General features: G+C 72.4%; 52 protein-coding genes and 3 pseudogenes (1 of these 55 only partly in view). 29 read left to right on the forward strand and 26 right to left on the reverse strand.

Features of this window, described 5'->3' with window-relative positions:
• Both ACZ68P_RS27280 and ACZ68P_RS27285 read left to right on the forward strand, forming a co-directional pair.
• Window positions 1-193 carry the end of an aldehyde dehydrogenase (NADP(+)) gene (locus tag ACZ68P_RS27280; RefSeq protein ID WP_471010668.1) on the forward strand. The gene continues 1,247 nt to the left of window position 1, outside the view, so only the last 193 of its 1,440 coding nucleotides appear in the window; its start codon lies off the left edge, out of view; its stop codon occupies window positions 191-193.
• 189 nt (window positions 194-382) lie between these two features.
• Window positions 383-2,248 (forward strand): aspartate ammonia-lyase, encoded by a 1,866-nt coding sequence (locus ACZ68P_RS27285; RefSeq protein ID WP_471010671.1) that lies wholly within the window; start codon window positions 383-385, stop codon window positions 2,246-2,248.
• A 132-nt stretch (window positions 2,249-2,380) separates the two neighbouring features.
• Here ACZ68P_RS27285 and ACZ68P_RS27290 read toward each other — a convergent pair whose 3' ends face one another.
• Complete coding sequence (locus ACZ68P_RS27290; protein ID WP_471010673.1) at window positions 2,381-3,814, reverse strand: pre-peptidase C-terminal domain-containing protein; 1,434 nt, start codon at window positions 3,812-3,814, stop codon at window positions 2,381-2,383.
• 308 nt (window positions 3,815-4,122) lie between these two features.
• Between ACZ68P_RS27290 and ACZ68P_RS27295 the strand changes: the two genes are divergently transcribed.
• The 5 genes from ACZ68P_RS27295 to ACZ68P_RS27315 all read left to right on the forward strand — a co-directional run bounded on the left by ACZ68P_RS27295 (window position 4,123) and on the right by ACZ68P_RS27315 (window position 9,478).
• Window positions 4,123-5,061 carry an ABC transporter substrate-binding protein gene (locus tag ACZ68P_RS27295; protein WP_471010676.1) on the forward strand — a complete coding sequence of 313 codons (939 nt, stop codon included), beginning with the start codon at window positions 4,123-4,125 and terminating at the stop codon, window positions 5,059-5,061.
• 2 nt (window positions 5,062-5,063) lie between these two features.
• Complete coding sequence (locus ACZ68P_RS27300; RefSeq protein WP_471010679.1) at window positions 5,064-6,029, forward strand: amino acid ABC transporter permease; 966 nt, start codon at window positions 5,064-5,066, stop codon at window positions 6,027-6,029.
• Complete coding sequence (locus tag ACZ68P_RS27305) at window positions 6,026-6,790, forward strand: amino acid ABC transporter ATP-binding protein (protein ID WP_471010681.1); 765 nt, start codon at window positions 6,026-6,028, stop codon at window positions 6,788-6,790. The genes ACZ68P_RS27300 and ACZ68P_RS27305 overlap by 4 nt, the downstream gene beginning before the upstream one ends.
• Window positions 6,787-8,004 carry a M20 family metallopeptidase gene (locus ACZ68P_RS27310; RefSeq protein WP_471010684.1) on the forward strand — a complete coding sequence of 406 codons (1,218 nt, stop codon included), beginning with the start codon at window positions 6,787-6,789 and terminating at the stop codon, window positions 8,002-8,004. The genes ACZ68P_RS27305 and ACZ68P_RS27310 overlap by 4 nt, the downstream gene beginning before the upstream one ends.
• Window positions 8,005-8,188: 184 nt before the next feature.
• Complete coding sequence (locus ACZ68P_RS27315; protein WP_471010685.1) at window positions 8,189-9,478, forward strand: cyanophycinase; 1,290 nt, start codon at window positions 8,189-8,191, stop codon at window positions 9,476-9,478.
• A gap of 82 nt (window positions 9,479-9,560) precedes the next feature.
• Here the strand turns inward: ACZ68P_RS27315 and ACZ68P_RS27320 are convergent, their stop codons facing one another.
• The 4 genes and pseudogenes from ACZ68P_RS27320 to ACZ68P_RS27335 all read right to left on the reverse strand — a co-directional run.
• Entirely contained in the window at window positions 9,561-10,439 is an 879-nt protein-coding gene (locus ACZ68P_RS27320) for a MurR/RpiR family transcriptional regulator (RefSeq protein ID WP_471010687.1), read from the reverse strand.
• A 199-nt stretch (window positions 10,440-10,638) separates the two neighbouring features.
• Complete coding sequence (locus ACZ68P_RS27325; RefSeq protein ID WP_471010689.1) at window positions 10,639-11,313, reverse strand: adenosylcobinamide amidohydrolase; 675 nt, start codon at window positions 11,311-11,313, stop codon at window positions 10,639-10,641.
• Window positions 11,204-11,707 (reverse strand): peptidoglycan-binding domain-containing protein, encoded by a 504-nt coding sequence (locus tag ACZ68P_RS27330; protein WP_471010691.1) that lies wholly within the window; start codon window positions 11,705-11,707, stop codon window positions 11,204-11,206. The genes ACZ68P_RS27325 and ACZ68P_RS27330 overlap by 110 nt, the downstream gene beginning before the upstream one ends.
• Before the next feature lie 772 nt (window positions 11,708-12,479).
• Window positions 12,480-12,736: pseudogene (locus ACZ68P_RS27335) on the reverse strand (helix-turn-helix domain-containing protein); the annotation flags it as partial.
• On the opposite strand from ACZ68P_RS27335, the gene ACZ68P_RS27340 reads away from it, so the two are divergent.
• Window positions 12,679-12,846, forward strand: a complete 168-nt coding sequence (locus ACZ68P_RS27340; RefSeq protein ID WP_471010693.1) for a hypothetical protein — start codon at window positions 12,679-12,681, stop codon at window positions 12,844-12,846. The pseudogene ACZ68P_RS27335 and the gene ACZ68P_RS27340 sit on opposite strands and share 58 nt — an antisense overlap.
• 156 nt (window positions 12,847-13,002) lie before the next feature.
• Here ACZ68P_RS27340 and ACZ68P_RS27345 read toward each other — a convergent pair whose 3' ends face one another.
• On the reverse strand, window positions 13,003-15,246 hold the full coding sequence (locus ACZ68P_RS27345) for a LuxR C-terminal-related transcriptional regulator (RefSeq protein WP_471010694.1): 2,244 nt from the start codon (window positions 15,244-15,246) through the stop codon (window positions 13,003-13,005).
• 193 nt (window positions 15,247-15,439) lie between these two features.
• On the opposite strand from ACZ68P_RS27345, the gene ACZ68P_RS27350 reads away from it, so the two are divergent.
• Together ACZ68P_RS27350 and ACZ68P_RS27355 are read left to right on the forward strand one after the other, a co-directional pair.
• Window positions 15,440-16,117, forward strand: a complete 678-nt coding sequence (locus ACZ68P_RS27350) for an esterase/lipase family protein (protein ID WP_471010697.1) — start codon at window positions 15,440-15,442, stop codon at window positions 16,115-16,117.
• Between the two features lie 481 nt (window positions 16,118-16,598).
• Window positions 16,599-16,913, forward strand: coding sequence for a hypothetical protein (locus tag ACZ68P_RS27355; protein ID WP_471010699.1), 315 nt, complete (start codon window positions 16,599-16,601; stop codon window positions 16,911-16,913).
• Window positions 16,914-17,346: 433 nt separating this feature from the next.
• Here the strand turns inward: ACZ68P_RS27355 and ACZ68P_RS27360 are convergent, their stop codons facing one another.
• Together ACZ68P_RS27360 and ACZ68P_RS27365 are read right to left on the reverse strand one after the other, a co-directional pair.
• Window positions 17,347-17,589: a DUF6332 family protein gene (locus ACZ68P_RS27360; protein ID WP_471010700.1), complete on the reverse strand. Its 243-nt coding sequence runs from the start codon at window positions 17,587-17,589 to the stop codon at window positions 17,347-17,349.
• Window positions 17,590-17,692: 103 nt separating this feature from the next.
• On the reverse strand, window positions 17,693-19,099 hold the full coding sequence (locus ACZ68P_RS27365) for an AMP-binding protein (RefSeq protein ID WP_471010703.1): 1,407 nt from the start codon (window positions 19,097-19,099) through the stop codon (window positions 17,693-17,695).
• Between the two features lie 817 nt (window positions 19,100-19,916).
• Here ACZ68P_RS27365 and ACZ68P_RS27370 point away from each other — a divergent pair.
• On the forward strand, window positions 19,917-20,276 hold the full coding sequence (locus ACZ68P_RS27370) for a MerR family transcriptional regulator (protein ID WP_471010705.1): 360 nt from the start codon (window positions 19,917-19,919) through the stop codon (window positions 20,274-20,276).
• Between the two features lie 119 nt (window positions 20,277-20,395).
• Here ACZ68P_RS27370 and ACZ68P_RS27375 read toward each other — a convergent pair whose 3' ends face one another.
• The gene (locus tag ACZ68P_RS27375) at window positions 20,396-21,136 is read right to left on the reverse strand and encodes an NIPSNAP family protein (protein ID WP_471010707.1); all 741 of its coding nucleotides are present in this window, start codon (window positions 21,134-21,136) and stop codon (window positions 20,396-20,398) included.
• Between the two features lie 148 nt (window positions 21,137-21,284).
• Between ACZ68P_RS27375 and ACZ68P_RS27380 the strand changes: the two genes are divergently transcribed.
• The 6 genes from ACZ68P_RS27380 to ACZ68P_RS27405 all read left to right on the forward strand — a co-directional run bounded on the left by ACZ68P_RS27380 (window position 21,285) and on the right by ACZ68P_RS27405 (window position 30,492).
• Window positions 21,285-22,649 (forward strand): helix-turn-helix transcriptional regulator, encoded by a 1,365-nt coding sequence (locus ACZ68P_RS27380; protein ID WP_471010710.1) that lies wholly within the window; start codon window positions 21,285-21,287, stop codon window positions 22,647-22,649.
• A 477-nt stretch (window positions 22,650-23,126) separates the two neighbouring features.
• Window positions 23,127-23,429, forward strand: a complete 303-nt coding sequence (locus tag ACZ68P_RS27385) for a hypothetical protein (RefSeq protein ID WP_471010712.1) — start codon at window positions 23,127-23,129, stop codon at window positions 23,427-23,429.
• A 186-nt stretch (window positions 23,430-23,615) separates the two neighbouring features.
• Window positions 23,616-26,294: a class III lanthionine synthetase LanKC gene (lanKC, locus tag ACZ68P_RS27390; protein ID WP_471010713.1), complete on the forward strand. Its 2,679-nt coding sequence runs from the start codon at window positions 23,616-23,618 to the stop codon at window positions 26,292-26,294.
• Window positions 26,291-26,419, forward strand: a complete 129-nt coding sequence (ramS, locus tag ACZ68P_RS27395; protein ID WP_015037662.1) for a mycelium formation morphogenetic lantipeptide SapB — start codon at window positions 26,291-26,293, stop codon at window positions 26,417-26,419. Before lanKC ends, ramS begins: the two co-directional genes overlap by 4 nt.
• Window positions 26,420-26,611: 192 nt before the next feature.
• The gene (locus ACZ68P_RS27400) at window positions 26,612-28,594 is read left to right on the forward strand and encodes an ATP-binding cassette domain-containing protein (RefSeq protein WP_471010715.1); all 1,983 of its coding nucleotides are present in this window, start codon (window positions 26,612-26,614) and stop codon (window positions 28,592-28,594) included.
• Window positions 28,591-30,492 carry an ATP-binding cassette domain-containing protein gene (locus ACZ68P_RS27405; protein ID WP_471010718.1) on the forward strand — a complete coding sequence of 634 codons (1,902 nt, stop codon included), beginning with the start codon at window positions 28,591-28,593 and terminating at the stop codon, window positions 30,490-30,492. Before ACZ68P_RS27400 ends, ACZ68P_RS27405 begins: the two co-directional genes overlap by 4 nt.
• Before the next feature lie 35 nt (window positions 30,493-30,527).
• Here ACZ68P_RS27405 and ACZ68P_RS27410 read toward each other — a convergent pair whose 3' ends face one another.
• Both ACZ68P_RS27410 and ACZ68P_RS27415 read right to left on the reverse strand, forming a co-directional pair.
• The gene (locus tag ACZ68P_RS27410; protein ID WP_471010721.1) at window positions 30,528-31,148 is read right to left on the reverse strand and encodes a helix-turn-helix transcriptional regulator; all 621 of its coding nucleotides are present in this window, start codon (window positions 31,146-31,148) and stop codon (window positions 30,528-30,530) included.
• 268 nt (window positions 31,149-31,416) lie between these two features.
• Entirely contained in the window at window positions 31,417-31,965 is a 549-nt protein-coding gene (locus ACZ68P_RS27415; RefSeq protein ID WP_471010724.1) for a GNAT family N-acetyltransferase, read from the reverse strand.
• A gap of 132 nt (window positions 31,966-32,097) precedes the next feature.
• Between ACZ68P_RS27415 and ACZ68P_RS27420 the strand changes: the two genes are divergently transcribed.
• Window positions 32,098-32,394 carry an antibiotic biosynthesis monooxygenase gene (locus tag ACZ68P_RS27420; protein WP_471010725.1) on the forward strand — a complete coding sequence of 99 codons (297 nt, stop codon included), beginning with the start codon at window positions 32,098-32,100 and terminating at the stop codon, window positions 32,392-32,394.
• 107 nt (window positions 32,395-32,501) lie between these two features.
• On the opposite strand, the gene ACZ68P_RS27425 is transcribed toward ACZ68P_RS27420, so the two are convergent.
• Both ACZ68P_RS27425 and ACZ68P_RS27430 read right to left on the reverse strand, forming a co-directional pair.
• Window positions 32,502-32,858 carry a hypothetical protein gene (locus tag ACZ68P_RS27425; protein WP_471010726.1) on the reverse strand — a complete coding sequence of 119 codons (357 nt, stop codon included), beginning with the start codon at window positions 32,856-32,858 and terminating at the stop codon, window positions 32,502-32,504.
• Between the two features lie 167 nt (window positions 32,859-33,025).
• Window positions 33,026-34,342: an MFS transporter gene (locus ACZ68P_RS27430; RefSeq protein ID WP_471010728.1), complete on the reverse strand. Its 1,317-nt coding sequence runs from the start codon at window positions 34,340-34,342 to the stop codon at window positions 33,026-33,028.
• A gap of 82 nt (window positions 34,343-34,424) precedes the next feature.
• On the opposite strand from ACZ68P_RS27430, the gene ACZ68P_RS27435 reads away from it, so the two are divergent.
• Window positions 34,425-35,360: a LysR family transcriptional regulator gene (locus tag ACZ68P_RS27435; RefSeq protein WP_471010730.1), complete on the forward strand. Its 936-nt coding sequence runs from the start codon at window positions 34,425-34,427 to the stop codon at window positions 35,358-35,360.
• 99 nt (window positions 35,361-35,459) lie between these two features.
• Here ACZ68P_RS27435 and ACZ68P_RS27440 read toward each other — a convergent pair whose 3' ends face one another.
• Window positions 35,460-36,689 (reverse strand): PP2C family protein-serine/threonine phosphatase, encoded by a 1,230-nt coding sequence (locus tag ACZ68P_RS27440; RefSeq protein ID WP_471010732.1) that lies wholly within the window; start codon window positions 36,687-36,689, stop codon window positions 35,460-35,462.
• Entirely contained in the window at window positions 36,686-38,299 is a 1,614-nt protein-coding gene (locus ACZ68P_RS27445; protein WP_471010733.1) for a sensor histidine kinase, read from the reverse strand. Before ACZ68P_RS27445 ends, ACZ68P_RS27440 begins: the two co-directional genes overlap by 4 nt.
• A gap of 108 nt (window positions 38,300-38,407) precedes the next feature.
• Here ACZ68P_RS27445 and ACZ68P_RS27450 point away from each other — a divergent pair, with 108 nt between their 5' ends.
• Together ACZ68P_RS27450 and ACZ68P_RS27455 are read left to right on the forward strand one after the other, a co-directional pair.
• Window positions 38,408-39,181 (forward strand): response regulator, encoded by a 774-nt coding sequence (locus ACZ68P_RS27450; RefSeq protein WP_471010735.1) that lies wholly within the window; start codon window positions 38,408-38,410, stop codon window positions 39,179-39,181.
• 213 nt (window positions 39,182-39,394) lie between these two features.
• The gene (locus tag ACZ68P_RS27455) at window positions 39,395-40,186 is read left to right on the forward strand and encodes a PIG-L deacetylase family protein (protein ID WP_471010736.1); all 792 of its coding nucleotides are present in this window, start codon (window positions 39,395-39,397) and stop codon (window positions 40,184-40,186) included.
• Window positions 40,187-40,296: 110 nt separating this feature from the next.
• Here the strand turns inward: ACZ68P_RS27455 and gap are convergent, their stop codons facing one another.
• Entirely contained in the window at window positions 40,297-41,295 is a 999-nt protein-coding gene (gap, locus tag ACZ68P_RS27460; RefSeq protein ID WP_365722183.1) for a type I glyceraldehyde-3-phosphate dehydrogenase, read from the reverse strand.
• Between the two features lie 117 nt (window positions 41,296-41,412).
• Window positions 41,413-42,369, reverse strand: coding sequence for a GlxA family transcriptional regulator (locus ACZ68P_RS27465; RefSeq protein ID WP_471010739.1), 957 nt, complete (start codon window positions 42,367-42,369; stop codon window positions 41,413-41,415).
• Window positions 42,370-42,389: 20 nt separating this feature from the next.
• Between ACZ68P_RS27465 and ACZ68P_RS27470 the strand changes: the two genes are divergently transcribed.
• The 3 genes from ACZ68P_RS27470 (at window position 42,390) to ACZ68P_RS27480 (ending at window position 43,819) form a co-directional block, all read left to right on the forward strand.
• Window positions 42,390-42,818, forward strand: a complete 429-nt coding sequence (locus tag ACZ68P_RS27470; protein WP_471010742.1) for an ASCH domain-containing protein — start codon at window positions 42,390-42,392, stop codon at window positions 42,816-42,818.
• A 127-nt stretch (window positions 42,819-42,945) separates the two neighbouring features.
• Window positions 42,946-43,362 (forward strand): CBS domain-containing protein, encoded by a 417-nt coding sequence (locus ACZ68P_RS27475; RefSeq protein ID WP_365716926.1) that lies wholly within the window; start codon window positions 42,946-42,948, stop codon window positions 43,360-43,362.
• Window positions 43,363-43,492: 130 nt separating this feature from the next.
• Window positions 43,493-43,819, forward strand: coding sequence for a plasmid stabilization protein (locus ACZ68P_RS27480; RefSeq protein WP_471010744.1), 327 nt, complete (start codon window positions 43,493-43,495; stop codon window positions 43,817-43,819).
• Window positions 43,820-44,000: 181 nt separating this feature from the next.
• On the opposite strand, the gene ACZ68P_RS27485 is transcribed toward ACZ68P_RS27480, so the two are convergent.
• Both ACZ68P_RS27485 and ACZ68P_RS27490 read right to left on the reverse strand, forming a co-directional pair.
• Complete coding sequence (locus tag ACZ68P_RS27485) at window positions 44,001-44,576, reverse strand: DUF6328 family protein (protein WP_471010745.1); 576 nt, start codon at window positions 44,574-44,576, stop codon at window positions 44,001-44,003.
• A gap of 66 nt (window positions 44,577-44,642) precedes the next feature.
• Window positions 44,643-45,315 (reverse strand): annotated as a pseudogene (locus ACZ68P_RS27490) (PP2C family protein-serine/threonine phosphatase); the annotation flags it as partial.
• Between the two features lie 300 nt (window positions 45,316-45,615).
• Here ACZ68P_RS27490 and ACZ68P_RS27495 point away from each other — a divergent pair.
• On the forward strand, window positions 45,616-46,170 hold the full coding sequence (locus tag ACZ68P_RS27495) for a hypothetical protein (RefSeq protein ID WP_471010747.1): 555 nt from the start codon (window positions 45,616-45,618) through the stop codon (window positions 46,168-46,170).
• Between the two features lie 39 nt (window positions 46,171-46,209).
• Complete coding sequence (locus tag ACZ68P_RS27500; protein ID WP_471010750.1) at window positions 46,210-46,530, forward strand: DUF6191 domain-containing protein; 321 nt, start codon at window positions 46,210-46,212, stop codon at window positions 46,528-46,530.
• A gap of 37 nt (window positions 46,531-46,567) precedes the next feature.
• Here the strand turns inward: ACZ68P_RS27500 and ACZ68P_RS27505 are convergent, their stop codons facing one another.
• Window positions 46,568-47,005 carry a hypothetical protein gene (locus tag ACZ68P_RS27505; protein WP_471010752.1) on the reverse strand — a complete coding sequence of 146 codons (438 nt, stop codon included), beginning with the start codon at window positions 47,003-47,005 and terminating at the stop codon, window positions 46,568-46,570.
• A gap of 403 nt (window positions 47,006-47,408) precedes the next feature.
• Between ACZ68P_RS27505 and ACZ68P_RS27510 the strand changes: the two genes are divergently transcribed.
• Complete coding sequence (locus ACZ68P_RS27510) at window positions 47,409-47,888, forward strand: STAS domain-containing protein (protein ID WP_471010755.1); 480 nt, start codon at window positions 47,409-47,411, stop codon at window positions 47,886-47,888.
• Between the two features lie 67 nt (window positions 47,889-47,955).
• Here the strand turns inward: ACZ68P_RS27510 and ACZ68P_RS27515 are convergent, their stop codons facing one another.
• From ACZ68P_RS27515 to ACZ68P_RS27535, 5 genes and pseudogenes are all read right to left on the reverse strand, one after another.
• The gene (locus ACZ68P_RS27515) at window positions 47,956-48,318 is read right to left on the reverse strand and encodes an ANTAR domain-containing protein (protein ID WP_471010757.1); all 363 of its coding nucleotides are present in this window, start codon (window positions 48,316-48,318) and stop codon (window positions 47,956-47,958) included.
• 104 nt (window positions 48,319-48,422) lie between these two features.
• Entirely contained in the window at window positions 48,423-48,614 is a 192-nt protein-coding gene (locus tag ACZ68P_RS27520) for a hypothetical protein (RefSeq protein WP_471010759.1), read from the reverse strand.
• A gap of 242 nt (window positions 48,615-48,856) precedes the next feature.
• A pseudogene (locus ACZ68P_RS27525) lies at window positions 48,857-50,019 on the reverse strand (oxygenase MpaB family protein).
• 61 nt (window positions 50,020-50,080) lie between these two features.
• A complete protein-coding gene (locus tag ACZ68P_RS27530; protein ID WP_471010761.1) occupies window positions 50,081-51,133 on the reverse strand; it encodes a polyprenyl synthetase family protein in 1,053 nt (350 codons plus the stop codon).
• Window positions 51,126-51,407: a polyprenyl synthetase gene (locus ACZ68P_RS27535; protein WP_471010764.1), complete on the reverse strand. Its 282-nt coding sequence runs from the start codon at window positions 51,405-51,407 to the stop codon at window positions 51,126-51,128. The genes ACZ68P_RS27530 and ACZ68P_RS27535 overlap by 8 nt, the downstream gene beginning before the upstream one ends.
• A 460-nt stretch (window positions 51,408-51,867) precedes the next feature.
• On the opposite strand from ACZ68P_RS27535, the gene ACZ68P_RS27540 reads away from it, so the two are divergent.
• Together ACZ68P_RS27540 and ACZ68P_RS27545 are read left to right on the forward strand one after the other, a co-directional pair.
• Entirely contained in the window at window positions 51,868-53,133 is a 1,266-nt protein-coding gene (locus ACZ68P_RS27540; RefSeq protein WP_471010766.1) for a PP2C family protein-serine/threonine phosphatase, read from the forward strand.
• A 574-nt stretch (window positions 53,134-53,707) separates the two neighbouring features.
• A complete protein-coding gene (locus ACZ68P_RS27545) occupies window positions 53,708-53,833 on the forward strand; it encodes a hypothetical protein (RefSeq protein WP_471010767.1) in 126 nt (41 codons plus the stop codon).
• Between the two features lie 118 nt (window positions 53,834-53,951).
• On the opposite strand, the gene ACZ68P_RS27550 is transcribed toward ACZ68P_RS27545, so the two are convergent.
• Window positions 53,952-54,545 (reverse strand): hypothetical protein, encoded by a 594-nt coding sequence (locus tag ACZ68P_RS27550; protein ID WP_471010769.1) that lies wholly within the window; start codon window positions 54,543-54,545, stop codon window positions 53,952-53,954.
• Window positions 54,546-54,548 lie beyond the last annotated feature (3 nt).

The following is a 54,548-nucleotide window of genomic DNA, read 5'->3' on the forward strand; positions in this document are numbered from 1 at the left end:
GGCGGTCACCCGCGCCATGCACCACGGCGGCCCCTGGCCGGCCACGACCAACCCGCTGCACACCAGCGTGGGCGGCACCGCCGTCGCCCGGTGGCTGCGCCCGGTCGCCTTCCAGAACATGCCGGAGGCCTTGTTGCCGCACCCTCTGCGGACCACCAACCCGTGGCGGGTACCGCAGCGGACAGGGGCGTAGCGGAGCGGACCGAGGATCCGGTCTGTCACGTCCGTTGATCCGAACCGGCTCTACCGGACCGGGTTCCCATGGCCTGCTGCGGACGGGAGGGCGTCCGGAAGAGGAGAAGCCGGCGCCGCGGCCTACCCGGCACGTCGCAACCGGACCACGGCGCCGGCGTGGTCGCCCTTGGGGGGCGCATGTTCCGTGATGGTCGTCAGTACGCCCCGAACGACCGGAAGACCACCTGCCTCTTGGCGCGACTCCCAAACCCCTCACATCCCCGGAGGCGAGCCGCTCGCCGACGTGATCCTCAACCCGGGGGACACGTTCTACCCGCCCCACGGCTGGTGGCACGCGGTATCCGCCGACCAGAGCGTCCCCTCCCTCTACCTGACGTTCGGCCTCACCCCGCAGACTGGCGCCCCTTGCATGGGCTGGGCCGTCCATCAGCTGCGTGGCGCCGTCCGCTTCCGCACCGACGTGCCCCGCTTCGACACCCCTGCCGCTCAGGCCACCTACGTCACCGCGCTGTGTGATGCGGTCCCCGTGCGGCTCGGTGCCCGGACCGCCGCCCAGGCTGTAACAGATAATTCCAAAAGGCGGTTGCACGTCTTATCTGTAATGCCCGATACTTCAAGGCGGGCGGCGCGCGAGTCGCCCCTGCCCAAGAGCGAGGGGACGGACATGCGACGCGAAGAGCGTGATCTCATCGGTGTGCGAGAAGTGCCGGAGGGCGTGTACTGGGGCATCCACACCCTGCGCGCGGTGGAGAACTTCCCCCTCACCGGCATCCCCCTCTCGTCGCATCCCGAACTCGTGGTCGCGCTGGCCGCGGTGAAGGAGGCGGCCGCCCTGGCCCACCTGGACCTGGGAACCCTTCCCGAGGAACGCGCCCGGGCCATCGTGGCGGCGTGCCGGGAGATCCGCGCGGGCCGCCTCCACGACCAGTTCGTCGTCGACGTCTTCCAGGGCGGGGCGGGAACCTCGGCGAACATGAACGCCAATGAAGTCATCGCCAACCGGGCGCTCGAAATCATGGGGCACCCGCGCGCCGGCTATGGGCACCTGCACCCCAATGACGACGTGAACCGCTCCCAGAGCACCAACGACGTGTATCCCACGGCGGCCAAGCTGGCGGTGTACGCCTCCGCGGGGCTGCTGCTCGACGCGATGACCGTGCTGCGCGACGCCTTCGGCGACCGGGGCGGGCACTTCGCGAAGACGGTGAAGCTCGGGCGCACCCAGTTGCAGGACGCCGTGCCGATGACGCTGGGCCGGGAGTTCGACGCGTTCGCCCTCACCGTCCGGGACGACGCCGAACTCATCGGCCTGGCCGCCGCGTCCCTCCTGGAGGTGAACCTGGGGGGCACGGCGATCGGCACCGGCCTCAACGCGGACGAGGGCTTCGCCCGTCTGGCTGTCACCCACCTCGAAGCCGTCGCGTCCGTGCCGGTCCGTCCCGCCCGCGACCTGGTGGAGAGCACGCAGGGAATCGGTGGATTCGTCCGGCTCTCCGGTGCCCTCCGCCAGTTCGCCGTACGGCTGTCCAAGATCTGCAACGACCTCAGGCTGCTGGCTTCGGGTCCCGGAGCAGGCCTTGGCGAGATCCGGCTGCCGGAGCTCCAGGCCGGGTCGAGCATCATGCCGGGCAAGGTCAACCCGGTGATGCCCGAGGCCGTGAACCAGGTCTGCTTCGACGTCCTCGGTGCGGACGCCGCCGTCTGCGCGGCGGCCCAGGGGGGTCAGCTCCAGCTGAACGCCTTCGAACCCCTCATGGTCCACCATCTGCTCAACTCCGCGAACCGGCTCGCCGCCGCCTGTCGGCTCCTGGCCGAGCGCTGCGTCGCCGGCATCGAGGCCGACGAGGAGCGGTTGCACGCTCTGGTGGAGAGGAGCGCCGGCCTCGCCACCGCGCTGAACCCGGTCATCGGCTACCAGCGGTCCACGGCCCTGGCGCGGGAGTGCCGGGAGTCGGGGGTTCCCGTCCGGGAGCTGGCGGCTCGCGACGGGCTACTCACCGACGGGGAACTCGACGAGCTGCTCGATCCGTGGCGCCTCGCCCGGCCGAGCTGAGCGCCGCCCGTGCTGAGCTCCGGCGACGCAGAGTCCCGGCCTGGCTGTGCCCGGCCGGGACGTCAAGTGCGGTGCGTCGGGATGCCGCGGAGCCCGGTCGCGTGTGCGAGGGCCCCGCGGGAGTCGACTGCCTCAGCTTCTGGTGAGCGTGCAGGCGTAGGTGGCCGAACCGGAGCCGCTGTAGGCCTCCACGTCGAGGTAGTAGGTGCCCGTCCCGGTCGCGGTCCTGGTGTGCGACAGGGATTCGTCGGTGCCCGCCCCGTCGTTCACGGAACGGGTCAGGGTGCTGCCGTTCGCGTCGAGCCAGTACACGTCGGCGTCGTAGGCGGAGGGCACGGCGCAGTTCACCGAGACGGTCTGTCCGGCCGCCACGGAGACCTTGAAGTAGTCGCGGTCGCTGGTCGACTTCATGCTGCCCGTGAGGGTGCCGGGCGAGGCGAGCGCGGTGGCGTCGTCGGCCGCGTCGCGCGTGTCGTTGGGCTCGCTCTCCACGACCGTGGACCCGCCGCCGCCCTGGCTGCCGCAGTCGGTCACGGGCGTCCCGTTGTAGAGGTTGGCGTCGGTCACGCCGTTCGTGACGTTGCGCAGGTAGTAGCCGCAGCTGGGGCGGTTCTTGAAGTCGAAGGTGGAGCCCGGCGTCAGACGCCAGATCTTGAATCCGCTGTAGGTGAGCGGCTTCCTGTCGACGGCCTGCTCCGGCTGGTGGTCGGCGAGGACGACGTACGCGTCCTTGCCGTACTGCGTCGCCATGCCGTTGCGGTCGAGGAAGAGGGACCCGCCGCCCTCCTCCACCCCGACGCCCCAGGCGGCCCCGCCGGGCGCGAGGCCGTCCTTCACGGCGCGCGCCAGGAAGGACATGGTGCGGCCCATGCGGTCGCGGGTCACGAAGTGGGAGTCATTGATGACGGCTCCGTAGTTCGCCCATGCGAACATGCCGGTGGTGAAGCTGACGTACCGGTCGTAGGGGTTGGCGAGGGCCTGCGCGCTGGTGACGCTGCCGTTGCAGGCGTCGTAGACGATCGGGCTGTTGATGTGGTGGCCCGCGCTGCCACCGCCGGAACCGCCGCCCTTGGCGACGACCGCCTCGACGGAGGCCTCCAGGGCGGTTCCCTTCCAGGCGGTGTAGCGGCACTGGTCGCCGCCGGCGAAGTAGACGAACTCGGCGTTGCGGACGTCGGTGTTCATCTGGCTGTTGTTGCCGTCGGACGCCGTCGTCAGCGTCCACGTCGTACAGGAGTTCACGCCGGTCAGCCCCGTGATCGTGTCGCACTCCGGAGTCTTGCTGCCCGACGTCGGTGCCGACCCGGCCAGGACGACCACGTCGAGGCTCCCGGTGCCGCCGCGGATCTCGTCGATGGCCCGGGTCATCGAGGCCGTCACGATGCCGCCGGCTCCGTTCATCGTGAACGCCGGGCCGTTCCACGCGCTGCGGCCGACGTCGGACGCGCTGCCGAGCCTGATCCGGTCGGCCGCCGCCTGCGCCGGCTGATGCGCCATCAGTACCGAGGCCATCGCGGTGAGGACGACGGCGGCTGCCGCGGGGGCCCTGAAGGGACGGTGTGTCATGTGTACTCCTGGAAAGGGCGAACTCGATGCCGCGGCCGTCGGTCGAGGGCTGCGGGATTGGTAGCGGAACATACAAGTAATGGCCTGAGTGGGGAAGACGTAATTCCGGAACAACGCCCCGCCCGCCGCAATCTAGCCATGGATCTGTGCCATAAGCGCCCAAACAACCGCAGAAGCCGGTCTGGAACTCTCGTTACGTGAACGTAATGGGTCTTACATCTAGCCATCGCATTGGTTCCTCTGTAACTTCGCAGCAGTGCCAGGCGGTCAGACTCCGCCGGCAGATAACCACCGAGAGGTTCCAGGCGATGAACGCTCGTATCGCACGCCCCGCGGCCGCCGCCGTCGCGGCGACCATGCTCCTGTCCCTGTCCGCCTGCGGCGGCGACGAGCCCGCCGCCCCGTCGGGCAAGGTCGTCATCGGCGGCGTGGAGATCGTGAAGGACCAGAAGCTGCACGACCTGCTCCCCGAGAAGATCAAGAAGGCCGGTGAGGTGCGCGTCGCGACGGACGTGCCGTACCCGCCCTTCGAGATGTACGTGAAGGAGGGGGAGACCGGGCTGACCGGCCTGGACTACGACCTCGGCCAGGCCCTCGGCGCCAAGCTGGGCGTCACCTTCGCCTTCTCCCCGCAGAAGTTCGACGGCATCGTCCCCGCCATCCAGGCCGGCAAGTTCGACGTGGCGATGTCCGCCATCACGGACAACAAGGAGCGCCAGAAGGTCGTCGACTTCGTCGACTACTCCCAGTCCGGCTCCGGCATCCTCGTCGGCGACGGCAACCCGGCGAAGGTGACCACCCTCGACGACCTGTGCGGACGGAAGGTCGCCGTCCAGGCGGCGACCAACCAGCTCAACCTGCTGAAGGGCCATCAGGCGACCTGCGCGAAGGCGGGCAAGGGCAAGATCGACATCCAGACCTTCCCCAAGGACTCCGACGCCCAGCTCGCCCTGCGCTCCGGCAAGGTCGTCGCCCAGGTGCTCACCAAGCCCGCCGCCGGATGGGTCGCCAAGACGGCCGACAGCGGCAAGGTCTTCGACCTCGTCGAGGACCCCGCCGCCCCGGGCGGCTACAACGCCTCGCCCAACGGCATCGCGGTCAGCAAGCAGCTGCCCGAGCTGACGGACGCCATCCAGAAGGCGCTGCAGTCCCTCATCGACGACGGCACCCTGATCAAGATCTACAACAAGTACGGCGTCGCGTCGATCGCGGTGAAGGAAGCCACCAAGAACGCGGCGGTGGACTAAAGATGGCCGGCACCACCAAGGTCCCGCAGAACACGACCCCCACGGACCAGCCCCCCACCGGGGAACTCGAGATCGTCGCCGTCCGCAACTACACGCGCTGGATCGCGGCCGTCGCCTCGGTCCTCGCCCTCGTCGGACTGATCGGCTCCCTCGCCAAGAACGACAACCTGCACTGGGACGTCGTCGGTGACTACCTCTTCGCCGACCTCATCTTCGACGGTCTCGCGACCACCCTCTGGCTCACCGCCGCCGCCATGCTGCTCGGTCTGGCCCTCGGCACGCTGATCGCCGTCATGCGCCTCTCGTCCAGCCCCGTGCTGTACGGACTCGCCAACGCGTTCGTCTGGGTCTTCCGCGGCACCCCGCTGCTCGTCCAGATCATCTTCTGGGGCTACGCCGCCGCGCTCTACAAGTACGTCAAGATCGGCGTCCCCTTCACCGACATCACGTTCTTCCAGGCCGAGACCAACGCGCTGCTGACACCGGCGATCGCCGCCCTCCTGGCCCTCGGTCTGAACGAGGCGGCCTACGCCTCGGAGATCGTCCGCGCCGGCATCCAGTCCGTCGACCCCGGGCAGGCGGAGGCCGCGCACTCGCTCGGCATGCGGCCCGCCCTGACCATGCGCCGGATCGTCCTGCCGCAGGCCATGCGCGTGATCATCCCGCCGATGGGCAACGAGACCATCAACATGCTCAAGATGACGGCGCTCGTCTCGGTCATCTCCGCCCACGACCTGATGTCGAACATCCAGGACGTGTACGCACAGAACTACCAGGTCATCCCCATGCTGGTCGTGGCCAGCATCTGGTACCTGGCCCTCGTCACCCTCCTCAGCGTGCCCCAGGCCTGGCTGGAGCGGCGTTACGGCCGCGGGACCACCCGCGCCGGACACGTCTCGCCCTTCCGGCGCCTCCTCGGCGGAACGGTGGAGCGGCTCGGCAAGAACAGCAAGGAGCAGAACCGATGAGCACCCCCATGGTGCGCGCCGAAGGCGTACGCAAGCACTTCGGGAGGCTCGAGGTCCTCAAGGGCATCGACCTCACCGTGGAGCGCGGCCAGGTCTGCTGCCTCCTCGGCCCCTCCGGATCCGGGAAGTCCACCTTCCTGCGCTGCATCAACCACCTGGAGAAGGTCGACGGCGGCCGGCTCACCGTCGACGGGGAGCTCGTCGGCTACCGCCAGCAGGGCAACAAGCTCCACGAGCTGCGCGAGCGCGAGGTCGCGGACCGCCGCCGCGACATCGGCATGGTCTTCCAGCGCTTCAACCTCTTCCCCCACATGACGGCCGTCGAGAACGTCATGGAGGCCCCCGTCAAGGTCGCGGGCGTCTCCCGCGCCGACGCCCGGGAGCACGCCCACGCCCTCCTCGGCCAGGTCGGTCTCGGCGACCGCGGGCACCACTACCCCGCCGAGCTGTCCGGCGGACAGCAGCAGCGCGTCGCCATCGCCCGCGCGCTCGCCATGAAGCCCAAACTGATGCTCTTCGACGAGCCGACCTCCGCGCTGGACCCCGAGCTCGTCGGAGACGTCCTGGACGTCATGCGGCAGCTCGCCGCGGACGGCATGACGATGGTCGTCGTCACCCACGAGATCGGCTTCGCCCGCGAGGTCGGCGACACCGCCGTCTTCATGGACGAGGGCGTCGTCGTGGAGGCGGGCGACCCCCGCCAGGTGCTCGTCGACCCGCTGCAGGAGCGCACCCGCGCCTTCCTGTCCAAGGTCCTGTGAGCGCCCCCACCCGCCGCCGGGAGAGGCTCGACGACCTGCTGGACCTGGCCCGGGCCCGCCGCGCCGACTACCTGCGCGACTTGGAGGAGCTCGTCTCCGTCGACTCCGGCTCCTACAGCCCCGAAGGCGTCAACCAGGTCGCCGACTGGATCGAGCGCCGGCTCGAACGGCTCGGGTTCGCCGTGGAACGCGTCCGCTTCCCGTCGACGCCCGAGGGACACCGGACCGGTGACGCCCTCGTCGGCCGCCGACGCGGCATGATGCCCGAGTCGGAGGGAGGCCGCAGGATCCTCCTCGCCGGCCACATGGACACCGTCTTCGAGAACGGCACCGCGGCCGCCCGCCCCTTCCGGATCGACGGCTCCACGGCGTACGGCCCCGGCGTCAGCGACGACAAGGGCGGCCTGCTCGCCGGACTCACGGCCCTGGAGATCCTTGGTGACCTCGGTGTCGACGCGTACGACGAGCTGGTCCTGATCGCCACCCCCGACGAGGAGATCGGCTCGCCCGCCAGCCGACCGCTGATCGAGCAGACGGCCGGCGGCGTGCACTACGGACTGGGCCTCGAATGCGCACGGGAGAACGGCGACTTCGTCATCGCCCGCAAGGGCGTCGCCGACTTCCGCCTCACCGTCACCGGCCGGGCCGCACACGCAGGCATCGAACCCGAGCGCGGTGCCAACGCCGCTCTCGCCGCAGCCCACCTCACCGTCGCGCTCCAGGCCCTCAACGGCCACTGGGACGACGTGACGGTCAACGTCGGCGTCGTCCGGGCCGGGACCCGCGCCAACATCGTCTGTCCCCAGGCGGAACTGCGCATCGAGGTGCGCGCCGCCACGACGGCCGACATCCAGCGCGTCACCCGGGCCATCCGCGATGCCGCCGACCAGCCCGGCGTCCCCGGCGTCACGGTCGAGGTCGAGCAACTCGACCTGTGCCCGCCGATGGAGGACACCCCCGCCTCCCGGCGGATGTTCGACCACGCGCGCACCGCGGCCCGAGCGGCCGGCATCGAGCTGGGCGCCGCCGCCACCGGCGGCGTGGGCGACGCCAACCTCATCGCAGGGGCGGGAATCCCCGTCCTCGACGGCCTGGGCCCGGTCGGCGGCGCCGACCACACGCCCCAGGAGTGGCTCGACGTCACCAGCGTCCCGCAGCGCATCGCCCTCCTCGCCGACCTGATCGCCTCCCTGGGCACGGCCGGCACCACCTGAACGACGCCGACGCTGCCCCGACGCAACCCCGGCGCCGACGCCGACGTACAGCGGAGGGAAGTCCCGCTTCCCTCCGCTGCGGGTACGACGCCGACGCCCCAGGAGGCGTCCGCCACGGGCCCCGGCCGCGCGCCTCAGCCCCACGCACCATCCCGCCACTCATCCGACCCTCAACGGAGGCACCATGCGCGTCCCTTCCGCACCCGCACGCCGCACCGTCCTCGCCGGCGCCCTCGCCGTATCCCTCCTCTCGGTCTCCTCCTCCGCCCTCGCCGACACCCCGAAAGCCCGGACCCAGGCGGGGTCCCTCGTCCTGATCGGCGGAGCCCTCAAGGAGAGCAACACCCAGGTCTACGGCGAGATCATCAAGCGGGCCGGCGGCCCCGGCTCCCGCATCGGGATCATCACGGCCGCCTCCGTACCCGAGAGCCAGGACCCCCACGCCGGCGACCCCGAGCGGTGCAGCAACTCCGCCTGCAACGGCGCCTACTACGCCGACGTGTTCAAGCGGCACGGCGCCGCGGACGCCCAGTGGATCCCCCTCGACATCGACCACGTCGCCCACGCCGACTCGGACGCCGTCGTCGCTCAGGTCAACTCCATGACCGGCTTCTTCTTCGGCGGCGGCGACCAGTACCGGTACGTCACCACCCTGCTGCGCGGTGACGCGCACCGGGACTCCAAGGTCCTGGCCGCCATCCGCGCCAAGCTCGCCCGAGGCGCCGTCGTCGCGGGGTCCTCCGCGGGCGCCCAGATCGCCTCCGGCCCCGACATGGTCACTGGCGGAGAGTCGTACGAAGGGCTCAGGGACGGCAGCGCACCCGGCTACTTCGACGACGCGACGCGCCTCGGCTACCTCCCCGAGGGCGGCTTCGGCTTCCTCCGGTCGGGGCTCGTCGACACCCACACCGGCGCCTACGGACGCGAGGGCCGGGCGCTGCGCCTCGCCTCCGACACCGGCCACGACCGCGTCTACGCCCTGGAGGAGAACACCGCCCTCGTCGTCGACCGGCCGGGCAGCGCCCGTGAGCACCTCAGCGTCCTCGGGCCGAACGGCGTCGCCGTCCTGGACCTGCGCGACGCCCGCGCGTACGACTCCGAGGGCGGCTGGTCCCTGCGCCGGGCCCGGTACAGCTACCTCACGGACGGGGACCAGTACGACGCACGCACCTGGACGCCGCGCGTCCACCCGGCCAAGCAGCCCCTGGGCCCCGTCGGCACGGCGCCCGTGCCCGCCAACAATGACGTCTTCCACTCCGCCGCCAACCCCGACGGCGCCCCGTACGCCTTCCGGACCACCGCGCGGGCGCTCGCCTCGACGCGCGCGCAGAACAGCGCGACCGCGACCACGTTCGAGAGCGGGCCGCGGTTCACCGTGACGTTCACCAAGGGGCGGGGATTCGCCGCCTTCACCGGCGACGGCACGGACGCCTGTACGCTCCTCTCCCTGCGCATCGACATCGCGCCGCGCTGATCGGCCGAACGACACGGAGCCGGCCCCAGGACGGGGGTCGGCTCCTTTAGCGTCGTCGAACGGACCGCGGCGCGCGGTCCGTTCACAGCAGGCCGGTGCGCCGGGCGACCCTCTCCGCTTCCTTCATGCGCTCGTGGCCGCTGCCGCCGATCCGGTCGAGGACGGTGGCGACGAGCGCCTCGACGACCGCCAGGGCCGGTACGAGGCTGTCGTAGGGGGAGTCCGAGGAGACCTGGGTGATGAGGACGACGTCCGCGTGGGCGGCGGCGGGGGAGAGCCACGGGTCGGTGAACACGATGACCTTGCCGCCCCGCTCCCGGGCCAGTTCGGCGATCAGCGTCTTGTCGGCCTCGTAACGCCGGTAGTCGAACAGCACGGTGACGTCGCGTCGGGCGAGCTGCGTGAGGAAGGAGGTCCGCTCCACGTCCTTGTGCGGCAGGAGGCTCACCTGGTCGCGGAACTGCATCAGGTGCAGGCCCAGGTACTCGGCCATCAGGTGCGTGAACCGTCCGCCCGCCACGTGCACGCGGCGGCGCGGGTCGGAGAGGAGGCCGACGGCGTCCTCGAACTCGTGGGCGGCCACCTCGTCGAAGGTCTGGGCGACGGCCTGCCGCACGAGCGACGAGCGCTCGCCGAGCCGGGTGGCGGCGGCGTCCTGCGGAGCCTCCGTCCGCTCGTGCTGCGACGTCCCGGCGGCCGTGTAGAGCGTGATCGGCGAGGCGTTGCGGGCGTCGAGTTCGGAGCGGAGAGCGGCCTGGAGGTCGGGAAAGCCCCGGTAGCCCAGCCGGGAGGCGCACCTCAGCACTGTGGGTGCCGAGACGCCCGCCCGCTCCGCGATCGTGGCGACCGTCTCGAAGACCGCGGCCGGATACCCCGCCAGCAGCACCCGCGCGACCTTGCGCTCCGCGGGACTCAGCTCTCCGAGCCGACTGCGGATCTCGTCGGCCAGCGTGGGGCTCATGGCTTTCCCTTCTGCGGCGTGGGATCACCAGGGCGGACGGCAGCCGTCGATGCCGCGTCCTCCGGCTTGCCACGTTCCAGATCAGCGAGTTTCAGGGATCGAATGTACCGCCTATTACGGAATCTGTCCCACGGGGGCGTGTGGCTCCCCGCCCACGATTCATGTTTCAACCGGTATGCGCCGTGGCCGTATCTGTACGTCAGAAGCGGGCCGCGTCCCGTACGGCTCCGTGGACGGCGCGGGCCACCCGGGCGCCCCACAGCGAGCGGGGCCCCGCGAAGGCGTGCAGCTCCTCGCCGGGGACAGGGGTCCGGGCGGCGACGCACACGGCGTCCGTCGGCGTGCCGGAGCAGTCGTGGCCCGCGTCGAGCAGCGCCTGCACCTTCGCCTCGGTGGCCGTGGCCACGGCGTTGACCAGCGCCGCGTCGGTCAGCGTCACCGGCAGTGCCACCACGATGTTGATCGTGCCGGGCGCCATCGCGAGGGCGGTGCCCTCCTGGGCGGCGGCCGCCCAGCCCTTGACCCCCAGGCCCGCCGTGGCGACGGCCTCCACGCCGCCGTCGCGGGCGTGACCGTACGCCCGGACGTCCGCGGCCGTCATCAGTCCCACCCCCGGCCCGCGGACGCCGGCCTCGCGGGCCAGCTCGGCGAGGTGGCGGTCCGGGTCGGCGCGCCGGTAGCCGTGCGCCACCTGCGCGTTGAGTATCCAGGAGCGTTCCCCGATGCCCCCGCCGAGCACGGCGCTGCTGATCATCCGCCAGCCGTCACCGACCCGCCACAGCAGGCCGTGCAGCCGCTCCCCGTTTTCCAGGCGCGTGAGTGCCCGCAGGGGCGGCAGGCCGTGGGGCGGACGGGGCGGCGGGTTGCTGCTCACGGGGCGGGCACTCCTTGCGGGGACGGAACCCGCTGATCGTACGCACTCCGTACGAAGGCGGGACGGCCCGGTCGACCGGCGCCCGTGCCGCGTTCCGTCGGAGACAACGCGACGGTGTCCCGCACGGAATCACCGCGCGGGACACCGTCGCGCCCCCCATGCGTGCCTCGCTGTAGGCGAACGTCGCCCTCCACGTGGCGGGTCCGACGACGCCGTCCACCGTCAGGCCCCTGCTCGACTGGAAGCTGTGGCAGGCCGCGTCGGAGCCCGGGCCGTACTGTCCGTCCACGGTGAGGGCGTAGCCGTGCGCGCTGTTCGTGCCGTAGGTAGCCGTGTACACAGGCCAGGTGGCTGTAGGCGTTGTCCGACCAGGCGTTGCGGTCCATGTGGCCATTCTGGATGCCCCGCACGTGCGCGGCGCAGTCGGCGTGGCTGGCCTCGGCGACCATGCCGCCGTACGCCTCGGCGACGTCGTCCGCGGTGGCCGGGGCCGGGACGCCGTGCGTCAGGTACGAGGTGAACGCCGCCTTGGCCTCCTGGTAGAGCGCGTTTGGGCCCCCGACCAGGTCGCCGAGATCAGCGCAGACACCGCGATCGACGGCGGCGCGTGGAGGCACCCGCTGCGCTTCGTACCACTGCCTCGGGCCGCCCTCGTCGTGAACGTCGTCCAGCTCTCGGCAGGATCCGGGGGGCCGCGCCGGGGAAGTAGGCTTCGGCGTTCTCGGCGATCTTCCCGAACTCGGCGCAGATAGCGGGAAGCCGCGACCTGATGAGCGCCTCTCCGTCCGAAGACCGCTGCGCCTCCGGCCCCAGAGCCAGGAGCCTGTCGAGGTTCTTGCCGTGGCGGACCATCAGCTCCCGGCCACCCAGGCCGTACCACGCCTCTGCCTTCGACCTTGCCGTTGGTCTGCGGCCTGTAGGCCCGGGTGAGTTTGCCGGTGGCGCCGAGGTCGGCGAGCGCGTTCTTCCAGGCCAGGCCGTTGCGGTAGGCCCAGGCGTTGTCGGTCAGGACCCGTTCGATGCGGTCGATGCCCTGGCTGTGGAAGAAGGCGGCCGCGCGGGTCAGGAAGGCCGCGCAGGTCGCGACCTTCTTAGCCCACGCCGCGGATCGGGCGGCCGGCCTGTCGGCCGTTGGTCTTGTGGTCGCCGCCGTCGGGGATCCGACGGGTCAGGATCCGGTGCACGGTCGAGGCGGGCAGGCCCAGGATCGGGCCGATCCGATCCGGGCCGGGCCGGGCTTGCGGCTTCGCCGCAGTTCGCAGACCCGGGCTTCGACCGCGGCCGCTGTCCGGTGCGGCGTCGTGCGAGGCCGGCTGGAGCGGTCGTGCAGACCCGCCTCGCCCTCGGCCCGCCACCGGCGCATCCATGTGTGGGCCGTGGCCCGTCTCCGGAACCTGGCTGCGTGTGCTGGCCCTCCAGGCCGCGCGGACCCTCACTGTGAGCGTCCACCTCGAATGGCCCAGCGGCATCGTGACCCTCCACTCCAACTACGGGGACGTGTTCTTCCACCCCGCCCCGCCCCGCTGCGTCTGAACCCTCGGTGGTCCACCCCGCTGCCGCGCCACCCAGCACCATGGTGGACGGGCTCGGAGGGGCCGTGGTGTTCCGTCAGAACCGCACTCCATAGGCTTCCCAAGCTGTAGCGCGCGGTTCGATTCCCGTCATCCGCTCATATCGCAAAGCTGCAGGTCAAAAACCTGGAGCTTCGTCGTTGTCCAGACCCCTGAGAGTGCCTGCCGTGCCCTGTGCCTCGACAAGGCGCGCGAGTTCCACCCTCGACGAGATGCCGAGGCGGGCGTAGGTGCTGCGAAGGTGGTGGTCGATCGTGCGGGGACTGAGGACCATCCGGATCGCGATCTCGCGATTCGTCGCACCGTCTGCCACCATCCTGGCGATCAGGGTCTGTTGAGCGGTGAGCGCGCCGAGGGCCGCTGCTGCCGGGAGGCGGGCGGACCGGGCCGTATCGCCGAGTGCGCGCAGCTCCGCCTCCGCATGACTCGCGCCGGGCCGGGCCCCGAACTGCTCGAACGCCTGGAGTGCCGCACGCAGCCGGTCCCGCGCCTCCGTGGTTCGCCGCATCCGTCGGAGGGCGATGCCGTACAGCAACTCGGTCCGTGCGCGTTCGAGGTGACGGCCATCAGCGTCGTGCAGGTCCAGGGCGTCACGGTAGTGGGCGAGGGCCTCCCCGCCGGAGGCGAGCAGCGCTCGGCAGCGGGCCGCGAGGGCCAGATGCCCCGGGCTGGCGACGGTGTCCGCCCAGCGTGTGTAGCCGACGGCCGCCGCGGCCGCGGCGGCCGGTTCGCCGGCGCGGACGGCGGCCTCCACGTAGTGCGGGGTGGAGAGCAGCCGAATCGCCGGATGTCCGTGCCCGGGGCCGAGACGGGCCAGGGTGCGCAGCTGGGAGGCGGCCTCGGCGGGGCGGCCCTGCGCGAGGTCGAGGTAGGCGAGCGCCCAGAGGCTGAGCGCCGTAGCGAGCCCGATGCCGTGCTCGGCGGCGTACGTCCGGGCCTGCCGGGCGCGGTCCCGACACGTGGTGGTGTCGCCTTGGAGCGCGGCCAACAGGGCGAGGCCGGCCAGGATGTGGCAGGCGACGTTGTCCTGGCCGGTCCCGCGGGCGAGGCGGTGCGCGTCGACCGCGGTGGCCGTGGCGGCGCCGAGGCGCCCGTTCCACGCCTCGGCGTACGCGCGGAACTCCAGCAGCCGGGGCAGGGCGGCGTGTTCGCCTTGGGCGCGGGCGGCGGACTCGGCCCGGTGCGCCACAGCCAGGGCGAGGCCGTCGTCGCCGAGGTAGAGCGCGGCCAGCGCCGCGTGCACCAGCACGGTGGGGTCGTCGCCGTACCGGGCGAGGGACACGGCTTCACGGAGCCGGACGGCGGCTTCGGCGTAGCTGCCACGTACGGCAGAGGCGACCCCGGTGAGTCCGGCGATCAGGGCGCGGGCGGCGGGAGCGGACGGTGGCGGGCTCTTCCGGGCGAGGACCGCGGCCTGGTGGCAGCGGTGCAGGTCGCCGGTGTAGTGGCCGACTTCGGCTGCGTACGCGAGGGCGTACGCGGCGGTCGCCGGGGCGGCGAAGGCTGAGCCGGCAGGCGTACCGCCGGTCGCCGAACGCCCCGCGCCGGTCTCGGCGTATGCCCCCCGCACGCCGGCGAAAGCCGAGGTCGCCGCCTCTGCAAGGTCGTCGTAGGCATCGGGGGCATGCCCGGAGCGCAAGGTGACCAGGCCGCGCAGGAGCCGCACGCGGGGATCCGTACCGGGAGCCGTGCGTTCCGCGGCGGCGAGGAGGCAGCGTGCCCGGTCGGGCAGGCCGCCGTGCCAGGCGTGGAGGGCGGCACGGGCTAGGGCGGCATGGCGGACGGCGGTGTCGGGGGTGAGGAGCGCTGAGCGTTCCGCGTGGTGGGCAGCGGTCGCCGGGTCGGGGGCGGGTGCGCCGGCAAGGGCGCGGGAGAGGCGGCTGCTCGGGCCGAGGGAGGCGCAGGCACGATGCCAGTTCCACGGGCCGGGCTCGGCCCTCGGGTCGAGGACGAGCGCCAGCGACCGGTGGGCGAGACGTCGCTCCTCGGGTCCGGCGCTGTCGTACACCACGTCCCGCAGCAGCGGGTCGGCGAAGACGAGACCGGCGGCGGTGAAGCGGATGAGGCCGGCCTCCTTGGCGGGATCGAGGTCCGTGGGCTCGTGCCCGGCGGCGACCACCGCGCGGTCGAACGCCCAGCTCTCCACGGGGTGCTGGTCGGCGGCGGCGAGCAGCAGCAGTCGGCGCGTGGCGGTCGGCAGCTGGGCGAGGCGGGCGCGGTGCTGTTCCGTGGCCACCAGCCGGAGGGTCAGCGGATCCGGCAGCGGGTCGAGGCCGGCGCGTTGACGCGTGGTGAGGGCGGCGGTGAACTCGGCTGCCGCGCGCGCGTCGCCGTACACCGCGAGCCGGATGCGAACGCTCACGCCGTCCTGTGACAGCCCCGGGGCGCAGTCACCCGAGTGTTGTCCCTTCGCACCCGCGCTGCGTGGCCCCACTGGCATGTCTCGTAACGCTAGAGCCAAGTTACCGGCGTGTAAAGACTGGTGAAACAGCCGATGGCCGTGGCGTCGCGCCGCCCTCACCCTGGGGCTCCCCCAGTAAGTGAGAGGAACGCCGATGCGACGATTCCCCCGTGCGCTCTCCGCCGCCGCGTCCTGTGCCGCGGTGGCGGCCGTTTTGCTGCCTGCGGCCCCGGCCCAGGCGGCCGTGCCCGATCCGGTTCTGTTCGTCCACGGATACAAGGGCGGCGCGTGGAACTTCAACGAGATGGTCTCCGACTTCAAGGCGTCCGGCTGGCCGGCCGACCGGCTGTACGCGATGTCGTACAACCCGTTCCAGTCGAACGAGACGACCGCCGTGCAGATCCGCGATCAGGTCAACGCTCTGCGCGCCCGCACTGGCGCGGCGAAGGTGGACGTCGTCACCCACTCGATGGGCGGCCTGGGCTCGCGCTGGTACGTGAAGTTCCTCGGCGGCACCTCGTACGTGGACGACTGGGTGTCCCTGGGCGGCCCGAACCACGGCACGAACGCGGCGCAGGTCTGCGACTGGGCGCTCGCGTCGTGCAAGGAGATGGCGACGGGCAGCACCTTCCTGACCGCGCTCAACAGCGGCGACGAGACGCCCGGGGCCGTCAACTACGGGACCTTCTGGTCCACGTGCGACGAGTTGATCAATCCGGACTCGAGCACGGTCCTGTCCGGCGCGAGCAACACCAACGTGGGGTGTGTGGAGCACGCGTGGCTGTTGGTCAGCGAGAACGTCTCGCAGTTGACGCGGAACTTCGTCAGATGACGCGAGCCATCACCGGGTGAGCCCCGGAGGCGGAGGGCTGCCGCTCCAGGGCCGTCCTCCGCCGCCTAAGTGCCCCGGGCCGGGACCAGGTCACGCTCCGTCTCGTGCGAACGACCGGTGAACGGGCGACGGCGTCCCGTCGCGCACCCGCTCCCATGCCACCGGCGAGGTTGAAGAGGTTGCGCTGGGCAGCGGCGTGACAGTCCGCGGGTTGTCAGGCGGCGCCGATAGGGGGCTTTGGCGCAGGGTGAGGCGGTGATCGCGCAGAACACCCCGAGGTGGCCGGCGTGATGAAGACGGCCGTTCTTCACCCAGTGGCGGGTGATGCTGGGCTTTTGCCTGAGGCCCGGGTGAGGGGCGAGGCGCCGGCGTATGCCTTCAGTCCGCAAGCGTAGGCGAACCGCTGTCGGTCGTCGCACCGATCTCGGCGAGCACGCACCGACCTCGGGCAGCAGGACCGCCGAGTGCGACACACACCGTCATGGGCCTGACGGGAGTCAACTCCTCTACGACCTGGACGCTCACCGCGGCCGCCGACGGCAACAACAACAAGGTCAACACCGACGTTCACCACGCCGAGTTGGTGTACTTCGCCGGCGGCGACCAGTGCCGATACGCCGCCTGGAAGGGAACCCCTCTCGAAGCCTCCGTGGAGCCCGTCGTGGCCAAGGGAGGCGGTTCGGGAGGTGGCAGCGCGGGCCATCACATCAACGGCCCTGTCGTGTACGGCGCCTGCAACGGCAGCGTCGCAAGCGGTGTGTCCCCGACGCCAGTCTCTACAACGGCACGCCCGTGACCAGTTGCGAAAGCCAGGGCGGGAGCACGTTGGTGGAGAGCGAGCCCAACGACACCCGGGACACGGCCGACGACGCCACGGTTCTGTCTTCACCCGGCTCCCTCGCCGGCACTTCGTCGGTGCCGGCGCCGTCGTTGACGGAGCACTCCAGGGTGCCGCCGGCCGAGTCCAGGAGGAGGCATCGGCGTCGTACTCGGCAGGGACGGCGCAGTTCAAGGCGGCGGTCACGCCTGTGGCCAGGTGGACCTTGAAGTCGTCGCGGTCGCTCGTCGACTTCATGACGCCCTCACCTTCACGAGAACCGCCTCAGGGACCGGCATGTACTACGCCGACGTAGAGGCCTACATCGGCAGCGGGAGCGCCACGTACACCTGCACGCTGACCAGGAGCTGACGAAAGCGCCGGGTCTTGCGCGTGGCCGTGCGCACGGCTCCTACCGGCGTCGTTCGTGGCGCCAGAGGACATGGACGACGCGCATCACCGCGAGCACTCCGGCGAGCCAGGATCCGGAGACCACGAGGAACCGCTCGAAGGCGGGAGGGAGGTGCCAGACAGCGGCCGGTCCGGCGATCGTGCCGAAGACGACCGCGCCGAGGAAGCACGCGCTCAGCAGCGCGTAGCCGATCTCGACCGGGATCGCGTCTCGTTCCGCCTGGCTACGGCGCCGTGTCGTCATAGGGGCACCCTCGCACACGCGCAGGCCGGCTCATGCCCCAATGCGGCCCGACCACCGTCCGGCTGCTCCCGGTGCGGCCCCGAGCGCGGGACCGTCGAGCCCGTCACCGGTCAGATGGCACCTCGTCGCCGGGCCGCAGGGGGCCGTCCGCGAGGTGACCGGTCACCACCAGGCCGCCGTCTGCGGTGCGATACGCCAGGGTGCCCGTGCGGAGGTAGCCGTCGGTGGTGAAGCGGCGGGCGTTGTGGGCGGGTGCACGGTAGTAGCCGCGCGGGGTATACGGGCCCCGGGCGAGGAGTTCGCCGGCTTCCCCGGCGGGCAGGTCCTCGCCGTCGGCGTCGACGATGCGGATCTCGTCGTCGGGGGAGAGCGGGCGGCCGTGCGCGGCGAGCGGGGGACCTTCCGGGCCGGCGGGCGGGGTGAACACGAGCAGCCCCTCCGCGACGCCGACGACCCGCTGCAGGCGGCGGCCCGCTCCGGGGCCCGTTCGTCCGAGGGGTTCCCGGTGCCGCGACCGTCCGACCGGCGTGTCGTCGATCTGTACGAGACGCAGGCTGCTCACGTCGGCCTGCGCCGCGGGCAGCGCGTCGAGCCACAGCTCGGCGACGGCGGGTCCCACCGTCGCGATCGTCACCCGCTCTCGTTCGATGAGCGGGAAGCACGCGGCGGGTTCCGGGGCGTCGACCAGGACGACGGTGCCTCCGACGGAGAGCGTGCCGAGGATGCCGGGGCAGCCGAGGGCGACGTTGCTCTCGGGCGGCAGCGCCGCCAGATACACGTCGTTCCCGGTCGACGCCACCAGCTCGGCGGCGGCACGCATCTGATAGGCGTAGTCGTTGTGGGTCCGAGGAACGAGCAGGGGTACGGGGCTCCGGCTCGTACCGGCCGAGAGCAGCATGAACGCCACGTTGTCGGCGCTCAGCGCAAGGTCCCGCTCGGGCGGGGCGTCGATGGAACCCAGCGGAAAGTGGTGGCATCCCGACGGGTCGATCGTGAATCCGCCGTACGGGGAGGCCGTGCCCGGCGCCTCGTAGGTGAACACCCGCCGCAGGAAGGGCCCGCCGGCCGCGATGCCCGCCGCCATCGCCGTGTGGTCGAAGCCCTGGTACGTCGACGGACCGACGTAGCCGACGGCCTGGGTGAGCCGCACGAGGTCGGCCACCTCGTGCGCCGGCAGCGGGAGCGGGCAGAACACGGGCACCGCGCCGGCCCGCATCAGCGCGAACACCGTGACGACGAACTCGGGGACGTTCGGCAGCTGGACGACGACGCGTTGCCCGGGCCGGAGGGCCAGCAGCCGGAAGCCGGCGGCCATGCGGCCCACGCGCCGGTCCAGGGCCGCGTACGTGAGCCGTGTGGCACCGTGCACCAGGGCGGTCCGCGGCCCGTACTCCACGGCCCAGCCGCGCAGCAGGTTGTCCAGCGTGTTCCCGCGCCAGTGGCCTGCGGCCCAGTAGCGGTCGACGAACTCCTCGGGCCAGGGCGTGCAGCCGTCGAGCATCGGTGTCATGAGCTTCCTTCTGTACCGGTGAAGGGCCGGGCCGCCATGACCGTGACCTTTCCCCAGTCCAACCCGCCCGCGCCGTCGCACACAATGTGCTGTCCCCACCAGGGAAGCCGGCTCCCCTCGGCGGAACCACCAAGGGCCGCCGCCGCACGGGTTGTCGGGTTTGCCGCTCGCGTCAGCGCCTGGTGGACAGGCGGCGTGCGGTGGCTCGGCGCCGTACCCGCCGAGGTCGCGCCGATGCTCGGCCACGGGTGGCAGGCGCCTCCTCCGGCCGGCCGCACCTCCCGGCACGCCGCCGGGCCTCCGCGGCCGCTCCGCCCCCGTCTGCCACGCGCGAACGACCTGGGCCGCGCCCGCACCGCCGTCATCGGAGGTCCGCGAGCGCGGCGGGTACGTCTGCCTCCGTGTACGGAAATCTATGCTCGCGAGAGTAGACATTGAGTGGCGGTGTGGATATGGTTTCTCACGTAGCCCAGTCAAGAGGGGCCCGGCAGAGACGAACTGCCGGGCAGCAGTACCCGCAGTCGCAGTACGCAGTACCCGCTTGGTAAGAAGTTGATCACCGAGGAAGAACGGAGGAAGCCACGCCATCAGGATCGCCCGGGCGGATTTCGGAGCCCGGGTACCGCAGGACATCGACAGTGAGGTGGTCTCCGGTCAAGCAACCGCGATCCCCGCGCCCCCGACAGCAGTCCGGTCGAGGCCGCGGAAACAGGAAGCCGGCGCAGTCCCCCGGCCGGCGGATGGTGTAGCAGTTCCTTCGGGGTCCTGGTGCCGTACGGCACCAGGACCCCTCGACGCGTTCCAGAGAGAGGTGCAGATGACAGCAGACGACTCCTACGGCCGTCTCGACGACGACGACTACCCCGCCTACACGATGGGCCGGGCCGCCGACATGCTCGGCACCACACCGAACTTCCTCCGCGCCATCGGCGAGGCCCGCCTCATCACCCCGCTCCGTTCCGAAGGCGGTCACCGCCGCTACTCCCGCTACCAGCTGCGCATGGCGGCCCGCGCCCGCGAACTCGTCGACCAGGGCACCCCCATCGAGGCCGCCTGCCGCATCATCATCCTCGAGGACCAGCTCGAGGAAGCCCAGCGCATCAACGCCGAATACCGCCGCGCCGCCGCGTCGGTGAACGCGACGGCCGAAGAGACGGGTTGTGGTGCCCACGCCTGACGGAGCGCCGCCCTGTCGGCCCCCCGATCGCGTGATCGCGATCGCGTGCAGGCCGGACGATGGGGAAGTCCGCGGCAGCGGGCAGGCAGGCAGGCGGAGGCGGGAGCGAGCGGCACCGCTCAGGTGAGGAGCGATCGGCCCGTGGGCGCCAGCCGCAGGATCCGGGGGGCCGCGACCCGCTCTCGCTCGATGCCCGGCAGGATCTCGTCCCGTGCGCGGGGGTGGGCACGCACCTCGGCGAGATGCCGGAGGTGAGCGTCCTCGTCCGGATACGAGGTGAAGACGGCGGCGACGTTCTCCCCTGTACGGACGGGCAGCCGGGCGAAGGTGTTCTCCGCCGGCTCGGTGGTGAGGGCGGCGAGTGGCGCCGCGCCCGTCTCGCGGAGCACCGGCAGGAGTCCGTCGCGGACCAGTGCGACGCCGTCGGGCCGCCGGGGAGGGAAGGACCAGAGGGTGGCGGACACGAATCGCTCCGGCGCCGGAGCGCCGACCGGCGGCCGCCTCCGTGGTGATGCGGCGAGGGCGCCCCGGTCCGGCAGGGGACGCAGCAGCAGGACGTCGTCGGAGTCGATCATCGTGGCATTGGCCCGGGGGCCGTGCTCGGCCCAGACGGGGCCTCCGTAGAAGGCCGTCAGGGCGCGGTGCCGGGTCGCCATGTCCGGGAATCCGCGCAGCCAGACGAAGCGGTCCGGGTCGTCCAGGTCGCGGAACTGGCCGAGCACCGCCATCCCCGTCTCTTCCTGGGTCTCGACGAACTCCCGGTCGAACAGGTCGACGAGTTCGTCGCGTCGGCCGGGACGCAGGGTGTACTGGCGCAGCTCGATCACGGTGAGGTGGACGGGGGGAACGGCGGGGGACACGGCTGACTCCGGTTCGGTGGGATCCATCAGGTGCGGTGCGGTCCCTCACGTGGGGACGTCCGGCTCCTGGAGTTCCGAGCCGGACCTGGACCGACCGTAGGGCGGGGGTGTGCCAGGGGCTGTCAGGGTTTCCGTGGAGAATGTGATCATGTCTGCCGGTCGGCTCCTCTCGGTGTTGCTGTTGCTGCAGTCCCGCGGCCGCATGCCCGCCCGGGGGATGGCCGACGAGCTGGGCGTGTCCGTGCGGACGGTGTACCGGGACCTGGCACGGCTGGCGGCGGCAGGGGTCCCGGTCTACGCGGAGCCCGGACGACACGGCGGCTACCAGCTCGTGGACGGCTATCGCACCCGCCTGACCGGCATGAGCCCGGGGGAGGCCCGGGCGCTGCTCTTCGCCGGACTGCCCGGCCCCGCCGCCGATCTGGGGCTCGCGGACGAGGTGACGGCAGCACGGCTGAAACTGCTGGCCGCGTTGCCGGCGGAACTGAGCGAGGAGGCGGCGCGGACCGCGGCGGTGTTCCACCTGGACGCCCCGGCCTGGTACCGGGAACCCGAACAGGCGCCGCACCTGTCGCTGTTCGTCGACGCCGTGCTCAGCCGGCACGCGGTGGACGTGCGCTACCGCCGTTGGCGTGCGCCGCGAGAGGTGGGCCGCCGCCTGCGCCCCTATGGCCTGGTACTCAAGTCCGGCGCCTGGTACCTCGTGGCAGCGGCGGAGACCCGGATCGGGACCTACCGGGTCTCGCAGGTCCTCGACGCGGTGCGGAGCGACGAACGCTTCGCCCGGCCGCCGGACTTCGACCTGGGCGCGTACTGGGCCTCGTACCTCGACGATTTCCAGGCACGCCGCTACACCGGCACGGCCACCGTCCGGCTGTCGCCGCGGGGACGCCTTCGCCTGCCGGACAACCTTCCCCCGGCGGTGGTGCGGGCGGTCGAGGCCACCGCGACGTCCGTAGGCGACGACGGATGGGTCGAAGCGGAGATCCCGACCGAGAGCGTCTCGCACGCGTGCGGAGAACTGCTCAGGCTCGGCGGCGACGTCGAGGTCGTCGCGCCGGCGGAACTGCGCCGAGCCATGGCCGAGACGGTCGCCGTCCTCGTCCGGGCGTACGACATCGCCGGGAGGGCGTCCGGAGGGGTTCCGGTCGGGGTGGAGGCGGCGCCGTCGAGTGACGGCCGGGGGGTTCCGGTCGGAGCGGCGGCGAGTGAGGGTCGCCGGGCGGGGCAGTCGAGGGGTGCACCGGGTTCGCAAGCGACTGAGGAGACAGCGATGCAGAGTGCCCCCGAGCCGGAGCTTCCGGACCGTGTTCCGGCGAGTGACGACGCGGTCACGCCGGATCTGCCTCCGGCGGGGACCGGCGCACCGGAGATCCGGGTCCCGAAGACCGGCAGGCCGGAATCCGAGGACCCCGACGAGAACGAGGGGGAACAGGAGGCGGGGGAGGAGCGCGGCGGCGAGGGGACCCCTGCCGGCCCGGGCACGCCCGCACCGCAGGAACCGACCGGTTAGTCCGGGCGGGTCACCCCGCCGGGAGCGGGAGAACCTCATGACCAAGGGCGGGGGCTCATGACCAAGGGCGGGGGCGCCCAGGACGCCCCCGCCTTTGCGCTGTAGCGCCTCGGACATCCCGCCCGTACCCGTGGAGCGCGGGCCGCCCCGCCCTCGTCCCGTGGAATCGGCCCGCTCCGGCCCTGGCCGGGGGAGCCCCGGCCAACCCTGACCGTGTGCTGTCACGCCCCAGCGCCTCCGGACCGTGCCCGAGAAGCCCGGGGCATCCCCGCCCCTGTCCGGCGGCGCCCTCGGTGCCACGCCACGGTGGACCGCCCGACGGGGCGGTCGAGCACCCGCGCCGCTTCGCACCGCCGACTCCCTCTTCGGCCGCCATCTGGGGGCGAGGGACGGCGGGAAGGGTTCTCGTCGGACGTGGAGGGGCACCCGCGTGCGGTGACGTCGAGATCCCCTTCCGACCCTTCCGGGCCACCCGAGATGAGCCCCGACGGGCACCACGTGATCATCGGCGGCCGTCGCTGGCGCGCCACCGACCCGGCCGTCCCGGACGAGGCCGGCGCCCGGCTGCGGCGCCATCTGATGGCGGCACGGCGAGCGGTCGGCGCTGCCCTCCGTGCCGGCGATCCGGAGGCCGAGCGCGACGCCCGGGCCAGGGTGCACACCGCGAAGACGGCGCTGGGAGAGCGCGGTGCGCCGTGGTGGGACCAGACCGACGAGGAGCGGCGGACCCGCTGGGAGGAGGGTCTGGCCGCGCTCGACGCGGGGGAGACGCGGCCGTGAACGTGCCCGGCTGCGAAGCCTCCGGTCCCTCACCGGGCCGAGGAGTCCCCTTTGCTTCCGCAGGCCCCACGCGTGGGGCCTTGGTTACCTGTGCGTACCGCACATACGGAAGGTGACAGCGGCGACTGTCGGGGCCCATGTGAGCCGTGACAACGTCGTGTTCGTCACCGACCGAGGGAGTGCGTTGTGAACAAGGGGTACGCGGTCTTCTGCGACGCCGACCGTCACTTCTACGACGCGCCGCACCGTCTGGTCTTCGCCGACGGGGCGGGCGACTCCCTCTACGGGCCCGCCACGCTCCCCGTACCCGAGGGCTGGAGCGCCCACCGGACCGGTGACTGGCTCGCCCTACGTCCCGTGGACCGCCCCCTCCCGTCGCAGGGCTGGAAGATCCATGTCTCGGCCGGTCTCGACAACGCGGAGAAGGTCCTCGCCACGGTCCGCGACCACTGTCTGGAACACGAGGTGGCCTTCAAGTTCGTACCGAGCCGCTACCTGCTGCACCAGCGCAACGCCAAGTACGCGGACCGCGCGGCGAGCGGCAAGTTCATGACGGTGTACCCGGCGGACGACGAGCAGTGCGAGCGCGTGGCCACCGACCTGGCGCGACTGCTCGACGGCGAGCCCGGCCCTTACATCCTCAGCGACCTGAGGTGGGGCCGCGGCCCCGTGCACCTGCGGTACGGCAGTTTCACCCGGCGGCACTGCTACGACGAGCACGGGGAGCTCCGGCCGGCCATCGAGGACGGCACCGGCACCCTCGTACCCGACCAGCGCGGGCCCGTCTTCCGCGTGCCCGACTGGGTGACTCCGCCTCCCTTCCTGCGCCCGCACCTCGACGCGAGGGCCGCGGTGACCGTCCAGGAGATGCCGTACGAGATCGACAAGGCCCTGCACTTCTCCAACGGCGGCGGCGTGTACGAGGCCCGGCACCGGAAGACCGGCAGGCGGGTCGTGCTGAAGGAGGCGCGCCCGTACGCCGGGCTGGCCGCCGACGGGGCCGACGCCGTGACACGGCTGCACCGCGAACGCGCCGCGCTGGAGCGGCTGTCGGGGCTCGCCTGCACACCGGAGGTCCTCGACAGCTTCACGATCGGCGACCACCACTTCCTGGCCCTCGAATTCGTGGAGGGCAGGCCGCTCAACACCTTCTTCGCCCGCCGGCACCCGCTGATGGAGGCCGATCCGCCGGCGGACCGGCTCGCCGAGTACACCGACTGGGCCCTGCGGATCCATGGACTCGTCGAGCAGGCCGTTGCCGCGGTGCACGCCCGCGGGATCGTCTTCAACGACCTGCACCTCTTCAACATCATGGTGTCCGAGGACGAATCCTCCGTGGTGCTGCTCGACTTCGAGGCGGCCCAGCCGGCCGCGGAGGGCGGCCGGCAGACCGTCGCCAACCCGGCCTTCGTCGCACCCGCCGACCGGCGCGGCTTCGACGTCGACCGCTACGCCCTCGCGTGCCTGAGGATCGCCCTCTTCGTCCCCCTGACCAGCCTGCTCGCCGTGGACCGGGCCAAGGCCGCGCACCTGGCGGAGGTCGCTGCGGCCCAATTCCCCCTGCCGCCCGGCTTCCTCGACGCGGCGGTACGGGAGATCACGCGTGATCCCGTCGGCACCCCGCCCCGCGCCCGTGCACAGGCGCCCGACCGCCCGGCGGGCCGCGCCCGTTTCCTGCCGGAGGAACCGGGGGACTGGCCACGCAGCCGCGACTCGATGGTGCGGGCGATCCTGGCGTCGGCGACGCCCGACCGGGAGGATCGTTTCTTCCCGGGGGACATCGCCCAGTTCGCCACCGCCGGCGGCGGCATGTCCGTCGGATACGGCACGGCGGGAGTCCTCCACGCCCTGCGCGAGAGCGGGGCCGCACGCTGCCCGGCGGCGGAGGACCGGCTTCTGCGGCACGCCAAGCAACCCGAGTCCGGCACCCCACTCGGCTTCTACGACGGATTGACCGGCATCGCCTGGACCCTCCAGCGGCTCGGGCACACGGCGTCCGCCCTCGAACTGGCCGAACTCGTCCTCGACCAGGACCACGACGCGCTCGCCCCCGATCTGCACGGCGGAACGGCCGGAATCGGTCTCGCCCTGGACGCCCTGGCCACCGCCACCGGCGAGACCGGCCTGCACACGGCGGCGCTGCGGTGCGCCGAACTGACGGCCCGCCCCTCCCGGGCGTCCTCCAGGGACGCGCAGGCGCCGCCGGGCCGCGTAAGGACCGGTCTCCTGCACGGCGCGGCAGGCCGGGCCCTGCTGTTCGTACGGCTCTACGAACGCACCCGGGACACCGCGCTCCTCGACCTCGCCGCCGAAGCGCTCCACGACGACCTCACCCGCTGTGTGCGCGGAGCCTCCGGCACCCTCCAGGTCGACGAGGGCTGGCGCACGATGCCGTACCTCGGCGCGGGCAGCGTGGGCATCGGCATGGTGATCGACGACTACCTCCTCCACCGCCGGGACGACGCCCTCGACCGGGCGCGCCGCGAGACCGTGCAGGCGGCGCAGGCCACCTTCTACGCCCAGCCGGGTCTCTTCCGCGGCGCCGCCGGGATGGTGCTCCACCTCGCCCGCACGAACGCCGGAGGGCCGGGCACAGCGCCCGAGGACGTACGCCGCCAGGTCGGCTGCCTGACCTGGCACGCGATGTCCTACGAGGGCCACCTCGCCTTCCCCGGCGAACAGATGATGCGGCTCTCCATGGACCTCGCCACCGGCACCGCGGGCGTCCTGCTGGCCCTCTCGGCAGCGCTGGGCGAACGCCCGGCCCACCTGCCGTTCCTCCCGCCGCTTCCGCGGCCCCAAGAACCGGCCCCGCACCGGGGTCGTACCGCACCACCGTCCCCACACGAAAGGAAACGATCATGAACCTGTTCGACCTGCAGTCGCTGGAGACCCCCAAGGACGAGGCCATCGGCGACGTCGAGACCGGCAGCCGCGCCAGCCTTCTGCTCTGCGGCGACAGCAGCCTCAGCGTGACGACCTGTAACTGACCCCATCCGGCTCCGCGCACGGCGCCGAGGCGTCGGCACGGAGTCACGGTGCCCCTGGAGCGCGGCTCCCGGGGCACCGGCCGTGGGGGCCGAAGGCGGGCGGCCCGGCGAGAAGTTCCTACGCGGCAGCCCCACGCGGCCAGCCCCGCGCGGAGTGCTCGCGACGGGTTCCAGCGAGGAGAGAGGGGTCGGATGGCCTCGCCCACCGGTTCCGACCGGCTGCTCCGCGGCGCCGTACGGCACACCGCGGGCATCACGGCGGTGCTGCTCGCCTGCTCGGTCGCCGGCGCGGCCTGCTCGCTCGCCGTCCCCGCACTCGCCGGCAGGACGCTGGACCTGCTCCTGCGCCGACACCCCGACGCGGGCACGTGGCTCGCGTGGGCGGCCGTCCTGCTCGCCGCGGAAGTCCTGCTGGAGACCGCCGCGGTCCTGCTGACCCAGCTCACCAACGCCCGCGCCACCGCCTGGGTCCGCCTGCGAGCGCTCACCGGCCTGCTCGGCACCGCCCCCCACCGGGCGGCGCCCCACTCCGGCGGCGACGTCGCCGCCCGGCTGTGCGTCAACGCCACCGACACCGGCACCGCCCCGGCGGCTCTCGCGAGCTCGGTGTCGTCCGTCCTCGTCCCGGTCGGCGCCCTCGTGGCGCTGGCGCTGATCGACGCCTGGACGGCCGTCGTCTTCGTGGCCGGCCTCCCGCTGCTCCTGCTGTTGCTGCGCGCGTTCGCCCATCAGTCCTCGGACTCGGTCGGCCGCTACCAGCGGGCGCAGGGCGCCGTCGCCGCCCGGCTGAGCGAAGCGCTGAGCGGCGCCCGTACGATCGCCGCCGCGGACACGGCACGCCGGGAGGAGGAGCGCATCCTCGCCCCGCTGGAGGACATGACCCGGCACGGAACGCGCATGTGGCTCGTCCACGGCCGCGCCGTGGCCCGCAGCGGCGTCCTGCTCCCCCTGCTCACCACGGCGGTCGTGGCGGTGGCGGGGGCCGGGCTGGCGGCGGGGGAGGTCAGCGTCGGCGAACTGCTCGCCGCCTCCCGGTACGCGGCCCTCGCCGCCGGCATCGGAGGCATCGCGGCACCGCTCGGCACCCTGGTCCGCGCCCGCAGCGCGGGCCGCCGCACCGCCGAACTCGCCGATCTCGAACGGATGCCGCACGGCTCCGCCGTCCTGCCGACCGACGGCCCCGGCGACCTGGAGCTGCGGGCCGTGTGGGTGGTGCGCGGCGGAGTCCCGCTGCTCACGGACGTGACGCTCGCGATCGACGGCGGGTCGACGGTCGCGATCGTGGGCCGCTCCGGCGCCGGCAAGTCGACCCTGGCCGCCGTCGCGGGCCGGCTGACCGACCCCGACGAGGGACGCGTCCTCCTGGACGGCGTCGACCTGGCCGGCCTGACCCACGCGGAACTGCGCGGGGCGACCGCCTACGCCTTCGCGCGCCCCGCCTTCGACGGCGCCGCCGCCACGGTCCGTACCGCGCTGGCCGCCGGGACCGGCCCCGCCGCGGGCCCCGCCACGGCTGCGAGGGTCCGCGAGGCGGCGGCGGCCGCGAGCGCCGACAGCTTCATCCGTCTGCTGCCGCTGGGGTACGACACGCCTCTGGACGACGCTCCCCTCTCCGGCGGCGAGGCCCAACGCCTGGGTCTCGCCCGGGCGTTCATGGGTAGGGGTCGGCTGATGATCCTCGACGACGCGACGTCGAGCCTCGACACGGCCACCGAGCGACAGGTGGAGCTCGCCCTCGCCACCTCACTGCGCCCGTGCACCAAGCTCGTCGTGGCCCACCGGGTGTCCACCGCGGCCCGCGCCGACCAGGTGGTCTGGATGGAGGCGGGCCGCGTGCGGCGGTGCGCACCGCACCGCCGGCTGTGGGAGGAGGACCCGGACTACCGCGCGGTTTTCCTGGCCGAGGCACCGCCGCCGCCGTGCGCCCCGCTTCCGCCCGCCGACGCCGGTGTAGGCGGGGAGACGGTCGACGAGGCGCACACGGGTGCGGACACCCTGGCGGGCGCCGGTGCCCATGCCGCTGGGCGGACGGGCGAAGAGGCTCACGCGGGCGCCGACACGCGGGCGTCCGTGGCGGCGGCTTCGGCCGCGCCACCGCCGGCGCCGACGGTGGTCGCTCAGGGCTCCCGCCCCACCGGTCCGACGACCCGCGACGACCCCGGGGCGGGCGAGTGAAAGAGACAGCGGGCAGGGGCCGGAAGACGGGCACGACGACACGGCGGACCGCCGCCGAACCGGGACCGGTCGCCGACGGTACGCCGCCGGTCGCCGCCGAACCGGGGCTGGTCGCCGACGAAACGCCGCCGGCCGCAACCGCACCGGGACCGGCCGCCGCAGAGGCGCGGACCTCCCGGCGCGTCATGGCGTCGGGCCGGGTCTTCCTCGGCCGCCGCAAAGGCGTCCTGGTCAGACTGGCCGCATGGTCCGCCGCCGAGTCCGCGCAGACCTTCCTCGGTGGCTACTGCGTGGCCCGCTCCCTGGACGACGGGTTCCTGCGGGGCGCCCTGGCGACCGGGCTGCTCTGGCTGGCGGGCGCCGCCGTGGCCATCCTTCTCGGCGCTCCGGTCGTCCGCGGCGTCTTCGCCCAACTCCCGCACCTCACCGAACCGCTCCGTGACCACCTCGTACGACGATCGGTCGCGCGCGCCCTGCGCGCGGCCACCGCCCCGGGCGGATCCGTGGACACGACCGCGGTGTCCCGGCTGACGAGTCAGACCGAGATCGCCCGGGACAGCTTCGCCGGACTGGTGCTCGCGGCCCGCTCCTTCGTCTTCGTCGCCGCCGGAGCCCTCGTCGGCCTCCTGTCGCTTGCGCCGCACTTCCTCCTCGTCGTCCTCCCCCCACTCGTTCTGGGCCTCGCCCTGTTCACGGCCTCCCTGCGGCCCCTGGCACGGGCCCAGCACCGCTACCTCGACGCGGACGAGGCCGTGGGACGGCGCGCCGAAATCACCCGCACCGCCCTGCGGGACATCGTCGCCTGCGGCACCCGGGAGCCGACCGCCGCGCACAACCGCCGGGCCGTCGAGGAGGCCGCCGCCGCCCAGCGCGCCATGGCCCGCTGGGCGGCCGCCCGCACGCTCTCCGTGGCGACGGCGGGACAGCTGCCGGTGTTCCTGCTGCTCGCCGCGACGCCGTGGCTCCTGCGCCAAGGCGTCACCGCGGGCGCCCTGGTGGGGGCGCTCACCTACGTCCTCCAGGCGCTGCTGCCGGCCCTGCACACCCTGATGACCGTCCTGGGCGCCGCCGGAGCACGGCTGTTCGTCATCCTCGACCGGCTCACCCGGCCGCTGCCCACACCCCCTCCTCGCCCCGCCACCCCCGCGCCCCCACCCCCCGGCCGTGCGGGCCGCGCGACCGCCGCGCTGGAACTGCGCCACGTCCGGGCCGCGTACGGGCCGGGAGCCCGGGCCGTCCTGGACGACCTGGAACTGACCGTCGAGAACGGCGAGCACATCGCGATCGTCGGCCCCAGCGGCATCGGCAAGTCGACCCTCCTGCACGTCGCGGCAGGACTGCTGACGCCCGAGCGGGGGGACGTACGGCTCTTCGGCCGCCCCGTCGGAGACTGCCGGCCGCCGGAACTCGCGGCGCTGCGCGTGCTGATCCCGCAGGAGGCGTACGTCTTCACGGGCACCCTGCGGGACAACCTCCGGTATCTGCGGCCCGGCGCCTCCCGGTCCGACGTCGAGGAGGCCGTACGCGCCCTCGCGCTGGAACCGCTCGTCGACCGTGTGGGCGGGCTCGACCGTCCCCTGTCCCCTGACGCCCTCTCGCTCGGCGAACGCCAGTTGATCGCCCTGGGGCGCGCCCACCTCTCCGCGGCTCCGCTGCTGCTGCTCGACGAGGCGACCTGCCATGTGGATCCGGTCGCGGAGGCCACGGCCGAACGCGCCCTGCGCGCCCGGCCCGGGACGTCGGTCGTCGTGGCCCACCGGCTGTCGTCCGCGCTCCGAGCGGACCGGATCCTCGTCCTCGACGGCACCCGCGCCCAGCACGGCACGCACGAGGAACTGCTTGCCCGTTCCGCCCTCTACCGCGACCTGGTGGGGCACTGGAACGACGTGCCGGGGTGAGGGGGGCGCGCCCGCGGACTCGTCACGCGGTGCGGTCAGGTCCAGCCGGCGCCCTGGGCGATCCGGATGGCGTCCACCCGGTTGCGCGCGCCGACCTTGCGGATGACGCTCGCCATGTAGTTGCGGACGGTGCCCTTGGACAGGTACAGCGTCGCGGCGATCTCGGCGACCGGCGCCCCGTTGGCGGCCAGCGAGAGAACGCTCAGCTCACGACGGGTCAGAGGCATCTCCGCGGCCTGGAGAAACCCGACGGCGAGCGTGTCGTCGATGAAGCGCTCACCCTTGGCGACCCGCTGCACGGCCTCGAGTAATCGACACTTCGAACCGTTCTTGTCGACGAACCCGGTCGCCCCCGCCGCATGCGCCCGGCGCAGCACTCCGGGCCGCTGCGCGGGGATCAGCGCCAGCAGGGCCGAACCACCCGCCGGCGCCGCCCCCGGTGCCGACGGTGGCACCGAGGCGGTGGCGGGTACGACCGCGGAGGTCGGGAGACACTCGGCGTCCGCGACGTACACGTCCGGCGCCGACGCCACGGACGCCGGCCCCTGAGGCCAGTGGGGCAGCGAGGAAACGGCCAGGACCCCGCTCGACCGCAGCAGGTCCACGAGCGCAGCACGCAGGAGCTGTGCTTCGTAGACCACCGTCACTCTTATCATTCCCACCCCTTCGGTCCTCCGCCATGCGATCGGTGCATGACGCGAGCAGTCACCCCCACCCCCCTGCCCTCGCCTTCCGGACGAGAACGCGGCACCAGGGGCACGGGGGGCGCACTCCGGAGCGCTCGGGCCGAAACCGTTCCGTGACCTCGACGGGAGCGCAGGCCGTGGCGGTGCGGCGCCGGCCGGAGCGAGCGGGGAATGTCCAAATCCCACCGCCCTGTGCCGGACAGGGCGCGACCCGGACGGTGTGACGCCCGGGCCGTGCTCAGACCTCGGGAAGGGAGGGATCGGGCGTCCAGGGAGGAGGCGCGCTGATGGACCAACGCTCGTGGTCGCGCCAGGCCCCGGCGATGTAGAGGTAGTCGGGCGACAGACCTTCGTAGCGGAAGCCGAGGCGCTGCACCAAGGCCAACGACGGCTTGTTCGCCGGCTGGATGTTCGCCTCCAGCCGGTGGAGCCGCAGCTCCTCGAAGGCGTGCCGCAGGACGAGGGTGAGCCCGTCGGCCATGTAACCCCGCCCCGCGGACGGTGCGAAAGCCGCATAGCCGAGGGACGCGCCCTGGTAACGGCCCCGGATGATCGAGTTGATGTTGACCGTCCCGGCGGCCACACCGCTCTGCCGTACCCGGATGAGGAACCCGAGGTTGGTGCCGTCGTCGAAGCGGCCCATCCAGCGCTGGAACTCCGCCGCGTTCTTGGGCAGTTGCATGTAAGGCCCGTAGAGCTCGGCGCTGGCCCTCACGAGCGAGCAGAACTCGTCCTGGTCGGCGAGGGTGAGCGGGCACAGTTCGACCCGTGACGAGGTGGTGGACATGAGCCCATGCTAGGCGGGTCCTGCCGGGGCCGTGGCGGCCGGCACCGCGCCTCGCCGCGTCGTCGTCGACGCTCCGGGCGACGAGGGGCGGAAGGGTGGCGCCGCGCCGGTGCGCGTGACACCCTGGCAACCGTGATCGTCAGGGTGAGTGAGGCACGCGTACGTCCCGAACGGTTCGAGGAATTCCGCGAGATGATCGTCTCTGCTGTACGCGAGTTCCCCGCCCGCTACCCAGGCTTGGTGGACCATGAGGTCCTGCTCGCGCCGCCCGACTCGCTGCTGTACGTCAGTCGCTGGCGCGGTGAGCAGGATCTGGCCGACTACGCCGGCGAGCACTGGCGGGACCAGCCCGTGGTCCTCCCGGGCGAGGACGAGTACCTGGACGCGCCCCTGCGCGTGCGGCACTTCACGATCGCGCCCCTGGCCTGACCGGCGGCACGGCGCCTGCGGGCCGGAGCGCCGGGCAAGGGCCTCCGCGGTGGCTCGCGGGGGAGGGCCGGAGGCGGCGGCGAGGCTGCCTCCACGGCCTCTCGGGGTCACCTGCCGTACAGGAAGGCGCGGGCGGGGACGAAGAGTTCGTGGCCGGTCGGGAAGCGGACGCGTACGCCGGACTCCGTCCACGTGGCGGATTCGATTCCCTTCGCCCCCAGGGTGGTGTCGACGTCCACCCAGTGTCCGTAGGAGGCGCCGGGATCCCTTCCGATGACCATCCGGTAGGACTGCTGTCCGGACAGGTTGTACCGGTGCACCAGCGACAGGAAGTGCGGCGACCCGTCGGCGTAGGCGACGACGGAGGGCGCGGAGCTGCGGTACGTCACCTCGGTGCGCGGCCACCACGCCACGGTCAGGACGACCGCGCTCAGCAGCACGCCCGCGACGCCGCCCAGCAGCACTCTGCCGATTCCGGCCGTCCCGCGGGACCGTACGTCCCGGCCCTGCGGTTCGAACGTTGCGGTACCGATGATGCCCTCCCCTGCGGATGCCGCTCCGGCCAGGTGACCGGAGACGGCCTGAGGAGAAGGACGCGGAACCGGGCCGATCGGTTGTGGCGAGCCCACGGTCACGTACGCTTCGGTGCCGGCTTCGGATCCCGGGGCGCCGCCGTGCGGCGGGGGAGCAGGAGCGGCGTCGCCAGCAGGAGCACGCCGGCCAGGCCGACGGCCGTGCGGGGGCCGACCAGAGCACCCAGCAGGCCCCACAGGGCCGTCAGCACCGCGGTCGTCGCCTTGGTCGTCACCGCCCACGCGGTCAGCGTGCGCGCGACCCGACCGGCCGGGGTGCGCTCCAGCCGGTAGGTGGCGGAGACGGGGTTGAAGACCCCGCAGCAGAGGATGAGCCCGAACTCGACGCACATCACCAGGACCAGCCCGCCGGTGCCCGGCCCCAGGAAGGGCAGGCCGACGAGCCAGACCGCGCGCAGTGCCCCGGACGCCACCAGGATCCGGTGCTGCCCCCACCGGGTGACGAGCGGTCGGGCCAGCCGTGAACCGAGCAGGCCGCCGATCGAGGGCGCGGCGAAGGCGAGGCCGTACTGCCAGGGGGCGAAGCCGAGGTCGTCGAGCATCAGGACGGCCAGCAGCGGCGTGGAGGCCATCACCAGGCCGTTGAAGAGGGCGGTGTTGAAGAACAGCGGGCGCAGCGCCGCGTCGGCGAGGATGCACCGCCAGCCGTCGAGCAGTTCCCCGGCCCGCATGCGCGTGGCCTCCCGGCGCTCGGGCAGCGGTTCCCGCCCGCCCATCGCGCGGATGCCCACCGCCGAGAGGAGGTAGCTGACCGCGTCGGCCACCACCGTCGCCACCGGCCCGAGCAGACCGATCGCCACACCGCCCAGCGGCGGTCCGATGATGGTGGTCGTCCAGGCCGTGGACTCGAAGCGGGCGTGGGCGACGAGCAGGTCCTCGGCGGGCAGCAGCGTCTTCACATACGCGCCGGAGGCGGCGCGGAAGGTGATGTCGCCCGCCGCGACGACGACCGAGACCAGCAGGAGCTGGACGAAGGTGAGCGCGCCGAACGCGAACGCGACGGGGACCGTCAGCAGCGCCGCGCAGCGCGCCAGGTCCATCGCGATCAGTACGGGCCGCTTGCGCCGGAACTCCACCCACGGACCGAGCGGCACCGCCACGGCCGCGCCCACGGCGGCCCCCGCGGAGGAGAGCGCGGCGACCTCGGCCGGTCCGGCGTGCAGCACATGGAGGGCGATCAGCGGGAACGCGCCGAAGGCGAGCCACGTGCCGAGCGCGCTGGTTCCGTAGGCACCCCAGAGCCACCCGAAGGGCCGCCCCAGCCGCGGTCCCCGCAGCCGCCCTGGCCGGTGCCCGCCCCTCGTGCCCGACACCCACGCCACCCCTCCGCACAACCGATCCGCGACGGGAAGCATCCAACCGAGCGCCGTATCCGGGCGTCAAACAACCGCGGGGCCACCCGGCCACAACGCGTGGTTGTGGCCGTAGGGTGTCGGCATGGACCTCGACACCGTCAGGACCTTCCTCGCCGCCGCCGACGCGGGGCGGTTCCAGGAGGCCGCCGCCGAACTGGGGGTCACCCAGCAGGCCGTCTCCAAGCGCATCGCCTCACTGGAGCGCGGCCTCGGGGTACGGCTGTTCACCCGCACCGCGCGCGGCGCCGAGCTCACCATCGACGGGCAGGCGTTCCTGCCCCACGCCCGCGAGCTGCTGCGCGTCGCCGAACGCGCGGTCGCGTCCGTCCGCACCGGCCGCCGCCCCCTGCGCGTCGACGTGATCGCCTCGCGCGTCGCGCCGTCGGGCCTGATGCGCGGCTTCCACCGCGCGTACCCCGAGATCGAGCTCGACGTGGTGATGCTGTTCGACGTCGAGAAGGCCGTGGCCGCCCTCCGGTCCGGTGCGATCGACGCGTCCTTCCGCGCCGTCGCCGTACCCGGCCGGCCCCTCCCCGAGGACATCGAGTCCGTCCGGGTGCTCGACGAGCCGCTCCAGCTCCTCATCGGCCCCGCCCACGCCCTGGCGGGCGCCCGTTCGGTGCCCCTCGCGCAGCTCGCCGGGCACCGGATCTGGATGCCGGGCATCGTCCCCGGCACCGAGTGGGCCGCCTACTACGACGACCTCGTCGCCGCCTTCGGTCTCACCATCGAGGCGACCGGCCCCAACTTCGGCTCCGACGCGCTCCTCGACACCGTCGCCGACACTCCGGCCCTCGCCACCTTCATGGGGGAGCAGACCCGTCTCGTCTGGCCCGCCGGCCACGGTCTGCGCCGCATCCCGGTGACCGACCCGACGCCCGTCTACCCGCACTCGCTCCTCTGGCACCGCGACAACCCGCACCCGGCGCTGGCCACCCTCCGTGCCTACCTGGCCGCCACGGGCGCCCGCCACGACGCGGCGGGGACCTGGGCGCCGCACTGGGTGGTACCGCGCTGAACCCCGCGGCCCGCGGTCGACCCCACCGGATCGGCCGCGGGAGCGAGCGCGTCCGCCGCCCCCGGTTTGCCGTCCGCCGTGGCGCCGACAGTGGGCGCGTCAGGGCATGCCGTCGGGGCTTCCGGAGGAGTGGGCGGGGCGGCTGCCCCAGTCCAGGCGGAGCACGGCGAGGTCGTCGGAGTGCCGGCCGGCGTTCCGCGCGTGGGTCTCCTTGATGAGGAGGTCGACATGGGCGGCCGGGTCCGCCGGAGGCAGGTCCTCGATCATGGCGAGCAGCCCTTCGACGCCGAGCCGCTCGCCCCGCGCTCCGTCGTGGCCTTCCGTGAGGCCGTCCGTGTAGAGGGTCAGGGCTCCGGTGACCGGCAGGGGAATGACCGTGGACGGCCAGCTGCGCAGCTCCGGGGCTATGCCGAGGGCGATGCCGTGCGCGGCGGTGAGTTCCCTGGTCCCCTCGACCGTGGTGAGCAGCGGTTCGTGGTGGCCGGCGAGATGGAGGGTCGCGGTGGCGGCGTCCTGGTCGAGGGTGAGCAGGGTGCAGGTGGCGAACAGCTGCTGATCGTCCCGTTCCGCGATCAGGATCCGCTCCATCAGGTGCAGCAGGTCGTTGCCGCGATGTCCGCCGAGGACGAGGGAGCGCCACGCGATCCGCAGGCAGACGCCGAGCGCGGCGGCGTCGGGGCCGTGTCCGCTGACATCGCCGACGACGGCGTGCAACAGGCCGTCGTCGCCCTCCACCACGTCGAGGAAGTCACCGCCCAGCAAGGCCATCTCGGCGCCCGGCAGGTAGCGCGAGGTCACCCGCACCTTCGAGGTGCCCAGGAGCGGGCGGGGCAGCAGGCCCCGCTCCAGGCGGGCGTTCTCCTCCGCCCGCAGCCGGGCGGCCTGCGCCTCGGCGCTCGCGCGTTCGGTCTGGCTCCGGTAGACGGCGTAGCGCACCGTACGGTCCAGGAGGTCCGCTTCGACCTTCCCCTTGACGAGGTAGTCCTGGGCCCCGGCAGCCATGGCCTCCGTGCCCGCCTGGGCCTCGGACAGCCCGGTCAGGACGATCACCGCCGTGTGCGGGGCCAGGGCGCGGACGGCGGCGACCGCGTCGGTGCCCGACACGTCGGGCAGGTGGAGGTCCAGGAGGATGCAGTCGATCGCGCTGCCGACGAGCGCGGAGCGAGCCGCGTCCAGAGTGGTCCGGGTGGTCAGCTCGAACCGCAGCCCGGTGTCGAGGAGGAGCTCCTCCACGAGCACGGCGTCGCCCAGGTCGTCCTCGATCAGCAGAATGCGGTACAGCGGCTCGCCGAGCGTCCCTCCGGGAGCGGCGGTCGCGGCCGCGGTCATCGTTCCTGCTCCGGGGCGGGGCGGAGGGCCTCGGCCGGAGTGTCCGGGCCGGAGCCGAGGTTCTCCATCGGCTCGGGCGCCAGGGTGAAGGAGATGCGGGCGCCGTCGCGGTAATCCGTGTCGACGGCGATGGTGCCGCCGTGGAACTCGACGATCTTCTTGCACATGGCGAGGCCGATGCCGCTGCCGGAGTACACGTCCTTGGTGTGCAGCCGCTGGAAGATCACGAAGACCTTGTCGGCGTACTCCGGCGCGATGCCGATGCCGTTGTCGGTGACCGTGAACCGCCACAGTTCCTCTTCACGGGCAGCCGTGACGTGGATCCGCGGCGCTTCGCCCGGCCGGCGGAACTTGACCGCGTTGCCGATCAGGTTCTGCCAGAGCATGCCCATCTGGGTGGGGTCGGCGATCAGGGTCGGCAGCGGATCATGGGTGATCGTCGCCCCGGACTCCTCGATGCCGACGCTCAGCGCGGACAGGGTCTGCCGCAGCACCTCGTCCACGTCGACCTTCTGGTGGGCCTTGTGCAGCCGGCCGACCCGGGAGAAGTCGAGGAGGTCGTTGATGAGGGTCTGCATGCGGTTGGCCCCGTCGACCGCGAACTCGATGTACTGATCGGCCCGGGCGTCGAGCTGCCCTCCGTAGCGCCGTTGCAGCAGCTGGGTGAAGCTGGAGACCTTGCGCAACGGCTCCTGCAGGTCGTGGGAGGCCACGTACGCGAACTGCTCCAGCTCGGCGTTGGAGCGCTGGAGGTCCGCGGCCTGCGCGTCGAGTCGCAGCCGCGCGTCCTCGGTGAAGGCCAGCTCCCGTACGAGCCGCCGGCGCATGGAGTCGATCTCGCCGCTGAGACGGCGCAGGTCGGCGGGGCCGGTCGGGGTGATGGGGTGGTCGAAGTCGCCGCCGGCGATGGTGCGGGCGTCGGCGCCGAGCCGGTCCAGGGGCGTGGTGATGCCACGACGCAGCCCTTCGAAGACCAGGGCGGCGAGGAGGAGGATGAGCATCCCGATCGCGCTGAACACCCAGTTCCGCATGACCAGGGTGGCCATCAGGTCGTCCCTCGCCTCGGCCCGGTCCGCCCGCAGCCGTTCCTGCTGACGGCTCAGCGCCGCCCGTACGGTGTCGAAGGCGGCCTTGCCCTCCTCGGCCCGCCGGGTGGCCAGCGGTGACGCGGCACCGGGCGGCGCCGCGGCGATCGGCCGGGCGATGCGCTCATGCCACCTCGCCACGCCGTCCCGCACGGCCCGCAGATCGGCGAGGCCACCGTCATCACCCTGAAGCAGCTCCGTGAGCCGCGCTTCGTCCCGCCGCTGCTCCGCGAGACCCTGCCGGTACGGGGTGATGAAGTCCGGCGTACCGGTGAGGCCGTAGCCGCGGATTCCGGTCTCCTGGTTGAGGATGGCCGATTCCAGGCGGATCGCGGTGGTCAGCGCGGGGGACCGGACGTCCACGATGTCCTTGCTGAGGGATTCGGTCCGCTGCAGGACCCATGCCCCCGTGACCCCGAGGAGAGCCAGGACCGTCAACGAGACGGCCACACCTACGCGAAGCCACCGCCGGGTCGTCCACGTGGACAGCCCTCGCAGACGCGGTTGCCTTGCATCGCCGGTCATGGTGTGAACTCCTCGAGGTGACAGCCGTTTCGAACGGGGGGCCAGCACACTTTAGAGGGCGACAACGCTTGTTGTCGCGGAGCTCCTCGGGGACCTAAAGTGCCAGGCATGCCCGGCAAGAACTTCGAGTTGCGGACCACCCCGCAGGAGACGGACACCCTGACGGACGCGGCGGTCGGCAACCTCGCGCAGCACCTCGCCCGTCGGCTGCTGAACGTCCCCTCCCGGCCCGCACCGGACGACCCGGCCGAGGCACTGGCCCTGCTCCACATTCTGGATCACCTCCGGCGGGCCGCTGAACGGCTCCAGCGGGAAGCAGCCGCGGCCGCCGCCCGCACGGGCGCCGGCTACCCGCAGATCGGCGCCGCCTGCGGCCTGACCCGCCAGGGCGCCCGCCGCCGCTGGCCGGGCCTCTTCCACCACTCCTCCGACGAAAGAACCACGGAGCATCCGATGATGACCACCCCCGCCCGCCCCTTCGACGTCCTGCTCGTCGAGGACGACGTCGCCGACGCCATGCTCATCGAGGAAGCCCTCTCCGAGCGCGGGGCCCGCAATCTGGTCCAGGTCACCGACGGAGTCGCCGCACTGGAACACCTCCGCACGCCGGGCACCCCGCGTCCCGACCTCATCGTCCTCGACCTGAACATGCCCCGGATGAACGGCCGCGAGCTCCTCAAGGTCCTCAAGACCGACGAGGACCTGCAGACAATCCCCGTGGTCGTCCTCACCACCTCCACCGCTCCCGACGACGTCACCGGCGCGTACAGCAGTCACGCCAACGCCTACGTCACCAAGCCGGTCAACCTCGCGGAGTTCGAGCAGGCCGTGCAGAGCATCGACGCCTTCTACCTCGACACCGCCACCCGGCCGCGCCCCTGACGAGGCCCCGTCGCTGGTCGGCCGTGACCGACCGACGCACGTGGGCGACGTGGTGCGGCGAGTTCCGGGCCCGCCTGGGCACGGCCGGGGTCGCAGCCGGGCTCTCCACGGCGGTCATGGTTGCCACGGCGCCGCCCCTCCCGCGCGCGGGAGGGGCGGCGAGGACGCGCGCGCCTCTGCGGATCGGGGAGGACGGGCCGCCACCATCGGTGCATGACGACGCGAGACGAATCGGGCGCGTTCGGCCCGCAGGCCCCCCTGCCGCCGCTTCCGGAGGACTGGGAGCGATGTCTGGCCGTGGCGGCGCATCCGGACGACATCGAGTACGGCGCGGCCTCGGCCGTCGCCCGCTGGACCGCTCAGGGCAAGCGGGTGACGTATCTGCTCGCCACCCGTGGCGAGGCGGGCATCGACGGTCTGCACCCCGCCGAGGCCGGACCGCTGCGCGAGGCCGAGGAGCGGGCCGGAGCCCGCGAGGTCGGCGTGGACACGGTGGAGTTCCTCGACCATCGCGACGGGGTGGTGGAGTACGGCCCCGACCTGCGCCGCGACATCGTGCGCGCGATGCGCCGGCACCGCCCCGAGGTGGTGGTGACGGGCGCGTACACCGTGCGGATGGTCGCCGGCGTCACCAACCAGGCCGATCACCGCGCGGTCGGCCTCGCGGCCCTGGACGCCGCGAGGGACGCGGGCAACCGCTGGATCTTCCCGGAACTGGCCGACGAAGGCCTCGAGCCCTGGGGCGGCGTCCGCCTCGTGTGCATGGCCGGCGCCGAACGTCCCACCCACGCCGTCGACGTCACCGGAGAACCCCTGGAACGCGGCATCGCCTCGCTGTCCGCCCACGCCGAGTACACCAGCGGCCTGGGGGAGCAGAGCTTCGAACCCCGCCCGTTCCTGACCTGGGCGGCGCGGATGGGCGGCCCCGCGCTCGGTGTCGAGGCGGCGGTCCTCTTCGACGTCCACCACCTGGCGTTCGACGGGAAGCCGCCCTGGGAGGCGTAGAGGCACCGCGCGAAGACGGCCGACCCCGCCGGCCCCGGCCTTCGACAGCCGACCACGTGGAGCGGCGGCGTCGTCGGCGGGGGCGCGGCGGGGCAGGGCCCGGCATCCCGTCAGCGCGTGGCGAGAAGCTCCAGCGTGTCGATCACACGGTTCGAGAAGCCCCACTCGTTGTCGTACCAGGCGACCACCTTGACGTGGCGGCCGTCGACGCGGGTGAGCTCGGAATCGAAGATCGACGAGGCGGGGTTGCCGACGATGTCGGCGGAGACGAGCGCGTCGTCCGAGTACTCCAGGACACCGGCCAGCGGGCCCTGCGCGGCGGCTCGGTACGCCTCCAGGATCTCCTCGCGCGTCACGTCGCGTGCGACGGTGGTGTTGAGCTCGACGATGGAGCCGACCGGCACGGGGACGCGGATCGAGTCGCCCGACAGCTTGCCGTCGAGGTTCGGCAGCACGAGGCCGATCGCCTTGGCGGCACCGGTCGTGGTCGGGACGATGTTGACGGCGGCGGCGCGAGCCCGGCGCGGGTCGCGGTGCGGTCCGTCCTGCAGGTTCTGCTCCTGCGTGTAGGCGTGCACCGTCGTCATGAAGCCGTGCTCGATGCCCGCCAGTTCGTCGAGGACGGCGGCCAGCGGTGCCAGCGCGTTGGTGGTGCAGGAGGCGTTCGAGACGATCGTGTGCAGATCCGGGTCGTACGCCTCGGTGTTGACCCCGTACGCGAGGGTGACGTCCGCTCCGTCGGCCGGCGCGCTGACGAGTACCTTCTTCGCGCCCGCGTCGATGTGGGCGCGGGCCGCCTTCGCGGAGGTGAAGCGGCCGGTCGCCTCCAGGACGATGTCGACCCCGAGCTCGGCCCACGGCAGCTGGGCGGGCTCCCGCTCGGCGAGCACCGTGATCCGGCGGCCGTCCACGACGAGGGTGTTCCCCTCGACGGTCACCGGGCGGCCGAGACGGCCCGACGTCGTGTCGTAGGCGAGCAGCCGGGCAAGGGCGGCCGGTTCCGTCAGGTCGTTGACGGCCACGATCTCGAGAGCGCTGTCCCGCTCCAGCAGGGCGCGCAGCACGTTGCGTCCGATGCGGCCGAATCCGTTGATGGCGATGCGAGTCATGAGTGGTGTCCTTTCCGGGTCGACACCAGGCTCGCCTGCGGCGCACGCCGTCGACAGTGGCGAGATCGCCACGGTTCACAAGGATCCCGCCACACGGTCGAGCTCCGTCGTACGGACCTACTCGACCTGGGTGAACGTGCGCCGGTACTCGCTCGGCGTCGTGCCGAGAATCCGCTGGAAGTGCAGGCGCAGGTTCGCACCGGTCCCGAGCCCGACGTCGGTGGCGATCTGTTCGACGCTGCGCTGTGACCGCTCGAGGAGTTCGCGGGCCAGGTCGACGCGGGCGCGCATCACCCACTGCATCGGCGTGCAGCCGGTCTCCTCGACGAAGCGCCGGGAGAAGGTCCGCGCGGAGACCCCGGCCTGCCGCGCCAGGATGTCGAGGGTGAGCGGCTCGCCGAGCCGGCGAAGCGCCCACTCGCGGGTCGCGGTGAACCGCTCGCCGAGCGGCTCGGGCACGCTGTGCGGTACGTACTGGGCCTGGCCGCCGCTGCGGTAGGGGGCCGCGACCAGGCGCCGGGCCGCGTGGTTGGACGCGGCCACCCCGAGGTCGCCGCGCAGGATGTGCAGGCACAGGTCGATGCCGGACGCGGCTCCGGCCGAGGTGAGCACGCTGCCCTCGTCGACGAACAGCACGTTCTCGTCGATCCGGACGAGCGGGCGCTTCGCTGCCAGCGCCTGGGCGTAGTGCCAGTGCGTCGTGGCGCGCTTGCCGTCCAGCAGTCCCGTGGCGGCGAGCGCGAAGGCCCCCGTCGAGATCGCGGCGAGCCGCGCGCCCCGCGCGTGGGCGGTGATCAGCGCCTCGACGACGGCCGGCGGCGGATCGTCGCGGTCCGGGAACCGGTAGCCCGGCACGAACACGATGTCGGCCCACGCGAGAGCATCGAGGCCGTGGGCGACGTCGTACGACAAGCCGTCGCCGCCGGTCACGAGACCGGGCGCCGCCCCGCACAACCGCACCTCGTACGGCATGCTCGCGCGGGTGGTGAAGACCTGCGCCGGAATTCCGACGTCGAGCGGCTTGGCGCCCTCGAGCACGAGGACGGCGACGCGATGCAGGCGGGAAGTCGGCACAGGTCAAGGCTACGGGGGAGGTGGCCGCGACACATTCACGTCCCCGGGCCGGGCAGGCGTCACCGGCAGCGGCCTCCCCACCGCCGGAGGCGGGATCGGTACCTCGGTACGCTGCCCGCGTCCTGTCGGGCGCCAAGACGGCCACCGCCACCCTGCTGGCGGAGTACGCGGAGGAAGGCGAAGAGCTCGAGTTCGCAGGCGAGGTCCTCGCCCTGCTGGACAACGACGGCACCGTCCTCGCGGAGTTGCGCGTCACCGACGTGACGATCACACCGTTCGGCGAGGTCCCCGGGGAGTTCGCCGAGGCCGAGGGCGAGGGCTACACCGACCTGGCCCACTGGCGCCGCTCCCACCTGGCCTTCTGGCAGGACGTCGAAGGCCGCCGCGTCGACGCGTCCACCCCCGTGGTGTGCATGCGCTTCGCCGCTCCCGCTCCATCGACCGGCTGAACCGCCGGACAGGACTGACCGGACGCATCTGCGCTGAGGGTCGTTAATGCCTCTGCCGAGCGGGAAGACGTGATCCGTCAGTTCCCGAGGCCGCGGGCCGAGGGCATCCCATGAAAGAGGGAGAGTTATGACGACGGCACGACAGATCATGACCGCGGGCACCGAATGCATCGGTGCGGAGGAATCGGTGCTGGAAGCCGCGAAGAAGATGAAGCAACTCGGTGTGGGAGCGCTGCCCATCTGCGGTACGGACAACAGGCTCAAAGGTATGCTCACCGATCGGGACATCGTCGTGAAGGTCCTCGGCGCCGGTAAGGACCCCGCCACGTGCAAGGCCGGAGAGCTGGCGCAGGGCGAGGCCGTGACCATCGGAGCGGACGACGACGCGGACGAGATCCTGCGCACGATGTCCGAGCACAAGGTCCGCCGCCTTCCGGTCATCGACGGGCACGACCTGGTCGGCATGGTCGCTCAGGCCGATGTCGCCCGTGCCCTGCCCGACCCCAAGGTCGGTGACCTGCTGCAGGCGTTGTCGACGGACTGAGACGCCCAATACCGCTGAAACTTTCGCCCGGGTGTTTACAGGCGGCGGTTTTGCACATGCGGTACGGGTATTCGCCTACGTACGGCAGGTAGTGACGTATCTGCCATTCCCTCAGATGGAGGAAAGTGTCATGCCCGCAGGGTCCAGCCCCAAGCGAGAGCGCCAGTACGAACACATCAAGGAAGGGGCCGAGAAACGCGGCACCTCCGAAAAGCGGGCAAAGGAGATCGCCGCCCGTACGGTCAACAAGGAACGGGCTCGTTCGGGGGAGTCGAAGACGGCGAGCAAGACGTCCACGCGTGACCCGAAATCCGCTCCCCAGCGCGGTGGAGAGCGGTCGCACAGCGGCTCCGGAGGACCGACCAAGGACCAGCTGTACGAGGAGGCCAAGAAGAAGAACATCGAGGGCCGCTCGTCGATGACCAAGCAGCAGCTGAGCAAGGCACTGGGCCGCTGAGTGAGGACCCCGGATTCGCACCGGCGGAGCAGGCATGCCGCTGGCCTGGAGGATCCGGGCCCTGGCCGAGAGGCAGCGGCGATGTGGGCCGACCTGCGAAGGCCGGCCCACACGATGCCAGGACGGACAGGCCCCGGGGCGCACGCGGCAGAGGCCGGACGCCCCTTCCCTGCGACGACGCCTATGCGACGGGTCGCCGGGCCGCCTGCCGCCGCAGGCGCAGCGGCAGCACGTACCAGCAAAGGCCGAACCACAGCATGACGCCTCCGACCAGCACCTCGGCGAGGATGCCCGGAACCGCGATCCGGAGGATAAGGAGCAGCGTGCACCCGATGGTCAGCGCGAGGAGGACCATCCCGCAGACCATCAGCCGGCAGGCCGCCTCCACCACCGTGTGCTTCATCCGCTGCCCGGACAGGAAGCGGTGGATGGAGACGGGTGCTATCAGCGCGCCGGTCGCGGAGGCTCCCAGCACGACGGTGATGACGTAGACGACACGGTCGAAGGTGTCGAGGTTCCCGAACAGCGGAGTGAAGGCGACGCTGAGCAGGAATCCGAAGAGGATCTGTACGCCCGTCTGGGCGACGCGTGTTTCCTGAAGGATCTCGTTCCACCGGCGATTGACGCGGTCCCGCGCCGTCTCCGGCGCCTCAGGACGAACGCCGAGACTGATGTCGACACCGCCACCGGCACCGTCGCAGGCACAGCCCGCGACGTCGTCTCCTGCCGGTTCGACCGGCTGCTCCGTCATGGTCATGGCACCCTCCACTTCTCAGAGTGACCGAGTGCCCCCGACCCGGCAACCACATGCGGCTGCTCCCACTCACCGGGTACGGAGCAGAAGCAGGGCGATGTCGTCGGTGTAGGCCTCATGGGGGAAGGCGTGGTGGACGAGGCTGTCGGCCAGTCCGTCGAGCGGCCGGTCACTGCTGCCGGTGAGGTGACGGGCCAGGTCGGCGATGGACTCGGTGAGGTCGACGCCGGGGTTCTCCACGAGGCCGTCCGTGTAGAGGGCGAGGAGTGAGCCGGCGGGCAGGGGGGGAGCTGGTGACCGGGTAGGAGCTGTCGATGCCGACGCCGATGCCCAGCAGCGGGCCCGGCTCCACCTCGAGGACGTGCGTCTGCGCCATGGGCGCGGGGCTGCGGAGCAGTGGTGGGGGGTGCCCCGCGCTGGCGAGGTGGAGGCGTCGGGCGGCGAGGTCGATGTGGATGTACAGGCAGGAGACGAACAGGTCGGTCTCCAGGTCCAGCAGGACGCGGTTGGTGCGCGCCGGGACTTCCCCGGGCGTCGCACCGGCGGTGGCGTGGACCGCTGTACGGACCTGGCCCATGAGCGCGGCGGCGGAGATGTTGTGGCCCTGTACGTCTCCGATGACGGCGGCGACGGCGGTGTCGCCGAGGCGGATCAGGTCGTAGAAGTCGCCGCCGACGTCCATGCCGTGGGCGGCCGGGAGGTACCGTGCGGCGACGGTGAGGTCGGGGATGTGGGGCCGGGTCGGCGCCGTCTTCTTCGCCTGACGGACCTTGGCGCCGAGCTCCTCGACCATCTCGGGCGGGCACGCCGTGCGCAGGACGGGAAGAGGTTGCCCTCCTCGTCGGCCACGTGCTCGCGGATCTCGGTCATGAGGCGTGCCATGAGGCTCGTCGAAGCGGGGGGCGTCCGCCTCGCACCCCTCCAGGTCCCTCATGGTGCGTTCGGCGGCCGCGTGGTCGCGCAATTCCTTGTCGGCGATGGCGTCGCCGTTCGGCACGTGCTCGCGCGCCGCCGGGGACAGGTAGGACTCCTGGGCGACCGAATGCCGGACGAGCTCCATGATGGCCTGCTCGGCGTACTGCCGGCGCTCGGGCGATGCCGATGGCTTCTCGGCGCCTACCCGGCAGGCCCCGGCGCACTTCAGCGCGGTCTCGCCGAGGCCCAGGCCCGGCAGGCGGTGACGGTGGCGGCCTGGCTGAGGTACCCGACGGAGCTCGACGCGCAGCTGGTCGCCTTCGCGGGGCCTGGCGGATCCACCCGGCTCGACTGGATCACCGGGGCGGACGCCGACACGGCCGGCCCTGACGCGCCCCAGGGGCACCCCGACGCATGGCGGAGCTGGGTGGACGAGGTCGTCGCCAGCTGGGCCGCCTGCCTCCTGGGCTCGGCCGGCTTCGCGCGAGCGGCGGTCCGGGCCCTGGGCGGCACGAGCCACCTCATGGGGGCGCCGGTCGCGTTCGACCGCCTGGCGTCACCGGCCGACCGGGACCATCAGGCGGCGCCACTGCTCCGGCACCCTGATCTTCTCTCCCCGATAGCGGTCCTGCACCGGCAGGAACTCACGGAGCGACTCCGAGGGGCCGGGGCCCTCACGTGAGCCTGTCAGCCCCGGCAGGGCCGCCTGGATACTGAGGCCATGCAATTCGTCTTCTTCATGGCGCTGCCCGGGCTGGTGATCATGCTGACGCTGCTGGCCTTCGTCGACCAGCTGCTGTTGCGCGCGGGGCGGGCTGGGATGCTGCCCTGGCGGAACAGCGCGAGGCAAGGCCAGATATCGGCGACCGGCTTCGAGCAGCTGCACGCGAGTCTCTCGCCCGGCAAGCAGAACGAGCTGAAGGAACGGCAGTCGGCCCTGGTCATGCCGGACAACCAGGATGACGGTGCGCCGCCCCACGGGATCACGGTGGATCTGGCCGGAGGGACGGCGGTCGTCCGGATGCCGCCTGCCGAGCGGTAGCAGCGCCTCTCGCGGCGCGAGCGGGCATGAAGCCGACCTAGGCCGAGCGGTTCAGTCCCGGGCAGGGGTGCTCGCCGAGGCGGGCCCGACGGATGCCCACGGCCCCTTGGGTGAGCGTCCTGCGTCCCAGGTCGTCGCGGAAGGCGCGTAGCGCGGGGCCGGGTTCTCCGTCGGTCGCAGGTCGCTCCCGTGGGGGCGGAAGGGGAGCGGCTTCGGCCCTTCCCTCGCCCAGCGTCACGATCCTCACCGGGCGGGTACGCCTCCACTCGCGCAAGGCGGCTCTGCCGTCCCGCGACAGACCGCCTCGGCCGTGGTCGACATCGAGGATTAGGGAATCGGTCCGCGGCGCAAGCGCGACGAGGGCGTCGGCGAACGTCACGCCGTCACCGGCGCCGTCGCTCCGGCGGCCCCCCTTGCAGAAGGTCACCACGGCGACGGTGCCGTAGTACTGCACATGAACGGTGTGCGGCTTCATCGGGCTTCCCCAGGCCGGGGTGTCAGCCCTGGACGACCGAGCCGGTGGCAGGGCTGTCCGGACGCGGTCACGGGGGCCGCATGTGAGTCCGGCGTTCAAAGCCGCTGGGCACCTTTCGTACCCCGGCCCGTCCCGGCGCGGGAGGCGGGCCGGCGAAGCCTCAAAGCGACGGAACCAAGCTGTTCCATCACGTCCACGATGTCACACTTCGAGACCTGAAGAGGCTTCCAGGGCCGGTCGATCGCCCCGTCCCGCCGGCATTCGATGCACGCGTGACGGGTTCTGCGGGGCTGCTTGTCCGGATCTTGCAGCGATGTACGCTGAGGGGGAAAATCGTGTCATAACGCCGACGTGCTCGAGCGGTGCGTCGGGTCGCCCCCTGGTGTGGCGAGATGAGACGCCCATGACTTCCGCATTCGACATCACGATGAAGCGCTACGGGCCCACCGCTTACCTGACCCTGGCCGGTGACCTCGACCTGGACGCCCGGCCCGTCTTCGAGCGGGCCCAGAGCTCCCTCGAGGGTGGGGTCTCCGTGGTGGTCTGCAACATGGAACGTGTGCCCTTCATGGATGTCTGTGGTCTGCACTGTCTACTCGCCCTGGCCCGGCACCTCGAGCGGCGGCACATGGCTCTCTTCCTCTTCAACTGGCACCACCAGCCGCTGCGTCTGCTGGATCTGGTCGACGAACGGGACCGCCCCACCGGCTCCGGCACCCCTCGGGCACGGTCGGCCGCGACGGCCGGGCTGCGCCACAGCCTCGGAAGCTGGGCACAGGCGGGCCGTGTCGGCGGAGCCACGGCGGCCGAAGCCCACTGCGTGTCGGCCGGCACGGTGTCGGAACGGCTGGGCGGCCCGCACGCACTTCGCCCGCCGGGCTGACATCGCCGCACCGGGGCAGTGTCCCGTGCTGCTGTCCCGGGCAGTCGGCAGCGGGCGGCGAAGGGGCTCAGCGATCGGTCTTCAGCACGGTCTCCGGGGAAAGCGCGCGCCGCACCAGGCGCCCGGCGACCTCCGTGGGCCGCTCGCCGTGGTCGTCGGCGTATTCGTGCAACTGCCGGTGCGCCTGGTCCAGGCCGATGCCGGCCGAGGCGGCGATCATGCCCACCGCGGTGTCGAGGAGCGCTTTGCCCGACAGTGCGGCCTGGGTCCGCGTGGGGATGTCGGAGGGGCGCAGCGGGTCGGCCGTCCACGTGATCACGGCGGAGGTGGGGGTGTCCGCCACGGCTTGCAGAAGATGGACCTCGCTCTCGGAGAGAGCGGTGGGCGCCTGGGCGAGGAGGTTGAGTGCGCCGACCTGCTGCCGGCGCACCCGCAGGGGGATCGCGTGCGCGGCGCGGTAGCCCGCGGCGGCGGCCAGCGAGGTGAAGTCGGGCCACCGATCGGCGTAGTCGGCAAGGTCGTCGGCTGGACCGGTTACCCCGTGGCGTACGCGTCCACGTACGGCCCCTGGGCGATCTGCCCCTGCAGTATTTCGGTGATCTCGACGCGACCCGAGGTGGCGATGACGGGGCGCACCCGCCCGAGCGCGTTGACGAGCATGACTCCGGCCGCGTCCACGGCGCTGAGCCGGACGCTGTGCTCGATCAGTCGACGCAGGCCCGGCACAGTACCTCCGGCACCTGGCCGCCGGGCACACCCGAGACGGCTCGGGCGAAAGCCTCCGACAGCGGCCGGGCCTCCTGCGCACCGGACAGGTGCTGTCCGTCGTCGGGAGGAAACGGGTCCACGACGCCTCACCTCCCGCTGCAGGCCCGTGTCCATCCTCCCATCCCACCGCTCCGCCAGAGGTGCAAGGGCGCGTGCGCCCGGACGTCCGACGAGGACGCGGCCCTGACGACGAAGGACCGTCAGCCGGCGGACGCGGGGGCGGGCGGAGTCCAGCGCCGGGTGCGGGGTACGCCGCCGGAGACGCCGAAGTCCTTCTTCAGCTGCTCGGGGATGGCGTAGTGCATGACGCGGCCGCGGGTGAGGGAGGACAGCTCCAGAACGGTGGTGAGGTGGCCGAGGCGGTCCAGCGCCCAGGCCCCGACCGGCGAGGCGTCCTCGATGCTCTCCAGCACACCCAGCAGGCTGGGGACGACCTTGACCACGCTGTCCCAGGGGGTGCTGGGTACCTGGAGCCAGTCGGCGCAGGTGTCGCCGATCAGGTGGCGGATCAGCGCGGAGACGATCGGGTCGAAGAAGGTGCCGGGCACGACGTCCTCGTACAGGTCGATCAGCTGCCGGGTCAGGTGGGCGCCCTCCTCGGAGGGGCCCATGTGACGGAGCATGTACCGGTCGAGGAACTGCCGGGCCTCGTCCAGGTCCTTGGGCACGGCCGCCTGGTCGACGCCGAGGATGGCGCCGACCACGCGCCAGGCGTAGAAGTAGGCCTCGGCGCCCTCGGCCGACATGTGGATGCCGAGGCGGTGCAGGCTGTCCAGGACGAGCAGTGAGAAGAACATCTGTCCGCCGATCATGTCCTCCTGACAGATCGGCGTTCCCAGCGCCTGGTCGTCCCAGCGGTTCTCCCGCTTGAGATGGTGGCGGATGGAAGCGTGCAGCAGGCGTACCTTCTGCGCGGCGGGGAGGAAGCGGCCGCCGGCCTCGAAGGCGTCGGGCCGCATGAGATAGACGGTGAACTGCCCGGTCTCCGCCATCCGCTTGGAGGGGTAGTCGAGCCCGTGGGTGGCGGACAGCAGCCGTGCCACGTGGGGAACGAGGTAGCAGGCCGGCATGGCGGCGAACGACAGCGCGGTGGAGATGTGGACGTTGTTGTCGATGAAGAACAGCCGGGCCTTCTCCATCTCGTCCCAGTCCACCCAGGCCGGCGGTGTGGAGGTGGCCTCGAGGTAGGCGCGGGCGACGTCGGGCAGCCCGTCGGGCAGCGGAGCGCCGGAGGTGGAGACGTAACGCATCAGGGTGTTGAAGGTGCCCACCTCCCCCGCTCGAACAGGGTGGCCACGACGCTGTCGGCGAGTTCGTCACCGGAGTGGCGCAGGGCGTCCATCGACGCCTGGGTGTAGGTCATGACTGCGGTCCTTGTCTACGGGTCCCGTGCGCGGCGGAGACCGCCGCGGCGTCGGAGGGGTTCAGTGCCGGCGGTCGGTGGCCGACCGCGCGAGGACACCCAGGGCCTGCCGGGCGTCGGGAGGCATGGGGAGTGCCGTGAGGACCCGGGTGGCTTCCCCCACGCGCGAGCGGATCATCTCCTCGACCCGATCCGGTGCCTTGAGGGCCGTCAGCAGCTCCCGGAAGCGGGTGAGATGCCGGTCGTCCAGGTCCCGTCGCCCCAGCAGCTCGCTGAGCTGGACCCGCTGGGCGGGCAGCGCGGCCTGCCAGGCCGCGGCCAGCAGGGCGGTCGGGCGCTGGCCGCGGAGGTCGTCCAGGCCGGCCTTCCCCGTGCGCTCCGGTTCGCCGAACAGACCGAGGAGGTCGTCACGGAGCTGGAACGCCTCACCCAGCGGCAGCCCGTAGGCGGAGAAGCCGGCACGCAGGTCCGGCGCGGCCCCGGCGAGCAGCCCTCCGATGAGCAGGGGCTGCTCGACGGTGTACTTGGCGGTCTTGTAGCGGATGACCTTCAGCGAGGCGTCCGTGTCCGGCACGGACCCGGTGCGCAGGATCTCCAGGCACTCGCCGGCGATCAGTTCGCGGGCGAGTTCCGCCCACAGCGGCCGGGCTCGCGCCAGATAGGCAGCGGGCAGGCCGCTGGTGGCGAACAGCTGCCCCGCGAGCGCCATCAGGTGGTCCCCGACCAGCATGGCCAGGGAGCGGGCAGCGCGCCGCGCGCGCGGACGTCCGGCCAGGGGCGCCCGCAGGGCGATGTGGGCGGTGGGCCGGTTGTGGCGCAGCGGACTGTCGTCGACGAGATCGTCGTGGACCATCGCCGCCGCGTGCACCAGCTCCATCGAGGCGGCTGCCCGAACGAGGGCGTCGCTGTCGGGCTGCCCCGCCGCGCGCCAGCCCCAGTAGCAGAACGCCGCCCGTAGCCGCTTGCCGTGCTCCGCCGCACACCGCAGTTGCTCCGCCACCGGTTCCAGGAGGGCGTCGATCGCGCGCAGGTGCTCGGCTTCCTCCGCCAGGAACTCCGACAGGACACCGTCGACGCGCGCCTTGAACGCGGCCGGCGGCCAGGGCTCAGACATCGCCGTCGGCGGCCGCGCGCCGGGCGAGTACCTGTTGGGCGAGCACCTCCAGGTGGGCGGGGGCGGCCGCGTACCGGTCCAGGGCGAGCCTGCCCCGGGACTTCAGGTCCTGCTCCGCGTCCCGCACCAGGTCGGCGCCGTCCGAGCGGCGCAGCAGGTGCCGCAGTGTGCCGGTGGCCGAGCTGATGGTGCTCACCGCCAGATCGGCCAGACCTGCCACGAGCAGCACGGCCTGCTCGTCGAGACGATCGCTCTGTCGCTGTGTCGGCGTCATGCCCCGGACCCCCAAAAAAGCATGTGGTGCGCCGTACGCGGCGCTGCTGTTCCGATCATGGGGCCGTCCCCGGGGGCACATGCTCCGGATACCGCAACGAGTGACGGAGGGGAACGCCTGTCCCCCTGAGCGGGCCGAGGGCGCGCCGCGTCGTTGCCCCCGCCGCGTCGTCGCGATCGGTCGCCGGGCCCACCTGACGCCGGGAAGGGGCCGCGCGGGGGACCGCACGGATGGCGGCATCGCGTCGCGGCAGGAATCATGTGACGGTGACCGGGCGCGCCGGTGGTCATGCCGACGCTCGTGTTCGCGGGTGTCTCGCGCGCGGAGGAGCGCCGCGACCTCGCCGAGGAGGGATGCCGATGCCGACGAGGGTGAACCGGTGCCCCCATGGCGCCCACACCCCACCGCGGGCCCACGCGTGCGTACCCGCCCCGCCACCGGTGACCGGAGCCACCCGGTGATGAGCCCGACCCACGGCGCGGACGAGAGCGGCCGGGACGAGGACAAGGGGCCTGTGGACGAGGACGCGGAGTTCTCCGCGCTGCTGGAGGACAGCGCCGAGGACCTGTACGAGCACGCGCCCTGCGGCTATCTGTCGACCCAGCTGGACGGCCGGATCGCGAAGATCAACACCACCCTGCTGAACTGGCTCGGTTACCGGCGCGGCGACCTGGTAGGCCACAAGCGCTTCTCCGACCTGCTGACGGTCGGCGGCCGGCTCTACCACGAGACCCACTTCGCCCCGCTGCTGCGGATGCAGGGCGAGATCAGGGGCATCGCCCTGGAGATGCGGGCCGCGGACGGGTCCCGCCTGCCGGTCCTGGTCACGTCCACCGTCAAGACGGACAGCGACGGCCGGCCCCTGCTGATCCGTACCACCGTCTTCGACGCCCGCGACCGCCGTGCCTACGAGAACGAGCTGCTGCTCGCCCGCCAGGAGGCGGACCGGGAACGCGACCGCCTGCAGGCCCTGGCCGCCACCCTGCAGAAGACGCTGCTGCCGCCGGTACTGGCGGACGTGCCGGGCCTGGACGTCTCGGCGTACTACCACCTCGCCTCCGTGGACGAGGTCGGCGGCGACTTCTACGACCTCTTCCCCCTGGCCGCGGGCACCTGGGGGCTGTTCCTGGGCGACGTGTGCGGCAAGGGCGCCGCCGCGGCGGTCGTCACCTCCCTGGTCCGCTACACCCTCCGGGCCGCCGCCGTCTACGACCCCGATCCGGTCGCCGTGCTCGGCAACCTCAACACGGTCCTGAACCACGAGGACGACGGCGCCGACCCCCGGTTCTGCACCGTCGTCTTCGGCCTGCTCACCCCTGCCCCCGACCTGGGCGGCTTCCACGTCACCCTGGCCAGTGGCGGGCACCCTCCCGCCGTCCTGATGCGCGCCGACGGCACGGCTGACCCCCTGCCCACCCCCGGGGGACAGCTCATCGGCGTCCTGCCCGACGCCCACATCGCGACCACCACCGTCCACCTCGCCCCCGGCGACGGCCTGCTCCTCTACACCGACGGCCTCACCGAAGCCCACACCGCCGGCGGCGGCGACGACCGCTACGGCGATGAGGCCCTTCTCGCGTTCTGCCGCACCCTCGGCCCCGCGACCGCTTCGGACACGGTCGGCGCGGTCCGCGCCCTGCTGGACACCTTCGGCGGTGGCGTGGACGACGACACGGCGGTCCTGGCCATCCATGTGCCCCGCGCCCCTGGTGAGGAGCGGGAGTGACCCGATGCGTGTACCTGCCCTGCGTGTGGAGATGCCGCGCGTCGTACGGTCGGGTACGCGCTGGGGCAGGGCACGCACGGTCCTCGCGCCCGGGTTCAGCGCCGGTTGCCGACGGGAGACGAGCCGGCCGGCCCCCGGGCGGGCACGACGGGACACGGGCCGGCGGGCCGCCGGGCGGGCACGACGTGAGGGCGTGGCCCCGCGGAAGGTGACGACGCCCCGGCGGGGGACAGGTCACCGACGTCGCCCTGTGAGTGCTGCGGGCGCTCTCGCCGGTCGGGCCCATCGCCCTTCGAGGAACCGCCAGGCGGCGTACGGCCGGTTCGGCCGGGCTGCCGGAAGCCGAGGAAGACGCCCGCGGCGACGATCAGTGCGCCGGCGATGTCGGCGGGGCCTGCCTGGCCCACGCCGAGTGCGACGGTGGTGAGCAGGGAGCCCACGGGTATCAGGCCGGCGAAGAGGCCCGCACAGCGAGGCCGCCGCTCTCCAGCAGGACATCGGCCGCCGCTGCATCGCCGTCCTGCGGCGGGCGCAGGCCGACAAACTTATCGACGAGGCGGCCGACCTCGACTGGGTGCGACGGGTCTACTACGCGCTCATCGGGGAATCGCTCCACGGCAACACGGACGGCGCGGACCCCGACACCCTCGCCACCCGCATCATCGACACCTTGCTGCACGGCGCCGGCCCCCGCGCCTGAACGGCCGCGTCGGTGGCGGCGCCGGTTGATCACGAGCCGGGCGCCGCGCTCCGTGGCGCTCGGGCCTGACCTGGGCGGCGAGGTTCCGGCGCAAGGCGTCCGCACGCGCTTCGGGGGTTCAGTCGTCGCTGGGGAACGGAGGGCGGGTCCAGAGGGTGAGGTCACTGCTGGTCGCGACTGCCAGGGTGAGTCCGGTCGGGGAAAAGCCCGCGGTGCGCAATTCCGCGTGCGCGGAGTGGAAGACGTGCCACCAGGTGCCTCCCGCCGTTCCCTTGTTCGCTCCGCCGTCGGCCGAGAGGATGATGCGGTCGTGGGGCCAGTCGGGGCTGACGACATCCACGGTCCAGCCATCCGCGGTGGTGCTGTGCAGACCGCCGCCGAAGAGGCCGGCGATGCGGATGCCGGTGCCTTCGACGGGGCCGATTCCGGGGCAGGTGAGGTCCGGGTGTGCGTCGGGGGTGCTGGTGGCGAGGTCGGGATCCCGGTCGCGTGCGATCTTCTCGCCGGTGACCGCGTCGAAGAGTCCGTGCCCGTCGTGGGAGACGACCATGACGAGGTCGTGTCCCGTGTCGGGATGGACCGCGAAGCCGATACCGAGCAGGCCGCCGATGGGAGTCGTGCGGTCCAGGACCGGGTGCCACGGTGCCGGGGCCGGCATGACGGGGGCGGCGAGGTAACGGTCGCGTAGGCGTTGCTGGTACTCCGTGATCAACCT

Source organism: Streptomyces sp. NPDC036822 (assembly GCF_055609145.1).

What these genes read in the sequence shown, in the direction of transcription:
- ACZ68P_RS27415 (WP_471010724.1), bottom strand. Translation starts at nt 31,965, where the DNA reads ATGTCCACCACCTCGTCACGGGTCGAACTGTGCCCGCTCACCCTCGCC.
- ACZ68P_RS27440 (WP_471010732.1), bottom strand. Translation starts at nt 36,689, where the DNA reads ATGACCGCGGCCGCGACCGCCGCTCCCGGAGGGACGCTCGGCGAGCCG.
- ACZ68P_RS27475 (WP_365716926.1), top strand. Translation starts at nt 42,946, where the DNA reads ATGACGACGGCACGACAGATCATGACCGCGGGCACCGAATGCATCGGT.
- ACZ68P_RS27290 (WP_471010673.1), bottom strand. Translation starts at nt 3,814, where the DNA reads ATGACACACCGTCCCTTCAGGGCCCCCGCGGCAGCCGCCGTCGTCCTC.
- ACZ68P_RS27340 (WP_471010693.1), top strand. Translation starts at nt 12,679, where the DNA reads ATGTGTGGGCCGTGGCCCGTCTCCGGAACCTGGCTGCGTGTGCTGGCC.
- ACZ68P_RS27430 (WP_471010728.1), bottom strand. Translation starts at nt 34,342, where the DNA reads ATGCTTCCCGTCGCGGATCGGTTGTGCGGAGGGGTGGCGTGGGTGTCG.
- ACZ68P_RS27400 (WP_471010715.1), top strand. Translation starts at nt 26,612, where the DNA reads ATGGCCTCGCCCACCGGTTCCGACCGGCTGCTCCGCGGCGCCGTACGG.
- ACZ68P_RS27450 (WP_471010735.1), top strand. Translation starts at nt 38,408, where the DNA reads ATGCCCGGCAAGAACTTCGAGTTGCGGACCACCCCGCAGGAGACGGAC.
- ACZ68P_RS27410 (WP_471010721.1), bottom strand. Translation starts at nt 31,148, where the DNA reads ATGATAAGAGTGACGGTGGTCTACGAAGCACAGCTCCTGCGTGCTGCG.
- ACZ68P_RS27365 (WP_471010703.1), bottom strand. Translation starts at nt 19,099, where the DNA reads ATGACACCGATGCTCGACGGCTGCACGCCCTGGCCCGAGGAGTTCGTC.
- ACZ68P_RS27510 (WP_471010755.1), top strand. Translation starts at nt 47,409, where the DNA reads ATGACTTCCGCATTCGACATCACGATGAAGCGCTACGGGCCCACCGCT.
- ACZ68P_RS27495 (WP_471010747.1), top strand. Translation starts at nt 45,616, where the DNA reads ATGCCGGACGAGCTCCATGATGGCCTGCTCGGCGTACTGCCGGCGCTC.
- ACZ68P_RS27485 (WP_471010745.1), bottom strand. Translation starts at nt 44,576, where the DNA reads ATGACCATGACGGAGCAGCCGGTCGAACCGGCAGGAGACGACGTCGCG.
- ACZ68P_RS27285 (WP_471010671.1), top strand. Translation starts at nt 383, where the DNA reads ATGGTCGTCAGTACGCCCCGAACGACCGGAAGACCACCTGCCTCTTGG.
- ACZ68P_RS27380 (WP_471010710.1), top strand. Translation starts at nt 21,285, where the DNA reads ATGTCTGCCGGTCGGCTCCTCTCGGTGTTGCTGTTGCTGCAGTCCCGC.
- ACZ68P_RS27295 (WP_471010676.1), top strand. Translation starts at nt 4,123, where the DNA reads ATGAACGCTCGTATCGCACGCCCCGCGGCCGCCGCCGTCGCGGCGACC.
- ACZ68P_RS27305 (WP_471010681.1), top strand. Translation starts at nt 6,026, where the DNA reads ATGAGCACCCCCATGGTGCGCGCCGAAGGCGTACGCAAGCACTTCGGG.
- ACZ68P_RS27505 (WP_471010752.1), bottom strand. Translation starts at nt 47,005, where the DNA reads ATGAAGCCGCACACCGTTCATGTGCAGTACTACGGCACCGTCGCCGTG.
- ramS (WP_015037662.1), top strand. Translation starts at nt 26,291, where the DNA reads ATGAACCTGTTCGACCTGCAGTCGCTGGAGACCCCCAAGGACGAGGCC.
- ACZ68P_RS27540 (WP_471010766.1), top strand. Translation starts at nt 51,868, where the DNA reads ATGAGCCCGACCCACGGCGCGGACGAGAGCGGCCGGGACGAGGACAAG.
- ACZ68P_RS27370 (WP_471010705.1), top strand. Translation starts at nt 19,917, where the DNA reads ATGACAGCAGACGACTCCTACGGCCGTCTCGACGACGACGACTACCCC.
- ACZ68P_RS27435 (WP_471010730.1), top strand. Translation starts at nt 34,425, where the DNA reads ATGGACCTCGACACCGTCAGGACCTTCCTCGCCGCCGCCGACGCGGGG.
- ACZ68P_RS27355 (WP_471010699.1), top strand. Translation starts at nt 16,599, where the DNA reads ATGGGCCTGACGGGAGTCAACTCCTCTACGACCTGGACGCTCACCGCG.
- ACZ68P_RS27315 (WP_471010685.1), top strand. Translation starts at nt 8,189, where the DNA reads ATGCGCGTCCCTTCCGCACCCGCACGCCGCACCGTCCTCGCCGGCGCC.
- ACZ68P_RS27385 (WP_471010712.1), top strand. Translation starts at nt 23,127, where the DNA reads ATGAGCCCCGACGGGCACCACGTGATCATCGGCGGCCGTCGCTGGCGC.
- ACZ68P_RS27320 (WP_471010687.1), bottom strand. Translation starts at nt 10,439, where the DNA reads ATGAGCCCCACGCTGGCCGACGAGATCCGCAGTCGGCTCGGAGAGCTG.
- ACZ68P_RS27445 (WP_471010733.1), bottom strand. Translation starts at nt 38,299, where the DNA reads ATGACCGGCGATGCAAGGCAACCGCGTCTGCGAGGGCTGTCCACGTGG.
- ACZ68P_RS27480 (WP_471010744.1), top strand. Translation starts at nt 43,493, where the DNA reads ATGCCCGCAGGGTCCAGCCCCAAGCGAGAGCGCCAGTACGAACACATC.
- ACZ68P_RS27300 (WP_471010679.1), top strand. Translation starts at nt 5,064, where the DNA reads ATGGCCGGCACCACCAAGGTCCCGCAGAACACGACCCCCACGGACCAG.
- ACZ68P_RS27330 (WP_471010691.1), bottom strand. Translation starts at nt 11,707, where the DNA reads ATGGCCACATGGACCGCAACGCCTGGTCGGACAACGCCTACAGCCACC.
- ACZ68P_RS27530 (WP_471010761.1), bottom strand. Translation starts at nt 51,133, where the DNA reads ATGTCTGAGCCCTGGCCGCCGGCCGCGTTCAAGGCGCGCGTCGACGGT.
- ACZ68P_RS27455 (WP_471010736.1), top strand. Translation starts at nt 39,395, where the DNA reads ATGACGACGCGAGACGAATCGGGCGCGTTCGGCCCGCAGGCCCCCCTG.
- ACZ68P_RS27535 (WP_471010764.1), bottom strand. Translation starts at nt 51,407, where the DNA reads ATGACGCCGACACAGCGACAGAGCGATCGTCTCGACGAGCAGGCCGTG.
- gap (WP_365722183.1), bottom strand. Translation starts at nt 41,295, where the DNA reads ATGACTCGCATCGCCATCAACGGATTCGGCCGCATCGGACGCAACGTG.
- ACZ68P_RS27350 (WP_471010697.1), top strand. Translation starts at nt 15,440, where the DNA reads ATGCGACGATTCCCCCGTGCGCTCTCCGCCGCCGCGTCCTGTGCCGCG.
- ACZ68P_RS27500 (WP_471010750.1), top strand. Translation starts at nt 46,210, where the DNA reads ATGCAATTCGTCTTCTTCATGGCGCTGCCCGGGCTGGTGATCATGCTG.
- ACZ68P_RS27360 (WP_471010700.1), bottom strand. Translation starts at nt 17,589, where the DNA reads ATGACGACACGGCGCCGTAGCCAGGCGGAACGAGACGCGATCCCGGTC.